Source organism: Tardiphaga sp. 42S5 (assembly GCF_034044155.1).
Taxonomy (GTDB): Bacteria; Pseudomonadota; Alphaproteobacteria; order Rhizobiales; family Xanthobacteraceae; genus Tardiphaga; species Tardiphaga robiniae.
The window spans coordinates 2910191-2966810 of record NZ_CP139027.1 but is presented as its reverse complement, the minus strand read 5'-3'; the positions used below and the strand labels follow the sequence as shown (position 1 = coordinate 2966810).

The 56620-nt window shown below is 62.5% G+C and carries 53 protein-coding genes, 1 other RNA gene, 2 pseudogenes and 1 riboswitch (1 of these 57 only partly in view); of the genes and pseudogenes, 25 read left to right on the top strand and 31 right to left on the bottom strand.

Annotated features, from left to right (window positions below; translation table 11 throughout):
* The 3 genes from ftsA to SFY93_RS13850 all read right to left on the bottom strand — a co-directional run.
* On the bottom strand, positions 1-402 hold the start of the coding sequence (gene ftsA / locus SFY93_RS13860) for a cell division protein FtsA (protein ID WP_068734085.1). Its footprint begins 924 nt before the window's first position; the window shows 402 of its 1326 coding nt (coding positions 1-402); the start codon lies at positions 400-402; the stop codon falls past the left edge of the window.
* Positions 399-1403, bottom strand: a complete 1005-nt coding sequence (locus SFY93_RS13855) for a cell division protein FtsQ/DivIB (RefSeq protein WP_320447520.1) — start codon at positions 1401-1403, stop codon at positions 399-401. The genes ftsA and SFY93_RS13855 overlap by 4 nt, the downstream gene beginning before the upstream one ends.
* Before the next feature lie 477 nt (positions 1404-1880).
* Entirely contained in the window at positions 1881-2891 is a 1011-nt protein-coding gene (locus SFY93_RS13850) for a D-alanine--D-alanine ligase family protein (protein ID WP_320447519.1), read from the bottom strand.
* A gap of 133 nt (positions 2892-3024) precedes the next feature.
* On the opposite strand from SFY93_RS13850, the gene SFY93_RS13845 reads away from it, so the two are divergent.
* A complete protein-coding gene (locus SFY93_RS13845; RefSeq protein WP_320447518.1) occupies positions 3025-3834 on the top strand; it encodes a bestrophin-like domain in 810 nt (269 codons plus the stop codon).
* A 67-nt stretch (positions 3835-3901) separates the two neighbouring features.
* Here the strand turns inward: SFY93_RS13845 and murB are convergent, their stop codons facing one another.
* The 3 genes from murB to SFY93_RS13830 form a co-directional block, all read right to left on the bottom strand.
* Positions 3902-4783, bottom strand: coding sequence for a UDP-N-acetylmuramate dehydrogenase (gene murB / locus SFY93_RS13840; protein WP_320447765.1), 882 nt, complete (start codon positions 4781-4783; stop codon positions 3902-3904).
* Between the two features lie 44 nt (positions 4784-4827).
* Positions 4828-6231, bottom strand: coding sequence for a UDP-N-acetylmuramate--L-alanine ligase (gene murC, locus SFY93_RS13835; protein WP_320447517.1), 1404 nt, complete (start codon positions 6229-6231; stop codon positions 4828-4830).
* A 185-nt stretch (positions 6232-6416) separates the two neighbouring features.
* Complete coding sequence (locus tag SFY93_RS13830) at positions 6417-7589, bottom strand: MFS transporter (RefSeq protein WP_320447516.1); 1173 nt, start codon at positions 7587-7589, stop codon at positions 6417-6419.
* A 129-nt stretch (positions 7590-7718) separates the two neighbouring features.
* On the opposite strand from SFY93_RS13830, the gene SFY93_RS13825 reads away from it, so the two are divergent.
* Positions 7719-8621: a LysR family transcriptional regulator gene (locus SFY93_RS13825; protein WP_320447515.1), complete on the top strand. Its 903-nt coding sequence runs from the start codon at positions 7719-7721 to the stop codon at positions 8619-8621.
* Positions 8622-8796: 175 nt separating this feature from the next.
* Here the strand turns inward: SFY93_RS13825 and murG are convergent, their stop codons facing one another.
* The 10 genes from murG to rsmH form a co-directional block, all read right to left on the bottom strand.
* On the bottom strand, positions 8797-9900 hold the full coding sequence (murG, locus tag SFY93_RS13820; protein ID WP_320447514.1) for an undecaprenyldiphospho-muramoylpentapeptide beta-N-acetylglucosaminyltransferase: 1104 nt from the start codon (positions 9898-9900) through the stop codon (positions 8797-8799).
* The gene (gene ftsW / locus SFY93_RS13815; protein WP_089267347.1) at positions 9897-11045 is read right to left on the bottom strand and encodes a putative lipid II flippase FtsW; all 1149 of its coding nucleotides are present in this window, start codon (positions 11043-11045) and stop codon (positions 9897-9899) included. Before ftsW ends, murG begins: the two co-directional genes overlap by 4 nt.
* A gap of 86 nt (positions 11046-11131) precedes the next feature.
* Positions 11132-11824: a nucleoside/nucleotide kinase family protein gene (locus SFY93_RS13810; protein WP_320447513.1), complete on the bottom strand. Its 693-nt coding sequence runs from the start codon at positions 11822-11824 to the stop codon at positions 11132-11134.
* Between the two features lie 118 nt (positions 11825-11942).
* The gene (murD, locus tag SFY93_RS13805) at positions 11943-13340 is read right to left on the bottom strand and encodes a UDP-N-acetylmuramoyl-L-alanine--D-glutamate ligase (RefSeq protein WP_320447512.1); all 1398 of its coding nucleotides are present in this window, start codon (positions 13338-13340) and stop codon (positions 11943-11945) included.
* Positions 13341-13512: 172 nt separating this feature from the next.
* Positions 13513-14595: a phospho-N-acetylmuramoyl-pentapeptide-transferase gene (gene mraY / locus SFY93_RS13800; RefSeq protein WP_068732324.1), complete on the bottom strand. Its 1083-nt coding sequence runs from the start codon at positions 14593-14595 to the stop codon at positions 13513-13515.
* A gap of 10 nt (positions 14596-14605) precedes the next feature.
* Complete coding sequence (locus SFY93_RS13795; protein WP_320447511.1) at positions 14606-16042, bottom strand: UDP-N-acetylmuramoylalanyl-D-glutamyl-2,6-diaminopimelate--D-alanyl-D-alanine ligase; 1437 nt, start codon at positions 16040-16042, stop codon at positions 14606-14608.
* A complete protein-coding gene (locus tag SFY93_RS13790; RefSeq protein WP_320447510.1) occupies positions 16039-17496 on the bottom strand; it encodes a UDP-N-acetylmuramoyl-L-alanyl-D-glutamate--2,6-diaminopimelate ligase in 1458 nt (485 codons plus the stop codon). Before SFY93_RS13790 ends, SFY93_RS13795 begins: the two co-directional genes overlap by 4 nt.
* 93 nt (positions 17497-17589) lie before the next feature.
* On the bottom strand, positions 17590-19353 hold the full coding sequence (locus tag SFY93_RS13785) for a peptidoglycan D,D-transpeptidase FtsI family protein (RefSeq protein ID WP_320447509.1): 1764 nt from the start codon (positions 19351-19353) through the stop codon (positions 17590-17592).
* Positions 19350-19730, bottom strand: a complete 381-nt coding sequence (gene ftsL / locus SFY93_RS13780; RefSeq protein WP_089267351.1) for a cell division protein FtsL — start codon at positions 19728-19730, stop codon at positions 19350-19352. The genes SFY93_RS13785 and ftsL overlap by 4 nt, the downstream gene beginning before the upstream one ends.
* A 2-nt stretch (positions 19731-19732) precedes the next feature.
* Complete coding sequence (gene rsmH / locus SFY93_RS13775) at positions 19733-20728, bottom strand: 16S rRNA (cytosine(1402)-N(4))-methyltransferase RsmH (RefSeq protein WP_320447508.1); 996 nt, start codon at positions 20726-20728, stop codon at positions 19733-19735.
* 512 nt (positions 20729-21240) lie between these two features.
* On the opposite strand from rsmH, the gene SFY93_RS13770 reads away from it, so the two are divergent.
* Positions 21241-22092, top strand: a complete 852-nt coding sequence (locus SFY93_RS13770; protein ID WP_320447507.1) for an N-acetylmuramoyl-L-alanine amidase — start codon at positions 21241-21243, stop codon at positions 22090-22092.
* Here SFY93_RS13770 and SFY93_RS13765 read toward each other — a convergent pair.
* Both SFY93_RS13765 and SFY93_RS13760 read right to left on the bottom strand, forming a co-directional pair.
* On the bottom strand, positions 22089-23348 hold the full coding sequence (locus tag SFY93_RS13765) for an RNA polymerase sigma factor (protein ID WP_320447506.1): 1260 nt from the start codon (positions 23346-23348) through the stop codon (positions 22089-22091). The genes SFY93_RS13770 and SFY93_RS13765 overlap by 4 nt on opposite strands.
* Positions 23349-23352: 4 nt before the next feature.
* Complete coding sequence (locus SFY93_RS13760; RefSeq protein ID WP_068732310.1) at positions 23353-23703, bottom strand: YciI family protein; 351 nt, start codon at positions 23701-23703, stop codon at positions 23353-23355.
* Between the two features lie 199 nt (positions 23704-23902).
* Here SFY93_RS13760 and rnpB point away from each other — a divergent pair.
* Positions 23903-24337, top strand: an RNA gene (gene rnpB, locus SFY93_RS13755) — RNase P RNA component class A.
* 80 nt (positions 24338-24417) lie between these two features.
* Here the strand turns inward: rnpB and SFY93_RS13750 are convergent.
* The 6 genes and pseudogenes from SFY93_RS13750 to SFY93_RS13725 all read right to left on the bottom strand — a co-directional run bounded on the left by SFY93_RS13750 (position 24418) and on the right by SFY93_RS13725 (position 32297).
* Positions 24418-25149, bottom strand: coding sequence for an alpha/beta hydrolase (locus tag SFY93_RS13750; RefSeq protein WP_320447505.1), 732 nt, complete (start codon positions 25147-25149; stop codon positions 24418-24420).
* A 95-nt stretch (positions 25150-25244) separates the two neighbouring features.
* On the bottom strand, positions 25245-26204 hold the full coding sequence (locus SFY93_RS13745; protein WP_320447504.1) for an AraC-like ligand-binding domain-containing protein: 960 nt from the start codon (positions 26202-26204) through the stop codon (positions 25245-25247).
* A 207-nt stretch (positions 26205-26411) separates the two neighbouring features.
* Positions 26412-28214: an ABC transporter ATP-binding protein gene (locus tag SFY93_RS13740; protein WP_320447503.1), complete on the bottom strand. Its 1803-nt coding sequence runs from the start codon at positions 28212-28214 to the stop codon at positions 26412-26414.
* A 418-nt stretch (positions 28215-28632) separates the two neighbouring features.
* Positions 28633-29390 (bottom strand): annotated as a pseudogene (locus SFY93_RS13735) (IS5 family transposase).
* Between the two features lie 76 nt (positions 29391-29466).
* On the bottom strand, positions 29467-31050 hold the full coding sequence (locus SFY93_RS13730) for a DHA2 family efflux MFS transporter permease subunit (protein ID WP_309946652.1): 1584 nt from the start codon (positions 31048-31050) through the stop codon (positions 29467-29469).
* Between the two features lie 14 nt (positions 31051-31064).
* A complete protein-coding gene (locus SFY93_RS13725; RefSeq protein WP_320447502.1) occupies positions 31065-32297 on the bottom strand; it encodes an HlyD family secretion protein in 1233 nt (410 codons plus the stop codon).
* 186 nt (positions 32298-32483) lie between these two features.
* Between SFY93_RS13725 and SFY93_RS13720 the strand changes: the two genes are divergently transcribed.
* On the top strand, positions 32484-33116 hold the full coding sequence (locus SFY93_RS13720) for a TetR/AcrR family transcriptional regulator (RefSeq protein ID WP_320447501.1): 633 nt from the start codon (positions 32484-32486) through the stop codon (positions 33114-33116).
* A 9-nt stretch (positions 33117-33125) separates the two neighbouring features.
* Here SFY93_RS13720 and SFY93_RS13715 read toward each other — a convergent pair whose 3' ends face one another.
* The gene (locus SFY93_RS13715; RefSeq protein ID WP_320447500.1) at positions 33126-34373 is read right to left on the bottom strand and encodes an extensin-like domain-containing protein; all 1248 of its coding nucleotides are present in this window, start codon (positions 34371-34373) and stop codon (positions 33126-33128) included.
* 466 nt (positions 34374-34839) lie between these two features.
* Here SFY93_RS13715 and SFY93_RS13710 point away from each other — a divergent pair, with 466 nt between their 5' ends.
* The 5 genes from SFY93_RS13710 (at position 34840) to SFY93_RS13690 (ending at position 40050) form a co-directional block, all read left to right on the top strand.
* Positions 34840-35850 carry an ABC transporter substrate-binding protein gene (locus tag SFY93_RS13710; RefSeq protein ID WP_320447499.1) on the top strand — a complete coding sequence of 337 codons (1011 nt, stop codon included), beginning with the start codon at positions 34840-34842 and terminating at the stop codon, positions 35848-35850.
* 2 nt (positions 35851-35852) lie between these two features.
* Complete coding sequence (locus SFY93_RS13705) at positions 35853-36656, top strand: ABC transporter ATP-binding protein (RefSeq protein WP_320447498.1); 804 nt, start codon at positions 35853-35855, stop codon at positions 36654-36656.
* A gap of 1 nt (position 36657) precedes the next feature.
* Positions 36658-37512 carry an ABC transporter permease gene (locus SFY93_RS13700; protein ID WP_320447497.1) on the top strand — a complete coding sequence of 285 codons (855 nt, stop codon included), beginning with the start codon at positions 36658-36660 and terminating at the stop codon, positions 37510-37512.
* Positions 37513-37729: 217 nt separating this feature from the next.
* Positions 37730-38425 carry a L,D-transpeptidase gene (locus tag SFY93_RS13695; protein WP_320447496.1) on the top strand — a complete coding sequence of 232 codons (696 nt, stop codon included), beginning with the start codon at positions 37730-37732 and terminating at the stop codon, positions 38423-38425.
* 74 nt (positions 38426-38499) lie between these two features.
* Entirely contained in the window at positions 38500-40050 is a 1551-nt protein-coding gene (locus SFY93_RS13690) for a DUF4403 family protein (protein WP_320447495.1), read from the top strand.
* A gap of 106 nt (positions 40051-40156) precedes the next feature.
* Here the strand turns inward: SFY93_RS13690 and SFY93_RS13685 are convergent, their stop codons facing one another.
* The 3 genes from SFY93_RS13685 to SFY93_RS13675 all read right to left on the bottom strand — a co-directional run bounded on the left by SFY93_RS13685 (position 40157) and on the right by SFY93_RS13675 (position 41906).
* Positions 40157-40699, bottom strand: coding sequence for a PRC-barrel domain-containing protein (locus SFY93_RS13685; protein ID WP_175367198.1), 543 nt, complete (start codon positions 40697-40699; stop codon positions 40157-40159).
* Positions 40700-40777: 78 nt separating this feature from the next.
* The gene (locus tag SFY93_RS13680; protein ID WP_120289287.1) at positions 40778-41155 is read right to left on the bottom strand and encodes a PRC-barrel domain-containing protein; all 378 of its coding nucleotides are present in this window, start codon (positions 41153-41155) and stop codon (positions 40778-40780) included.
* A 157-nt stretch (positions 41156-41312) separates the two neighbouring features.
* Positions 41313-41906 carry a hypothetical protein gene (locus SFY93_RS13675; protein ID WP_089267575.1) on the bottom strand — a complete coding sequence of 198 codons (594 nt, stop codon included), beginning with the start codon at positions 41904-41906 and terminating at the stop codon, positions 41313-41315.
* A gap of 170 nt (positions 41907-42076) precedes the next feature.
* Here SFY93_RS13675 and SFY93_RS13670 point away from each other — a divergent pair, with 170 nt between their 5' ends.
* Both SFY93_RS13670 and SFY93_RS13665 read left to right on the top strand, forming a co-directional pair.
* Positions 42077-42814, top strand: coding sequence for a response regulator (locus SFY93_RS13670; RefSeq protein WP_320447494.1), 738 nt, complete (start codon positions 42077-42079; stop codon positions 42812-42814).
* A gap of 10 nt (positions 42815-42824) precedes the next feature.
* Entirely contained in the window at positions 42825-44147 is a 1323-nt protein-coding gene (locus SFY93_RS13665) for an ATP-binding protein (protein ID WP_320447493.1), read from the top strand.
* Between the two features lie 3 nt (positions 44148-44150).
* Here the strand turns inward: SFY93_RS13665 and SFY93_RS13660 are convergent, their stop codons facing one another.
* Positions 44151-45638, bottom strand: coding sequence for a hypothetical protein (locus SFY93_RS13660; protein WP_320447492.1), 1488 nt, complete (start codon positions 45636-45638; stop codon positions 44151-44153).
* Positions 45639-45857: 219 nt separating this feature from the next.
* On the opposite strand from SFY93_RS13660, the gene SFY93_RS13655 reads away from it, so the two are divergent.
* The 12 genes and pseudogenes from SFY93_RS13655 to SFY93_RS13600 all read left to right on the top strand — a co-directional run bounded on the left by SFY93_RS13655 (position 45858) and on the right by SFY93_RS13600 (position 54977).
* Positions 45858-46364, top strand: coding sequence for a transglycosylase SLT domain-containing protein (locus SFY93_RS13655; RefSeq protein ID WP_320447491.1), 507 nt, complete (start codon positions 45858-45860; stop codon positions 46362-46364).
* A 73-nt stretch (positions 46365-46437) separates the two neighbouring features.
* A riboswitch (TPP riboswitch) is annotated at positions 46438-46582 on the top strand.
* Complete coding sequence (locus SFY93_RS13650; RefSeq protein WP_320447490.1) at positions 46570-47607, top strand: FAD-dependent oxidoreductase; 1038 nt, start codon at positions 46570-46572, stop codon at positions 47605-47607. Its footprint overlaps the riboswitch before it by 13 nt.
* Complete coding sequence (gene thiS, locus SFY93_RS13645; protein ID WP_068732274.1) at positions 47598-47795, top strand: sulfur carrier protein ThiS; 198 nt, start codon at positions 47598-47600, stop codon at positions 47793-47795. The genes SFY93_RS13650 and thiS overlap by 10 nt, the downstream gene beginning before the upstream one ends.
* Positions 47796-47801: 6 nt before the next feature.
* Positions 47802-48584 (top strand): thiazole synthase, encoded by a 783-nt coding sequence (locus tag SFY93_RS13640; protein ID WP_320447489.1) that lies wholly within the window; start codon positions 47802-47804, stop codon positions 48582-48584.
* Positions 48571-49179, top strand: a complete 609-nt coding sequence (locus tag SFY93_RS13635) for a thiamine phosphate synthase (RefSeq protein WP_320447488.1) — start codon at positions 48571-48573, stop codon at positions 49177-49179. Before SFY93_RS13640 ends, SFY93_RS13635 begins: the two co-directional genes overlap by 14 nt.
* Positions 49180-49210: 31 nt before the next feature.
* On the top strand, positions 49211-51139 hold the full coding sequence (gene thiC, locus SFY93_RS13630) for a phosphomethylpyrimidine synthase ThiC (protein WP_320447487.1): 1929 nt from the start codon (positions 49211-49213) through the stop codon (positions 51137-51139).
* A 521-nt stretch (positions 51140-51660) separates the two neighbouring features.
* Positions 51661-52028, top strand: a pseudogene (locus tag SFY93_RS13625) (phosphomethylpyrimidine synthase ThiC); the annotation flags it as partial.
* A 104-nt stretch (positions 52029-52132) separates the two neighbouring features.
* Positions 52133-53026 carry a HEPN domain-containing protein gene (locus SFY93_RS13620; RefSeq protein ID WP_320447486.1) on the top strand — a complete coding sequence of 298 codons (894 nt, stop codon included), beginning with the start codon at positions 52133-52135 and terminating at the stop codon, positions 53024-53026.
* Positions 53027-53171: 145 nt separating this feature from the next.
* Positions 53172-53423, top strand: coding sequence for a DUF3829 domain-containing protein (locus tag SFY93_RS13615; RefSeq protein ID WP_320447485.1), 252 nt, complete (start codon positions 53172-53174; stop codon positions 53421-53423).
* 46 nt (positions 53424-53469) lie between these two features.
* Positions 53470-53895, top strand: a complete 426-nt coding sequence (locus SFY93_RS13610) for a YeeE/YedE family protein (RefSeq protein ID WP_320447484.1) — start codon at positions 53470-53472, stop codon at positions 53893-53895.
* 4 nt (positions 53896-53899) lie between these two features.
* Complete coding sequence (locus SFY93_RS13605) at positions 53900-54343, top strand: DUF6691 family protein (protein WP_320447483.1); 444 nt, start codon at positions 53900-53902, stop codon at positions 54341-54343.
* Positions 54344-54755: 412 nt separating this feature from the next.
* Positions 54756-54977, top strand: a complete 222-nt coding sequence (locus SFY93_RS13600; RefSeq protein WP_089267375.1) for a helix-turn-helix domain-containing protein — start codon at positions 54756-54758, stop codon at positions 54975-54977.
* Between the two features lie 9 nt (positions 54978-54986).
* Here SFY93_RS13600 and SFY93_RS13595 read toward each other — a convergent pair whose 3' ends face one another.
* Positions 54987-55337, bottom strand: a complete 351-nt coding sequence (locus SFY93_RS13595) for a hypothetical protein (RefSeq protein ID WP_320447482.1) — start codon at positions 55335-55337, stop codon at positions 54987-54989.
* Between the two features lie 138 nt (positions 55338-55475).
* Between SFY93_RS13595 and SFY93_RS13590 the strand changes: the two genes are divergently transcribed.
* Complete coding sequence (locus SFY93_RS13590; protein ID WP_184514626.1) at positions 55476-55862, top strand: RidA family protein; 387 nt, start codon at positions 55476-55478, stop codon at positions 55860-55862.
* A gap of 69 nt (positions 55863-55931) precedes the next feature.
* Here the strand turns inward: SFY93_RS13590 and SFY93_RS13585 are convergent, their stop codons facing one another.
* Positions 55932-56435, bottom strand: coding sequence for a DUF2380 domain-containing protein (locus SFY93_RS13585; RefSeq protein WP_320447481.1), 504 nt, complete (start codon positions 56433-56435; stop codon positions 55932-55934).
* Between the last annotated feature and the right edge of the window lie 185 nt (positions 56436-56620).

The following is a 56620-nucleotide window of genomic DNA, read 5'->3' as shown; positions in this document are numbered from 1 at the left end:
ACGTGCGATATCGGACGCTGTGACGGCGCCGCCCTTGATATCGGCTGACGCTTCAATCAGTTGGCCCTGCAGGCGACCGGCCGAGACCGACAGCAAAACGGATTCGACGCGAACCTTGGCCATACGTTCGGCCAGCGCCACCGCCTGACGGACGGCCTGCTCGGCCTCGCCCATATCGACGATCGCGCCGGACTTGACGCCGCGCGACTGGATCTGGCTGTAGCCGATCAGCTCGACCGCATGGCTGCGGCCGCGCAGGGCTTCGTTCGGCGCGGATGGCCGAAGACGGGCGATCATGCACGCGATCTTGCTGGTGCCGACATCCAGCGACGCCACCAACGCAGTGCGGTTGGCCGCCATCTGACGCGTTTTCGGCGCCTGGTTGCGATCGAGACCGGTCATGCCGCGCCAGCCTTCTTCTTGGACTTGTCTTGTGCCTTGAACAGGTCTTCGCGCGCCTTCGCGGCGTCTTCCGAGAGCCGCACGGTCAGCCGATCCGACAGCCGCATGTCGATGGCGACTATGTCGCGCGAGAACAGGCGATCTTCCTTGTCGAGCTTGCTGAGCATGGCCAGCGCGTTGCCGACGTCGATTTCCGGGAGGCGGATGTCGAGGCCATCCTTCAGGCGGAGATTCCAGCGGCGCTCGCCGACGAAGATCGCGGCCTTGGTGACCGAGCGCACTTGCGGATAGCGATCGAGTAGTGCCAGGAAATCCCTGGCGCCACTGTCGGCGCCCTTGCCCACCACCAGCGGCAGCGACATGAAGCGGCGCGACACGTAGTTTTCGAGAACGGCACCGTCATCGGCGATCACCGAGAGACGACCGTCCTCCTGCCACAGCGCAAAGGCCGTGCGCTCGGTGACATCGATCTGCAAACGGTTCGGATACAGCTTCAGCACATTGGCGTCGGCGATCCACGGATTGGCCTTGAGCTTGTCGCGAACAGCCGCGGCATCGAGGAAGAACAGCGAGGAGCGACCATTGACGCCGCCGATCGCCAGGATCTCGTCCTGGGTCAGCTGCTTGCGGCCGTTGAGAATGACGGAGGCAATGCGGAAGCCGGCGGCATTGGCGGCAGCATTGCGCGCATCGCTGAAAGCTTCGACCATTTCGTCGACGTGATTGCCCTTGACCACGCCAAGCGCAACGCTGCCCGTCAGCATCAGCACGGTGGCCGCAATGCCGACGCGGCGCGGCGCGTAACGCTCGAGCGTCGCGATGAAGCGATTGGAGCTCTGCTCGCGGACGGCAGGCTTGGCGGCACGAAAGCGGGCCCAGAAGCGGGCGAGCGGGCTCAGCTGCTCCCGCAGCAGAATGCCTGCCCCAAGGGCAGCCATTTTAAGATCAGCTTGGGGCCTCAAGGGTCGCACCGACCGAGAGAGGCGTCCTCCACCATCCATACCACGAGCTCGTCACAGGTTACGTCCGCATTGGCGCGGGACTTGAGGCGCGAGTGACGTCTCGGTCCTGCCGGGATGGATTCAAGCCTTTGAAAAAGGCCGGGTTTCCATCGATACGCGTCGTCACGGAATCCCCGCAAAGCTCACGCCTCGGCAGCCAAGCGCACACGCGCCGCCAGCGTTAACCTTCGGCCTTCCTGGTAAACAAAGTGTAAAGGGGATGGGCGCAGAGCGCGATTTGATGCGGCTGTGGAAGACTTTAGCCGAGGTGTGGCCGACGCGCCCGAGGGAACTGCGGCAGCTTCATGGCTGGCATCGCCGGGTTGCCAGAATTAACGCGGGGATCGGGTGGTGCGGCGGCCAGCGATTAAACTCCGTCATGCCCGGCCTCGTGCCGGGCATCTACGTCTTCGCAGCGAAGTAAGGCGTGGATGGCCGGGACAAGCCCGGCCATCACGGAGTGAGATGGCAGGCCGCCTACCCGCCTGCCCGCTTCACCGCGAGCTCGATCTGCCCATTCAGGAAATCCACGAAACTGATCCCCTGGGCATTCAGCGCCTTGGGATAGAGCGAGGCTTTGGTCAGGCCCGGAAGCGTGTTGGTCTCCAGATAGACTGGGCCTTTGGCCGACACGATGAAGTCCGACCGCGAATAGCCGCGGCACGACATCGCGCGGTGCGCCTTCACCGCGAAATCCATGATCCCCGCGGAAACCTCCGGCGTGAAACGCCCGGGGCAGATCTCCTGCGTCGATTTGGCGAGATACTTCGCCTCATAGTCGAAACCGCCATCAGCCGGGATGATCTCGATCGGCGGCAATGCGATCAGCGAGCCATCGGTCTGCTCGAGCACGGCGCAGGTCGCCTCGACGCCGGCGACGAACGGCTCGATGACATAGTCTTCGGTCTTGGCCGCATTGCGCACGGCGACGAGATCCTGCTTCGCATTGACGAACATCAGGCCGTAGCTCGATCCATCCCGCGCGGGCTTGGCGATCAACTTGCCGTATTCGGCGAGCGCGGCTTCCATGTCGTTCAATGCGACACCTGCCGCGATCGGCACACCTGCGATGGCCGCGAAACGCTTGGCGCCGACCTTGTCGAAAGACAGATTGGATGATGCTGAGCCGGACCCCGTGAACGGGATGCCGCGCATTTCGCACATCACCTGCAGCTCGCCATTCTCCGCAGCGCCGCCATGCATGCCGAGCACCAGCACACGGTTCTCGGCTTGGGCCTTGTCGAGCGCCTGCGTCAGCACGCCGATGCTGCTGCCACCAGGCTTGAACGGGTCCTCGAACGGCCGCGCATGCGCGAGCAGCGCCGTGCCCGACGTCTCGTAGACGCGGTCATCGGCATCCCAGAACCAGAGATCCGCATCGGGCAGCGCGCCATGCAGCGCCTGTGCGGAGGCCACCGACACCAGACGCTCCTTGTTCAGGCCACCAAACATGATGGTGATCCGCTGAGGTCTCGCCTGCTCCGTCATTGTGTCATCTCCGAACCCATCCGCGAATCGCACCGCTGCCGACAAGGCAATAGCATCACGCTAGCCGAGTCATATAATGCCTTGTCGGGGGCGGTTTTGCGAGCCCGCCCCGCGGTGACATGGAAGCGACCTGATGATCAGAGCCTGGCTCGAACTCTCTACTTTCGGCATCTTCGCGACGCTGGGCACCATCTATTACGGAGTTGCACTGATCCTCGTGGGGCTGACATCCAGCCGGCTACTGTCGATGCGGCTGAAGTCCATCCACGGCATCGTCGCGCCTTTCTTTTCCTCGGTGGCTATCCTGTTCGGCCTGCTCACGGGCTTCCTTGCCAGCGACGTCGGCGATCGCAACCGCCAGGCCGTCCGCGCCGTTCAGATCGAGGCCGGGGAGTTGCGCAATATCCATACGCTGAGCGTGGCATCGGTCTCCGACATGTCCACCATACGCACCGCGCTGAAGGCCTATGTGACGTCGGAAGTGACGGAGGAATGGCCGGCAATGCTGCTCGGCCTGAAATCGCCGCGCACCGATGTGGCCTATGACAGCCTGCTGCGCGAAATCAGCGATCCCGCCATCACGCGCGACGCCAGCAACACCGTGCATGGGGCGCTGATGGGCGCCTCGATCCGCGCCGGGACCGCGCGCAACGACCGGCTCAGCCTGTCGACCGACCACACTAACGATCTGAAATGGACGTCGGTCCTGCTGCTCGGGCTGATCACACAACTGGCGCTGGCGCTGGTGCATCTGGAACGTCCGCGGGCCATGCTCGCGGCGCTCACGGTGTTCGCCAGCGGCGCCATCGTCGCTCTCGGCATTATCGCGTTGCAGGAGCATCCGTTCGACGGCGCCTTCCGCGTCGCCCCTGCGCCGCTGGAAAATCTGCTGAGCATCAGCGAGGCCGGACCGGCGTCGGCACTCCCGCCACCGCCGAAATAGCAGCTAGAGCGTTTCCGAGCGAAGTGGCTGCCGGTTCGCATTAAGGAAACGCGTCAAACATATAGCGTTACGGCGCGACGCCGATCCGCTTGATTTCCCAATGCAGGTCGATGCCCGATTGCGCCAGCACACGCGCACGCACGGTCTCGCCGAGCGTTTCGATATCGCTCGCCGTGGCATCGCCGGTGTTGATCAGGAAATTGCAGTGCATCTCCGACACCTGCGCGCCGCCGACGCGCAGCCCGCGGCAGCCAGCGGCATCGACCAGCTTCCACGCGCTGTGACCGGGCGGGTTCTTGAAGGTCGAACCGCCCGTCTTTTCGCGGATCGGCTGCGCGGTCTCGCGATGCGCCTGTACCTCGTCCATCCGCGCGCGAATGGCTGCGGGCTCTGCGATCGTTCCGCGGAATCTCGCTGACGTGAAAATGATCGACGGATCTACACCGGAATTGCGATAGACGAACTGCATGCCGGCATTATCGAAGACGTGCTTTTTGCCATCGCGGCCGATGCCGGTGGCCTCACACAGCACGTCCTTGGTCTCGCTGCCATTGGCACCGGCATTCATCCGCAGCGCGCCGCCGATGGAGCCGGGAATGCCGAAGTAGAATTCCAGCCCACCGACATTCGCCGCTGCCGCCGTTTCCGCCACGCGCTTGTCGAGCGCGGCGGTGCCGGCGCTGACGATGTCGCCTTCGGCTGACGTCGCACCGAAGCCGCGCGGGCTCAGGCGAATGACGACGCCGTTGAGCCCGCCATCGCGCACGATGAGATTGGAGCCGACGCCGACGACGGTGACCGGAATATCGCTCGGCAGCTTCGACAGGAAGTAAGCGAGGTCGTCTTCATCGGCTGGCGTGAACAACACCTGCGCGGGACCGCCGACACGAAACCATGTCAGCGGCGCCAGGGATTCATTGGCAAGCAACCGCCCGCGCAGATCGGGCATCGCGGATCTGAGATCGGGGGTGATGTCGGGGAAGCTGGCCACGCTTACCCCAGCGCCTTCAATTCGCCCGGCAGCGCATAGGCCCACTGCGTGATGTTGCCGGCGCCGAGGCACACGACTGTATCGCCCGGTTTCGCAACGCCGGCCACGAGTCCTGCCAGCGCAGCCGACTCCTGCAGCGGAATCACCTCGCGATGGCCGTGGGCGCGCAGACCGAGCACGAAATTATCGCGATCGATGCCCTCGATCGGCGCTTCGCCGGCGGGATAGACGTCGGCGACGATGACCGTGTCGGCATCGTTGAAGCAGGTGCAGAATTCCTCGAACAGCGACTGCAGGCGGGTGAAGCGATGCGGCTGCACCACGGCGATGACCTTGCCTGCGGTGCTTTCACGCGCGGCGCGCAGCACGGCGGAAATCTCCACGGGGTGATGGCCGTAATCGTCGATGATGGTGACGCCGTTCCACTCGCCGGTCTTGGTGAAGCGGCGCTTGACGCCGCCGAAGCCGGCAATGGCCTTGCGGATCGCCTCATCGGACATGCCGAGTTCGTGAGCGACGGCAATCGCCGCCGTGGCATTGAGCGCATTGTGACGACCGGGCATCGGCAGCAGCAGATTGTCGATCTCATGGGCAGTGCCGGCCTTGCGATCGCGGAACGCGACCTTGAAGCTTGAGCCGCCATTGGCGGGCTTCAGATCGACCAGCCGCGCATCGGCCTGCGGGTTCTGTCCGTAAGTGATGATGCGGCGATCTTCGATCTTGCCGACGATGCTCTGCACCACGGGGTGATCGATGCACATCACGGCGAAGCCGTAGAACGGCACGTTCTCGACAAAGTGGCGGAACGCATCCTGCACGGCATCGAAGGTCTTGAAGTGATCGAGATGTTCGGGATCGACATTGGTGACGATGGCGACATCGGCCGGGAGCTTCAAAAAGGTGCCGTCGCTCTCGTCGGCCTCCACAACCATCCACTCACCGGCCCCGAGACGCGCATTGGTGCCATAGGCATTGATGATGCCGCCATTGATCACGGTGGGATCGAGTTCGCCGGCATCGAGCAGCGCCGCGACCATCGACGTGGTCGTGGTCTTGCCATGGGTGCCGGCGATCGCGACGCAGGACTTGAGGCGCATCAATTCGGCGAGCATCTCGGCGCGGCGGACGACGGGAATGCGCTGGGCTCGCGCAGCCATCAGTTCCGGATTGTCGCGCTTGATTGCGGTGGAGACCACGAGCACGTCGGCGCCCGACACATTGTCGGCCTTGTGGCCGACATGGATGGTGATGCCTTTTTCACGCAGACGGTTAACGTTGGCGCTTTCAGAGGCATCCGAGCCCTGCACGGTGTAGCCGAGATTGCACAGCACCTCGGCGATGCCGCTCATGCCAATGCCGCCGATACCGACAAAGTGAATGGGTCCGATCTCGCGCGGCAGTCTCATGGAGCGTCTCTATCTTTCGTCATACCAAGCCACCGCGAAGCAAACTTCACTTGGACGTGCCGGGCATCGACGTCTTGTTTGAACAGATGACTCCTTCAAACAGACGTGGATGGCCGGGACAAGCCCGACCATGACGAAAAAGATGGAAATTTGGCTTGCGGATCAGGCGAATCCGCCTCCAGCGCCTACTCCGCCGGTGCTGGAACCGGCGCCGGTGCGCGATCCGCACGATTGGCATAGACCGCCACGGCAACCCCGGCCAACGGCGCCAGCGCCGCGACCCATGGCACCGCGTTCAGACCGCCATGCGCGATCACCGCGCCGCCAAGCCAGGCGCCGATGGCGTTGCCGAGGTTGAACGCGGCAATGTTGAAGCTCGATGCGAGACTCTGGCCGGCGCCTTCGGCCTTGCGCAGCACGGCCATCTGCAGCGGCGCCGCGGTCGCAAAGGCCGTGGCACCGAGCAGCGCAATGGCGATGACGACAGCAACCTGGCTGTGCGCGGCGAAGGTGGTCAGCGTAAGTACCACGGCCAAGGCCAGCAGGCTGCCGAACACGCTGCCCGCCGGCCAGCGATCGGCAAGACGTCCACCGGCGAGATTGCCGACGATGGCGCCGGCGCCGAACACCAGCAGGATCGGCGATACGGCAGCATCCGAAAAGCCGGAAATCTTGGTCAGGATTGGCGCGACATAGGTGAACAGCGCGAAGATGCCGATCCAGCCCAGAATTGTTGTGAGCAGGCCGAGCAGCACCTTGGGCCGCGCCAGCACTGCGAGATCGTCGGACAGCTTGCTGTGTTCTTCTGGCGCCTTCACGTCAGGCACCAGCAGCGCCACTGCGACCATCGCAACCATTCCCACCAGCGTCACCGCGTAAAAGGTCGCGCGCCAGCCATAGCCCTGCCCGAGCCAGGTCCCGAACGGCACCCCGAGAATGGTCGCCACCGTCAGGCCGGCGAACATGATGGAGATCGCCGACGCCTTCTTGTTCTCGGGCACGAGGCTCGTCGCCACCACGGAGCCGACGCCGAAGAACGTGCCATGGGCGAAGGCCGTCAACACGCGCGCGGCCATCAGGCTCCAGTAATCCGGCGCCAGGGCGCAAGCGAGATTGCCCAGCGTGAAGATGCCCATCAGCACCAGCAGCACGGTTTTGCGCGGCCAGCGGCTGGTGGCGATGGTCATGATCGGGGCGCCGAGCACGACACCCAGCGCATAGCCTGAAATCAGCAGGCCCGCTGCCGGGATCGACACGCCGAGGTCGCCGCCAACCTCGATCAGGAGACCCATGATGACGAATTCAGTGACGCCAATTCCGAAGGCGCCGGCGGTAAGCGCGTAAAGTGCGAGAGGCATGATCGTGTCCCGTGACTGGCCGGGCCGAATGCCCGATAACGGGAGATGTGGACCTCCTGATATTGATGAGATAGACGTGGCATAGGCACAATATTTGTGAATTGAATTCACTCAATAGATTGAAGCCAGATGTCACGACTCGACGTCAACCGCTCCGGCGAGATGGAAGTGTTCACCCGGGTGGTCGAGCTCGGCGGTTTTTCGACGGCGGCGCGGGCCTTCCGGATGACCCCCTCTGCCGTCAGCAAACTGGTGGCGCGGCTGGAAGCGCGGCTTGGCGTGCGGCTGATCAACCGCTCGACGCGCAAGCTTCAGCTCACCCCGGAAGGCAGCGCCTTCTATGAGCGCGCGCTGCGCATTCTCGACGAGATCAGCGCCGCCGAACGCGAGGCTGCCATCGGCGCGACGCCGAGCGGCCTGCTGCGCGTCAATACCAGCGTGCCCTTCGGCCTGCGTCTCCTGCTGCCGCTGCTGCCCGGTTTTGCGAAGCGCTATCCGGACATCAAGGTCGAGGTCGTTCTGACGGATCTCGTGGTGGATCTTCTGGAAGAGCGCGCCGATGTCGCCATTCGCGTCGGCATGATGCGCGAGTCACGACTGCTGGCACGCAAACTCGGCGAGAGCCGGATGGTCGTGGTCGCCGCGCCCGGCTATCTCGCTGAACGCGGCACGCCGAAGACGCCGGACGATCTCGCTGACCATAATCTGCTGCGCTTCGGCTTCGCCAAGTGGGAAAACGGCTGGCCGTTCAAGATCGGCGGCGAGACAATCGCCGTGATGCCGTCAGGCAATGCCCTCGTCAGCGACGGCGAAGCGATGCAGCACCTCGCCGTGGCCGGCATGGGCGTCGCGCGGCTGGCCCGTTTTCATGTCGAGGCTGATATCAAAGCCGGCCGGCTGGTGCCGGTGCTCGAAGCGTTCAATCCCGGCGACATCGAACCGATCCACGCCGTGTTCGTCGGCCATGGCGGACAGTTGCCGGCGCGGGTGCGGGCGTTTCTGGATTATCTGGTGGAGAGTGTGAGGGTGTGACTCGTCATTCCGGGGCACGTCGGACCGCACAGCGGGCCGGCGTGAACCCGGAATCCGGAAATGTTTATCACCTCTGAATCCCGGACCGCGGAGAGGTGGACTCATCTCGGGATTCCGGGTTCGCACTGCAGCGGCTTCGCCGCTTTCGTGCGCCCCGGAATGACGGAGTAAACGGCTAAATCTTCGCCACCTTCATCACCAGATCCGCCAGCCGCTCTGCCGCGTCGAGCTTGCCGACCTTGCGCGCGCCTGAGGCCATCGTGGTCAACCGCGCCGGCTCGCCGGCCAGCGCCGAGATTTCAGCCGCCAGACGATCCGGCGTGAAATCACTCTGTGCAATGCGGAGTGCGCCGCCGGCATCCGCAAGCACGCCGGCATTGGCGAACTGATCCTGATCGAGCGCACCGGGCAGCGGCACCAGAATGGACGGACGGCCGATGGCGCCAAGTTCGGCGACGGTGCCCGCACCGGAGCGCGAGATCACAAGTTGGCTCGATGCGAGACGCGCGGGGAGATCGCTGAAGAACGGCGCGAGTTCGGCCTTGATCTTGAGCTTGTCGTAAACGGCACGCACGCGGCTCATGTCTTCGTCGCGCACCTGTTGTGTGAGGATGAGTCGATTCCACAGCGCGGGCTCGAGACGTTCGATCGCCGGCGGCACGATATCAGCCATGATGCGCGCGCCCTGGCTGCCGCCGACAACGAGCAAGCGGAATGGCCCGGTGAGATCTGGCGCGGCATAGGGGACGGCAGCAGCGGCGAGGATCGCCGGGCGCATCGGCGTGCCCGTGGTGGTGGTCTTCTTCGACAATTCGGAATCGCGGTCGAGCACACCGGGCAACGACGTCGCGATCGCGCTGACCTTGCCGGACAGCATGCGGTTGGCGCGGCCCATCACGGCGTTGGAATCGTGAATGAGGGTGGGAATGCCGAACAGACGCGCGGCAAACAGTGGCGGCACAGTCGGATAGCCACCGAAGCCGATCACCGCCGCTGGCTTCAGGCTGCGCATCAGGTTCAGCGCCATCGCGGTGCCAGCAGCGAGCATGATCGCGGTGCGGGCTAGCGAGATGGGATTGCGAGAGCGCACCGTCTCGCTCGGCACCACATCGATCATCTCGCGCGAAAACAGCCCGCTATATTTCAGCGCACGCGCATCTGTCACGAGCCGGACGCGCAGCCCGCGCTTCATCAGCGCAACGCCGAGGGCTTCCGCCGGAAACAGATGTCCGCCGGTGCCGCCCGCCGCCAGCAGGATGAGGGGCGCGGTACTCATCACGCGTAAGTGCGCGCGACGTGGGCGTCGATCGCCTCGACTTCGGTGCGCGGGCGCATCCGCGTCAAAGCGAGCAGCATGCCGACACTATAGGCCAGCGAGATCATCGACGAGCCACCATAGGAGATGAAGGGCAACGTCATGCCCTTGGCGGGGATCAGATGCAGATTGACCGCCATGTTGATCGCCGCCTGCACGCCGAACAGGATCGCGAGACCCGAGGCAGCGAAGCGCGAGAACAGATCTTCGGTGGCGTAGGCGCGCGACATCGCGCGGATCACGATGAAGGCGAACAGGCTGAGCACCGCGAGACACAACAGGATGCCGAACTCCTCGGCGCCGACGGCGAAGACGAAATCGGTGTGGCTGTCCGGCAGGCTGCGCTTGGCAATGCCCTCGCCCGGCCCGAGGCCAAACCAGCCGCCATTCGAAAACGCTTCCATCGCGGTATCGACCTGGAACGTGTCGCCCGAGGCGGGATCCATGAAGCGTTTGATACGGCCGGCGACGTGCGGCACCAGGAAATAAGCCATCAATAGCCCGCCTGCCGCGGTGGCGCCGAGGCCGAATACCCAGACCATGCGCATGCCGGCGATGAAGAACAGCGAACCCCAGGCCATCAGGATCAGCATGGTCTGGCCGAAGTCAGGCTGCATCACCAGCAGCGACACCAGCATCATCAGCAGGACGATGGCCATGGAGGTCGCCGGCATTTCCGGCTTGCGCGCGGATTCCGAGAACAGCCATGCGGCGATGACCACGAATGCCGGCTTGGCGGATTCCGATGCCTGGATATTGATGCCAAGGATGGTGATCCAGCGCTTGGCGCCTTTCACTTCCGGCCCGATCAGCAAGGTCGCCAGGATCAGGACGATGGAGATCGCAAACACCACCAGCGCCGAACGCCGGATCTGCCGCGGCGTCATGAAGGACACGCCGATCAGCACGATAATCGACGGCACCAGGAACAGGATATGCCGGTTGAAGAAGTGGAACGGATCGAGCCCGATGCGGGTCGCCACCGGCGGCGAGGCCGCCAGCGACAGGATCACCCCGGCCAGCATCAGCGCGATGATCGCCGCCAGCAGCAGGCGGTCCACGGTCCACCACCATTCGCTGAGCGGTGTGCGTTGTTCGCGAGAGATCATAAGCGCGTCCTGCGGGTCGATGAACTCCTATCGATGGGCCATCGTGGTTGCCAGACGGTTAATGGATTGTGAAAATTTGGCCCCATTCAGGGCGGCCAGCGGCGGGTTATAACTGCAGGGTGCGTGAAATCGGAATAGTCGATGACGAGATTCGCGCGGTTTTGCGGGTCGTTCTCTTGCAGATACAGGCGCTGGCCTTCGATATAACGCCGGTTGGACGCGGCATCCACATCAGCCGATCCGTATCCGGGGCCGCGACCGGCGCCGCGCGGGATGGTGATGGCGAATGGCGCATCCAGAAAAATCGACAGGTTCCAGACATCCCTGAGTTCCGGTCGATGCAGGAAGATGCCGTCGAGGACGAGGACAGCATCGGGATCGGCAATCGACCAGCAAGCGGCGACCGGGGCGTTCACGGTGTGATCGAAGATGGCAGGGCAATAGACGCGTGAGCCGCCGGGTCCGAGAGGATCGAGCAGTACTTTCCGCAACTCAACATAATTGTAGGAGTCCGCGTAAAAGCCATGTGGAGAGGTTTTCCCCTGCCGGTATCGGATCTCGCGCGTGTTGTGAAAGCTGTCCACGGAGGCGCGGATAACGGGCCGTCCGAGCGTGCCGATTACACGCGCGAGCGTGTCCGCGAACACCGTCTTTCCTACACCGTCCACGCCATCGATGCCGACGCGGAGGATCGAGCCCGTCGCATGATGCCGAATAAATTCGGCGATCTCTGCGATCAGCGGCGACGTGTCGTTGCGATCATCCGATGGCTCAATCATCAACGCCCCCTGCACGGTGCGATCAAATGACCTCGATTGTTGGCTCCTAACAGCCGCGGGATATTCCCTCGGCTGAGCCAGAACACGTCGGCTGATACTGGATCGTGAAGATCGCGCCTTAAACCGCCCTCACCCCATCCAGCGCCAGCACCAGTTCCCTGAACCGGTCGCCGCGGATCTCGAAATTGCGGAACTGGTCGAACGAGGCGCAGGCGGGCGACAGCAGCACGACCGGCTCTGTCAGCCCGGCTTCGGCGGCATCGCGTGCGGCATTGGCCACGGCGACGTCGAGACTGACGCTGATCTCGTACGGCACCTTGCCGTCCAGCGTCTGCGCGAAATCGTTGGCGGCTTCGCCGATCAGATAAGCGCCCCGGATGCGCGGGAAGAATTCGGTCAGCGAGGTGATGCCGCCCTCTTTCTGCTTGCCGCCGGCGATCCAGAAGATGTCGTTGAAGGACGACAGCGCCTTCGCCGCAGCGTCCGCATTGGTGCCCTTGGAGTCATTGACGAACAGCGTGCTACCCTGACGGCCGACCTGCTCCATGCGATGCGCAAGACCGGGAAAGCTGCGCAGACCCTTCTGCAGCACGGCTGAACTGACGCCCAGTGCCAGCGCTGCCGCCGAGGCACATGCTGCATTCTGCGCGTTGTGCAGGCCGCGCAGCGAGCCGATACCCGCGATATCGACGACATCGCTCTGCGCGCCGCCGGCATTGCGCACGATGGTGCTGCCACGGATGGTGAGGCCATCGGCCAGTGGATGTTCGACGGAGACGCGAACCACGCGCTTGCCGGATTGTTCGATGCGATCGGCGGCCTTGCTGCACCAATCGTCGTCGACGCCGATGATGGCGGTGCCGGCCGCCTGCACACCGGCAACGAGACGCTCCTTCACCGCAGCGTAATGCGCCAGCGTGCCGTGACGATCGATATGATCGGGCGTGACATTGAGCAGGATGCCGACCGACGGATCGAGCGAGGGCGTGAGATCGATCTGGTAGGACGACATCTCGATCACATGGACGCGGCCAGCGCGCGGTGGCTCGAGCGACAGGATCGCGGTACCGATATTGCCGCCCATCTGCGTATCGAAACCCGCCTCGCGCATCAGATGCGCGACGAGCGCCGTCGTCGTCGATTTGCCATTGGTGCCGGTAATGGCAACGAAGGGCGCATCGGGTGCATACAGCTTGCGCTCGCGGCAGAACAGTTCGATGTCGCCGATGACCTCGACGCCTGCTGCTTTCGCAGCGACGACTGTCCAATGCGGCGCCGGATGCGTCAGCGGCACACCGGGCGTCAGGATCAGAGCCGCAAAACTGCCCCATGCCACCGTGCGCAGATCGGCGGTGATGAAACCGGCCTGCGTCGCCTGAACCATCCTGTCGATGCTGTCGTCGCAGGCGATGACTTCGGCGCCGCCTGCCTGCAGCGCGTGGCAGGACGCGAGGCCGGAGCCGCCGAGCCCGAACACGGCGACGGTCTTGCCGGCGAAGGATGTGACCGGGATCAAAGCAACGCTCCGTTTGCTTTCTTGTCCCCTCTCCCCTTGCGGGAGAGGGTGGCGCGTAGCGCCGGGAGAGGGGTGGCAACAAGCGACGTCCGGCGTGCGTGGCACCCCTCTCCCCGGCCCTCCCCCGCAAGGGGGGAGGGAGCACTACGCGCGGCGCTCCATCTCATTTCAATCACCGCAGCTTCAGCGTGGAGAGGCCGACCAGCGCCAGCATCACCGAGATGATCCAGAAGCGGATGACGATCTGCGGCTCGGTCCAGCCCTTCTGCTCGAAATGGTGATGGATCGGCGCCATACGAAAGACGCGCTTGCCGGTAAGCTTGAACGACGTGACCTGCACGATCACCGACACGGCCTCCAGCACGAACAGGCCGCCGATCACCGCGAGCACGATCTCGTGCTTCACGGCCACCGCGATCGAGCCGAGCATGCCGCCCAATGCCAGCGAGCCGGTATCGCCCATGAAGATCGAGGCCGGCGGCGCATTGAACCAGAGGAAGCCAAGCCCTGCGCCGAGCACCGCGCCGCAGAGCACAGCGAGCTCGCCGGTCCCCGCAACATAGTTGATCTGCAGGTAATCAGAGAACACCGCATTGCCGGCGAGATAGGCGATCATGCCGAACGAGGCAGACGCGATCATGACAGGTACGATAGCGAGGCCATCGAGGCCGTCAGTGAGGTTCACGGCATTGCCGGCACCCACGACGATGAAGGCGCCGAACAGCACGAAGAACCAGCCGAAATTCACGATCACGTCCTTGAGGAACGGGATCACCAGCGAGGAGGACAGCGGATCGCGGCCGAGCTTGACGAAGGCGAAACAGGCGGCACCCGCGATGATGAATTCGATCAGCAACCGCGTGCGACCGGCAAAGCCCTTGTGGCTCTGCTTGGTCACTTTAAGATAGTCGTCGTAGAAACCGACGAAGCCGAAGCCGAGGGTAACCGCCAGCACGATCCAAACATAGGGATTGCGCGGATTGGCCCAGAGCAACGTGGAGACTACGAGGCCGGACAGGATCATCAGCCCGCCCATGGTCGGCGTTCCCACCTTGACCAGATGCGACTGCGGGCCGTCAGTGCGGATCGGCTGACCCTTGCCCTGGCGCAGACGCAGATTGTCGATGATCCAGGGTCCGAACAGGAACACGAACAGTGCGCCGGTGACCACCGCGCCGCCGGTGCGGAAGGTGATGTAGCGGAACACGTTGAACACCGGCACGGTGCCCGCAAAATCGATCAGCCAGTAGAACATTCAGTCCGCCCTATACCGCGGCGTCGTCGAGCGCGGCGTTGCCGGGAAAGCGCTTTTCGAGCGCAGAGACAATCGGTTTCATCTTCGAGCCGAGCGAGCCCTTGACCATGATGGCGTCACCGGCGCGGATCGCGGCCAGCACCTGCGATTCGAGCGCCGCCGCATCTCCGGCATAGCCGCCCCGCTTGCCCGTGGAAAGGGCGTCCCAAAGATTGCGCATCAGGGGACCACAGCAAAATACCAGATCGATGCCATTGGACTGCACCGCATCCAGCAACCCGGCATGAAGTTTCGCGCCATCGGCGCCGAGTTCGAGCATGTCGCCCAGCACCACAATGCGGCGGCCCTTTGGCCCGATGGCTGCTGCGCCAAGCACATTGATCGCCGCCGCCATCGAAGCCGGATTGGCGTTGTAGCTCTCATCGATCAGCGTCGCCTCGCCGCCTGACACTTCGAGCACATGGCGAGCGCCGCGGCCCACAGCGGGCACGACCTGCGACAGCGTCAGCGCAGCATGAACGAGATCGGCGCCCATCAATTCGGCTGCCGCCAGCACCGCCAGCGAATTCATCGCCATATGGCGGCCGGGCATGCCGAGCTTATAGGTGACGTCATGGCCGAGGATATTGGCGTGCACCGCCGAGCAGGTTGGGTGCAATGAGACGTCGAGCAACCGCGCCTCAGCCTTCTGGTCGGCGCCGAACGAGACAATGCGCGAGACGCCGGCCTTCTTGGCGCTCTTCTGCAACCGCGCGAATTGGGAATTGTCACGATTGAGAATCGCAACGCCATCGGGCTCGAGTCCCGAAAAAATCTCAGCCTTGGCGTCGGCAATGGCTTCGACACCGGCGAAGAATTCCAGATGCACTGGCTCGACGGTGGTGATGACGGCGTAATGCGGACGCACCATCTTCACCAGCGTCTCGATTTCACCGGCATGATTCATGCCGATCTCGAAGATCGCAAAGCGCACGTCCGCCGGGCAGCGCGCCAGCGTCAGCGGCACGCCCCAGTGATTGTTGAACGACGCGACCGAAGCATGCGTCTTGCCCTGCGCTTCCAGCACGCGGCGCAGCGCTTCCTTGGTCGACGTCTTGCCGACCGAGCCGGTGATCGCAATGATCGGCGCTTTCAGACGTGCACGCGAGGCGATGCCGAGCTCAACGAGCGCTGCGAGCACATCGTCGACCACCAGCAGGCGCGCATTCGCGGGAAACTTGTCGCGCTGCGCGGCTTCGACGACGGCCAATCCCGCGCCGGCTTTCAGCGCGGCCTCGACAAAGGCGTGGCCGTCATGCACGTCACCCTTGATCGCGAAATAGGCCTCGCCGGGCTTGATGGTGCGGGTATCGATGGAGATCCCGGTGATGCCTTCCGGCAGCGTGCCTTGTGTTGTGGCGTGCATCGCGTCGGCCATCGCGGCTGATGTCCAAAGAAACTCGCTCATGCAGTCCTCTTGGCAAGCGCCGCTGCGGCGGCCTCGTGATCGCTGAACGGCAATGTGCGGTCACCGACGATCTGTCCGGTTTCATGGCCCTTGCCGGCGATCAGCAGGGCATCGCCGGGCTGCAGACCTTCGACAGCCACGCGGATGGCCTCGGCGCGGTCGCCGATCTCGGTGGCGCCCTTCGCAGCAGCCAAGATCGCCGCGCGGATGCTTGCGGGATTCTCGCTGCGCGGATTGTCGTCGGTGACGATCACGCTGTCGGCATTCTCGGCAGCAATCTCGCCCATCAGCGGCCGCTTGCCGGCATCGCGATCACCGCCGGCGCCGAACACCACGACGAGCTTGCGCTTTGCGTAAGGGCGCAGGGCCTGCAGTGCCTTCGCCAGTGCATCCGGCTTGTGTGCGTAATCGACGAACACCGGCGCGCCATTATGAGTGCCAACCTGCTCGAGCCGCCCCTTGGCGCCTTCGAGATGTTCCAGCGCGGCGAAGGTCGCATCGACATCGCCGCCGGTGCCGATCACAAGACCGGCCGCAACAAGCGCGTTCTCGATCTGGAATTCGCCAACCAGTGGCAGCCTGATCGCGTAGGTCTTGCCGCGATGCTCAAGTGTGAGTTTCTGCGCGAAGCCTTCGACCGCGGCATCGACAAGGCGAATACCCTCGCCTGCGCCATCGCCCTTGCGACCGACTTTCATCAGGCGCAAGTGGCGCGACTGCGCCGCATGGATGACTTGCGGCGAATGCTCGTGATCGGCGGCGATCACGGCGACGCCACAGTCCACGACCAGATTGAGGAACAGCCGCAGCTTGGCACTGAGATAATGCGCGACGTCCGGATGGTAGTCCATGTGATCGCGCGACAGATTGGTGAAGCCGGCGGCAGAGACCCGCACGCCGTCAAGTCTGAACTGATCGAGGCCATGCGACGACGCTTCGAGCGCAAGATGAGTGACGCCCTCGCCGGTGATCTCGTCGATCTGTCGGTGCAGCGAGATCGGATCCGGCGTGGTCAGCGAGCCATAGACGGTGCGCTTCGGCGACACGAGACCGATGGTGCCGATGCTTGCGGAGGCATATCCGAGACGGCCCCAGATTTCGCGCGCAAAGGATGCAACCGACGTCTTGCCCGATGTCCCCGTGACGGCGGCAATGACTGCAGGTTGGCGCGGATAGAATTTCGACGCCGCGAGAGCCAGCGCAAGGCGCGGATTGGGCGTGCGTACGAAGGGTACGGACAGATCGTCGGGCTTGTGGTCACCGGCGACAGCGACGGCACCCGACGCCAGTGCCTGTGCGATGAAACGCGAACCGTCAGTCTTCGCACCGGCGAGTGCAAAGAACAGATCGCCCGGTTTCACTGCGCGGCTGTCCACAGCCAGTCCAGTGACGGTGCCGTCCCTTGCGGACTGCTCCATCACGGCATCAGGGTTGAACAAATCGCGTAGTTTCATGCTGCTCCGGGCAGGCCAGATCGAGGGACACATCGGGTTCCGCAACGCCACGCAAACCGCATTTTGCACCGGCTGTAAAGCGCAGATGCGGCGTTACTGAGTCACCTTGGATGTCGCAAGAATAAGGCGGTCGGACGGCGCCAGATCGAAGCGCGGCTCAAGCCCCAAAAGCGGCGCGATACGGGCGATCACGTTGCCGCCCGTCGGCACCGCATTCCAGCCCGAGGTGATGAAACCATGGGTTTCCGGCAGCGCCTTCGGCTCGTCCAGCATCACCAGAACCTGGAATTGCGGATTGTCCATCGGCAGCACGGCGGTAAAGGAATTCAGCACCTGCTTCTTCGAATAGCGGCCGTTGACGACCTTCTCGGCCGTGCCGGTCTTGCCGCCGAGATAGTAACCCTTGGCCCTGGCTTCCGCTTGCCGCGCCGAACCGACCTCGGCATTCAGGCGCATCATGTAACGCACCTTGTCGCTGGTCTCTTTCTTGATGACGCGCTTGCCGATCTCCCGCGCTTCCTCTTCGGTGCGCTTCAGGAAGGTCGGCGGGATCAGCAGCCCGCCATTGATCATCGCATTGACGCCCATCACCGCCTGCAGCGGCGCCACGGCCATGCCATGACCGAATGCGATGGTGATGGTGTTCAGTTCACCCCAGCGTTTCGGCACGATCGGCATCGCGCTTTCCGGCAGTTCAGTGCGCAGGCGATCAAGCTGGCCGACTTTCTTCAAGAAGGCTTTGTGCGCTTCGACGCCCTGCCCGAGCGCGATCTTCGCAGCACCGACGTTTGACGAAAAAGTGAAGACTTCGGTGAGCGAGATCGGACGCGGCACCGGATGGGTGTCGTGGATCTTGAACTTGCCGTAGCTGAGCGGATAACGCGCGTCATACATCGTATTGAGATTGGCCTTGCCGCTGTCCAGCGCCATCGCCAGCGTCAGCGTCTTGAAGGTCGAGCCCATTTCATAGACGCCGGTGGTCAGGCGGTTGATGCGGTCGGGATCGTGCGCTTCCTTCGGATTGTTCGGATCGAAGTCGGGCAGCGAGACCATGGCGACGATCTCGCCGGTCTTCACGTTCGACACCAGACCCGACGCCGCCTTGGCGCTGTACTTCGCCTTGGCCTTGAGCAGCTCATCACGCAGCGCGTGTTCGACGCGCAGATCGACGGCGAGTTCGACCGGCTTTTGCAGACGATCCGAAGCAAAGCCCGCGCGATGCAGGTCCGCGAGGCCATTGCTGTCGAGCCATTTTTCGATGCCGGCAATGCCCTGATTGTCGATATTGGTCAGGCCGATCAGATGCGAGACCGCGGCTCCGCTCGGATAGACGCGCTTGTTCTCGCGCAGGAAGCCGATGCCGGGAATGCCCAGGCGATGAATGTCGCGCTGCTGCTGCGGCGTGATCTCGCGCTTCAGCCAGGCAAAACCCTTCTTGCTCATGATCCGCTCGCGCACTTCGGCGCCGTCGAGATCGGGCAATGCGCCAGTGAGCAATTCGACCGCTTCGTCCTTGTCGATGATGCGGCGAGGCTCCGAGAACAGCGATGGTGACTTCACGTCGGTCGCCAGGATCGCGCCGTTGCGGTCGACGATATCGGGACGTGCGGTCGCGATGGCGTCACGTGTGGAGCGGCGCTCCGCATGGGTGTCGCCGTTGACGGCAAACATGATCAGACGCACGGCAATGATGCCGTACACACCGCCGAACGCGATCATCGCAAGACCGACGCGCGCGCGTGCCTTCGCCGCACGATCGACGTTGCGCCCGTAGAGCAGACTGCGGATCAGACGCTGGCGCCAGGGCTCCGGCGGCCGGGCGATCAGTTTGTTCGGGTCGAGTTGCGGACCTGTCACTGCGGATCCTCCGGCGCCGGCAGCGAACCGGTCACGATATCCGGATCGATGGTATGGATCATCGCGCCGATCGGATCGGGCTCACCGGGCTTGGCAAAGTTCGGCGGCCGATCCGGCAGATTCTTCATCGTGTCGAATTGCTGCGCCGTCACCGGCTGCAGCTTGAGATGACGTTCGGCCAGACCCTGCAGCCGCATCGGCGCATCCAGCTTGGCCCATTCGGCACGCAACGACGCGATCGCATCGCGCTGTTCGCGAATATCGGCATGCAGGCGCAGCACCTTCTCGGTGCGCACCGTGGATTCCATCTTGATGCGATAGACATAAGCGGCGGCGAAGACGAGAACGGCAATGACGAGAAGGTGGATGATCCGCATGGTCAGCCTCCCCTCATCACAGAGGCAAGCGTCGGCCAGCCCGGCAACGGGCCGGCATCCTGTGCCGGCGCATCGGTGCGCTCGGCGCCGCGCAGCTTCGCAGAGCGCGCGCGCGGATTGGCCTTGAGTTCGTCTTCGCCAGCGGTAATCGGGCGCTTGTTGACGAGCGAGAAGCGCGGACGGGATTGCGCGACCTCGGGCAGATGCCGCGAACCGCCGCCGGTCTTGCTGCGCTCGGTCATGAAATTCTTGACGATGCGGTCTTCCAGCGAATGGAACGAGACCACCGACAGCCGGCCGCCCGGCTTCAGCACGCGCTCGGCGGCGGCGAGCGCGGTGTGGAGTTCGTCGAGCTCTGCATTAACGAAGATGCGCAGCGCCTGGAACGTGCGCGTCGCCGGATGGATTTCGCCGGGCTTGGCCCACACGACCTTCTGCACGATATCGACGAGCTGTTTCGTCGTTTCGACCGGCGCTTCCTTGCGCGCCGCGACGATCGCGCGCGCAACAGAGCGGGAGTGCCGTTCCTCGCCGAAGATATAGATGATATTGGCGAGATCGGCCTCGGAGGCCTTCGCCACCACATCGGCCGCGGTCGGCCCGTGCTGGCTCATGCGCATATCGAGCGGGCCGTCGAAACGGAACGAGAAGCCGCGTTCGGCCTGATCGATCTGCATCGACGACACGCCGACATCCATCACGACGCCATCGACGAGCGGCTCGCCCTGGGCGGCACACACATCGGCGAGATTGGAGAAGCGATCCTCGACCAAGGTGAGACGACCGTCAGACGCGTCGACCAGATCGAAACCACCGGCGATGGCCGTCCGGTCGCGATCAATGGCGATGACGCGGGTTCCCTCGGTCGCGAGAATGGCGCGGGAATAACCGCCTGCGCCGAATGTGGCATCGACATAAATACCACCGGCGCGCGGGCTCAGCATGTCGACGGCTTCCACACCGAGAACGGAGATATGTCTTGTATCGGGCGCGCTCATGCGCGCGCCGGCCGGAGGCGTGCAGACAACGCGTTCCGGTCCTTCGCATCGAGGCGCAAAATCAAACTGGACACGAACAGGCCCATGTCGCCTCAATTGTCGGCGCGCCGCCTGGCTTTTCCTCCTGAAAAGCCAGGTCGCCGCGCGATTGCGGGTTCCATTCGACGCGCCACCCGCGTTTGGCGCGGGAAAGGCCGGACGTCCGCATGGATTTGTCGGGATTGCCATGGGATTTGAACGTCAAAATGGAACTTTGGCCGCCCTTTTCAGGTTGGCTCTTCACCACTCAGTAACGGCACTTAGCGTTAAGAAAGCGTTGATGGGTTGGAGAGCAGTTGATCAATTGCAAGTGCCGGTTTCATCGTAGTGCTGATGCTTTAAGCCCACAGTGGATAAAAATGGGGCAAAACTGTCATGCAGTCGTTGCATAGCAAGGTGCCGGTCGAGGATAGTACGCGCCTGCGGCGCAACCGTTATGTGTCGCTGTTCTCGTGACTGATTTGAGTTTTCTGATGGCTTCACCTACGTCCGCACCCGCTGGATCCGACTCCAAGCGTCAACGCGCCATCCCGATCCCCAAGGGCGCCGCGGACATGCCGACCTTTACCCCGGATTCATCCGTCGTTTCCGACGTGATCCCGTCGCCGAATTTCGGTGAGCGTAACAAGAGCCTCGTGCCCGACATGATCGTGCTGCACTATACCGGCATGCCCGATCCGGAAGGCGCGATCGCGCGCCTGTGCAGCGCGGGCACCGATGTCTCTGCGCATTACATCGTGCTCGAGGACGGCCGCATCGTGCAGACGGTGCCGGAAGCCAAGCGGGCCTGGCACGCCGGCGTCGGTTTCTGGGCCGGCGAAGAGGACATCAATTCCTGCTCGATCGGCATCGAGATCATCAATCGCGGTCATGACTGGGGCTATCCGGATTTTCCGAGCCGGCAGATCGCCGCCGTCACCGCGCTATGCCGCGGCATCATGCTGCGTCATGACCTGCAGCCGCATCGCGTGCTCGGTCATTCCGACGTCTCGCCCTCGCGCAAGAAGGATCCCGGCGAAAAATTCCCGTGGCACTCGCTGGCCAATTCGGGCGTCGGACACTGGGTGATGCCGGCGCCGATCGTGCGCGGCGAAGCCATGAAACTCGGCACTGCAGGCGACGACGTACTGGCGCTGCAGCATGCCCTGGCGCGCTATGGCTACGGCATCGAGACCGATGGCCAGTACAATGCCCCGACCATGGAAGTGGTCACCGCCTTCCAGCGCCATTTCCGTCCCGAGCGCGTCGACGGTCTCGTGGATCACTCGACGCTGACCACGCTGCAGGCCCTGCTCGCCAGCCTGCCCAGCGAAGCGACAGCCTAGATCTCCGGATCGGTCATCTCGTCCAGCTCAGCCAATCGCCGCGCGTAAAGCCGGCGCAATGGCTCAAGTTGTGTGGCCGCACTGGCCCGATGATACGCATCGCGAGCGGCATCGCGCCGGCCAAGACGGCGCAACAGGTCGGCGCGCACGGCCGGCAGCAGATCGTAGCCGTCGAGTCCGCCCCTCGCCTGCAATGCGTCGACCAGATTCAAGGCACGCAGCGGACCATCGACCATCGCCACCGCGGCGGCATGGTTGAGCTCGATCACCGGCGATGGCCTGATCCGCAGCAGGACTTCGTAGAGTCCGGCGATCTGCGGCCAGTCGGTGGCTTGATAGCTTGGTGCCTGCACATGCAGCGCCGCGATCGCGGCCTGCACCACATAGTCATCGGGTCGGCCCGCAGCGTGCAACGCGTCCTCGACCAGCCGCAATCCCTCGGCAATCTGTTGGTGATCCCACAGCGACCGATCCTGCGCTTCCAGCAGCACGATATCGCCATCCGCCGTAGCACGACCGGAGCGGCGCGCGTCGTGCAGCAGCATCAGCGCCAGCAGGCCTTTGATCTCGCGTCGCTGCGGCATTAGCGCATCAAGCAAACGAGCCAGCCGGATTGCTTCCCGCGCCAGGTCCGGCCGCATCAGATCGTCACCTGACGTGGCAACGTAGCCTTCGGTGAAAACCAGATAGATCACGGCCAACACGCCGCGCAGGCGCTGTTCGAGCGCATCCAGCACAGGCACTTCATAGGGAATTCCGGCGATGCGGATCTTCTGTTTGGCACGCACCAAACGCTGCGCCATGGCGTCTTCGCCGATCAGAAACGCCCGTGCCACCTGAGCGGTGCTCAATCCACAGACGGTCCGCAGCGTCAGCATCACCTGCACCTCCACGGCGAAAGCCGGATGGCAGCAGATGAAAATCAGCCGCAACATGTCGTCGTCGAGAACGGCGTCATCACAGCAATCGTTATTTGCGCACGCATTCAGCAACAGCTCGTGCGTCACCTGTTCCTGCTTGCCGCGAAACGAGACCTGACGCCTGACACGGTCGATCGCCTTGTTGCGGCCGACATTAACAAGCCACGCACGCGGGTTTGCCGGCGGCTCAGCGGTTGGCCATTTTTCAAGCGCAACCGCGAAGGCATCCTGCAACGCATCTTCAGCCAAATCGAAATCGCCGACGAGGCGGATCAGCGTCGCCAGCGCGCGACCCGCCTCGTTGCGAAAGATCCTGTCGATTTCGGCCAGCGTCATGGTGTCAGTTATAGACCCAGATCGGCCGCACCTCGATCGAACCGACCCGCGCACTGGGAATCCGCGCCGCAATCGCCAGTGCGGCATCGAGATCCTTGGCGTCGACCAGATAGTAACCAGCGAGCTGTTCGCGCGTCTCGGCGAACGGACCATCGGTGGTGAGCATCTTGCCGTCGCGCACCTGCACCGTCGTCGCTGTGGTCGTCGGTTGCAGCCGGTCACCGGCCTTGAAATTGCCGCTCTGGACGATGGACTGGGTGAACGCGCCATATTCCTCAAGCATCTTCTTGCCTGTGGCGGCGTCCATTTTCGCGTATTCGGCTTCGTTCTGGTAGATCATCAGCAGATACTGCATTGCGTTCTCTCCTCTTGAGCGGCGCATTCGCCGTGACATGGGCATGATCGGGTCCGAAAACTGGTTGCCACTTTCCGGGATCATGCGGTCAGTCGAACGAACCGGCAGCAGAACGACATCTTCAGGATAATTTATTTTGGCAAAGACTGCGCGCGTTCCTGGCTTGACGCCACGGCCCTGAGCCTCCATGCCTGTGCCGTCAGTCGGCTGGACGGCCGCTCCCGCTATGGTCGAAAGGCTGTGGGAGAGGAAAGTCCGGGCTCCATCGACATACGGTGCCGGATAACGTCCGGCGGGGGTGACCCCAGGGAAAGTGCCACAGAGAACGAACCGCCTCGCCTCCCTCCGCAAGGAGATGGCGCGGTAAGGGTGAAAAGGTGCGGTAAGAGCGCACCGCGTATCCGGCAACGGAAACGGCATGGCAAACCACACCGGGAGCAAAACCGAATAGGGACGGCAAAGCAGTCAGTTCGCTCACCTTGAGCGATAACACTGCGGGGCAATGTCTTGCTCGCTGTCCGGGTAGGTTGCTTGAGGCCATAGGCAACTATGGTCCCAGAGGAATGGCCGTCACGTATCGCCGGTGCAAATCGGCGATGCCCTACAGAACCCGGCTTACAGGCCGGCTGATAACTTTCTGAACAACGAAGGGCCCGGCGCAACACGCCGGGCCCTTCGCCAGTTTTGGTGCCGATGACCGCACCGAAATCTGCTTCAGTCCCGTCCTGCCTGAATGATCGCCTCTGCGAGGCGTGCAGGATTGCTGAAGAACATTTCATGGCTGCCCGGACATTCGACCAGCCGAAACAGACCAAGACGTTCGGATAGTCGGGGATGCCATGGCAGGCTGTGTGGCAACGCAATGTCCTGCTGACAATTCACGTAGGATTTCCCGACCGCAAGTTCGGCGAGAGGCTTGCTCAGCGAAATCTTGTCGGTGAATGTCTTGTAGGGATGCGGATTGAGTTGCTCATAGGCTGACTTCGCCAGTCCGAAATCGGCATCGTTGATGAAGGCGTCGCGCCAGATTTCGAACGGCAGCATCACCGCGTTGTTGTTGGCGGCAGCGATGGAATCGAACAGGCCAAGGTAATGCGGCGGCACCATGTCGTTGAGCGACTGTCCGTCCAGCGGAACGAAGGCGTTGACATAGACCAGCCGCTTGATGCGTTCTGCCATACGGTCCGCGACGCCCGAAATCACCATGCCGCCATAGCTGTGTCCGACAAGGCGTATGTCCCGCAGATTTTCTTTCTCGATATAATCAGCGATCGAAGCGATAGCCTGCACAAGCCCAACTGTGCTGCGGTCGTCATTCGCGTTGTTGCCAGCGACCGTCGGGCAATGAACGACGACATGCCCGCTCGCCCGCAGATGACCGGCGACCGCGTCCATCTCCTTCCCCGTGTGCCAGGCGCCGTGAACCAGGACGTATAGATCTGCCATGCAATCCTCCCGATGTTCCCCGGACATTCATAAACACCGACATGCCGGCCAGATGGCCGGATTGCGCCAGCCCAATCGATGATTTGCGTCACAGGCTATCGTCGGCGCCTGAACTCGCCAGGTGTCACACCCAAATATTTGCGGCACTGGCGGATAAAGTGTGATGGATCCGTCAGGCCGACCTTCTGGCCGATGCCACCGATGCTCACACGGTCGAAGCGCGGCTCGGCCAGCATCTTGCGGGCCATTGACATGCGGCAGTCGGCAAGCAGCCCGCTAAAGGTCACGGACGCGCTGGCGAGACCGCGATGCAGCGTGCGCTCCGAGATTTGCAGTTGCGTGGCAATCGACGCTGCAGTGAGGCCGGGCTCGGCATAGCGTTCGCGCAGAGCGCGACGAATCCGATCAATCAGCGCGGCCGTGCCGGACGTCTCCGCCGGTGACTGCGTCACATCGCCTTCCAGTGTCAGGGCCAGCAGGGCTCCCAATTGATCGACGAGGAGCGACGCCGGCAACGGACTGCGAACGGCCAGTTCCGGTGACCATTGCCGGACGAAGCCGCTCAGTGCCAGTCCCCAGCCAGACTGTCCATCAATCACCCGGCCAAGATGCTGCTCGGGCGCGGTAAGCCAGCGCTCGACCCATCCCATCGGCAGCTCCAGCGAAATCGTGTCCGACGTCACCGGAAAATGAAATTCATAGGGGCGCCGCGAATCCACCAGGAGAAGATCATGGGGGCGCAACATCGCCGTTCTCTCGGATTGCGTGGCCGACCAGTTCCGGTCGGTCTTGCAAAGCAGATAGTAAAAATTGGACTGGCCGCGCGCGATGGCGCGTCTGGTGCGATAGACATGCTGGGGATCGCCTCGAACTTGATTGACCCCAATCACATCGAGCTGCCCGCGTTGTAGTTCGGACGCAAAGCTCGCGGGCGCGAGGCTGGCGATATCCATCTCCAGAAAGCCTTCGCAGACAGCGGAAATCCAGTAATCCAGCCGTCGTTCCGGCTCGACGAGAGCAGTCGACCATGTCTGAATGTCCGGCGAGCAATCCATCGTCGAGCCCCAATACGGTCTATACTGGTCGCAGGATCGACAGAGTGTTGCGCAAAGCAGGAACTGTCAACGACATCCGATTTTGCGACGACGGGCGTCACCGTGCGGGTGTCGCCACGATCGGCTCGCCCACGGGGGACGAACGCATTCACGACATGCGCCAAAATGCGAACGAGGGCCAACGGCGGCCCCCGTTCCTTCCTGATATCATTCCGCGGCGGCGGTGCGATCGAGATCCAGCACCTGCCGTTCGAACAGGCCGCGATAGATGCCGTTCGGCCGGGCCGTGAGCGTCGCATGGGTGCCCTCTTCCGCGATGTGCCCGTGATCGAACACCAGAATGCGATCGAGGCTGCGCACCGTCGACAGGCGATGCGCGATGACGATCGAGGTGCGGCCTTTCATCAGCCGCTCCATTGCCTCCTGGATCAACGCCTCCGACTCTGAATCGAGGCTCGATGTCGCTTCATCCAGAATCAACACCGGTGCGTCCGCCAGGAATGCACGCGCCAGCGCGACACGCTGCCGCTCGCCGCCCGACAGTTTGACACCGCGCTCACCGACCAGCGTGCCGTAGCCTTTCGGCAGCCGGGTGATGAAGTCATGCGCATTCGCCAGCCGCGCCGCCTGCTCGATCGCCGCCATGCTGGCGCCGGGCCGGCCATAGGCGATGTTGTCGGCCAGCGAACGGTGAAACAGGATCGGATCCTGCTGCACAATCGCAATCCGGCTGCGCAGCGACTCCTGCGTGACCTCGGCGATGTTCTGGCCGTCGATCATGATGCGACCGCTCGAGACATCGTAGAGCCGCTGGATCAGCTTCACGAAGGTCGTCTTGCCGGAGCCCGAACGCCCGACCAGACCGACGCGCTCGCCGGCGCGGATGTCCACCGACAGGCCGTCATAGAGCGGCGTGGCATGACCGCCATAGTGGAACGTCACATCATCGAACAGGATGCGCCCGCCCGTGATGGCAATCGGCTGGGCATCGGGAGCATCGGCGATGCCAAGCGCGACATCATGGATCGCGACAAGCTCCTCCATGTCGTTCACCGAACGCTGCAGGTTGTTGATGTGCATGCCGACATCGCGCAGATAGCCGTGGATCACGACATAGCTCGTCAGCACATAGGTGACATCGCCTGCCGTCGCCTGACCTTGCAGCCACAGCCACAAGGCGCCGCCGATCACCGCCGTGCGCACGCAGAGCAGCACCGCGAGCTGCACTGTGCTCGTCGTGTTGTAGCGATACCATGTGCGCGCCACGCGCACGCGCCAGCGGCCGACGACCTGCCCCAGCCGATCGTCCTCACGGCTTTCCGCGCCGAAGGATTTCACCACGGCGTTACAGGTCAGGGCATCCGCCAGCGTACCGCCAACCTTGGTATCCCATGCATTCGACACGCGCGCGGCCGGCGCGATGTAACGCGTGGAGAACCACACGGTCATGGCGATATAGGCCACCGTGCCGACAGCGATCACGCCGCCCAGCGCCGGCCAGTGCCAGCCGAGCAGCAGCATCGAGCCAAGCAACACCACCAGCGACGGCAGCAGCGCCATCAACAGCGTGTCGTTGAGCAGATCGACCGCCCACATGCCGCGCGTGACCTTGCGCACCGTGGAGCCCGCAAAGCTGTTGGCGTGCCAGTCGGTCGAGAAACGCTGCACGCGCGCGAAAGCCTCGCGCGACAGATCCGACATGATGCGCAGCGTAAACGGAACGATGGCGTGGATGCCGAGCAGCCGCAGCAACATCGACATCGCGCCAAGCGCCACGATGGCGCCGAAGGCGACATACGCCGCGTGCCGCGCCGCCGGATCGGCGCCACCTTTGGTGACGGCATCGACCAGCTGGCCGGAGAATAGCGGCATGAACAGATCGGCCACCGTTGCGCCGAGCAGACCGACAGCAACCGTCGCCGCCCGTCCGGGCTGCCGGAACCAATGCCGGATCACGAAAGGGATCACCACGCGGATAGCGGCGGCGCGGTCCTTCGATTTCAGAGTCATGACTTCATCCGGCAGCGCCCCTGCGCAGACCGGCTCCATGGTTTGACGCGCAACGGCCAGACCGAACACGAGCGTCCTAAAAGTACAGAAACGGGAAAGATCAGGATGATCGGGACATCAGGCCCGACCGGCAGAGGCGGAACCGGGGCTCAACGAGCCCGCATAAACCCGCATGCGTGCACCGAACCGAGAATTCCGGAGAGCAGATCAATCGACTTCATGCAGACTCTCCCTCGGGTTCGAGCAATGGAAGGTAGTTTTATAGATGTGCTGCCGACTTTTGGCAACATGATGGCCAGGACCAATCGCTGATTGGCGATAGAACCGCTCCAGCCGCTCTAGCTTTTTGTTTTGACGCGTTTTCTTGACGCGAACCGGCATCCACTTCGCTCGAAAACGCTCTAGGGCCGATCGACATTCATTGGTTCCAGATCATTGCTGCGGCGAGGTGGATGAAGCCAGCAAAGTGCGAGGTTCGTCTGTCATAGCGTGTGGCGAAGCGCCGGAAGTGTTTGAGTCGGCAGAAGCAGCGCTCGATCCGATTGCGCTGCTTGTAGACGTTGATGTCGTGCGGAATGATGACCTTGCGGGTTCGGTTGGACGGGATGACCGCTGTTGCCCCCATATCGGCGATGATCGCGCGTAGCGCGTTGCTGTCATAGGCCTTGTCGGCAAGCACGGCTTCGCCGGCCTGGCCCTGGAGCAAGGCAGGCGCCTGGGTGACGTCGCCAGCCTGTCCGGCTGTGATGATGAAGCGGAGCGGGCGACCAAGTGTATCGGCCAGCATATGGATCTTCGTGGTCAGTCCACCTCGGGAACGCCCCAGCGCCTGATCTTTAGCCCACCTTTTCCGCCCGCAGCCTGCTGGTGAGCGCGAACGATGGTGCTGTCGATCATCAGATACTGATTATCCCGGTCTGCCGTCAGGGCTGTGAACACGCGTTCCCAGACCCCGGCATGGCACCAGCGGCTGAACCGCCGATGTACCGTCTTCCACTTGCCGTACCGTTCCGGCAGGTCGCACCAATGCGCACCCGAGCGCAGAACCCACAAACAGCCGTTCACGAATAGGCGGTTATCAGCCGCTGTGCGTCCTGCGTCGCCAGCCTTGCCCGGCAGCAGCGGAGAAATCTTCACCCACTGCGCCTCATTCAATTCGTAGCGCTTCGCCCCCATCACTTGCTCCGTGCAAATCATGGAGCCCTATGAATCAGCGATTGAACCTCTTGGGAATCCTGAATGTCGATCGGCTCTAGTGCCCGCCGCCTGCATTGGCAGGATTGCTGGGCTTGTTCAGCAGCATCACCATGAGGCTGAGACCGACATAGAACACCGACAGCGCGAAGAACGCGTCGCCAAAGCTCATCACCACGGCCTGACGATGTACGATCTGCGACAGCTGCTTCATGGCCATGCGCGACGCGTCGCCCATGCCCTGGAACTTCTGGGTGAACATGTTGAGCATCTCGACTGCCTGCGCGTTACCCCAAGTGACCTTGTCGTGCAGCCGGGTGATGTGGAAGTCGGTGCGGTGATCAAGCACGGTGTTGATCAGCGCGAGGCCGAGTGCGCCGCCAAGATTGCGCGTCAGATTGAACAGGCCGGAAGCGTTCTTCAGCATCTGCGGCGCCAGCGTGCCGAGCGCAATGTTGTTGATCGGCACCATGGCCATCATCATGCCGATGCCGCGCAGGATTTGCGGCAGCAGCAATTCGTAGAAATCGAAATCGCGCGTCACCCAGGTCATCTGCCAGGTGCCGGCAGCGAACAGCACCAATCCCGCCATGATGAGATAGCGCATGTCGATTTTCTGCATCAGACGCGCCACCAGCGGCGCCGTCAGGAACATCGCAACGCCCGAGACGAACATGGTCTCGCCGATCATCAGCGCGCTGTAGCCGCGGATCTCGGCGAGATACCGCGGATAGAGATAGGTCAGGCCGTAGAGCCCAATGCCGACGCAGAACGAGAACAGACAGCCCAGCGCGAAATTGCGATCCGTGAAGGCACGGATGTCGACGATCGGTTCTTTCGCCGTCAACACGCGCCAGAAAAACGCCACGCAGCTCACAACGCAGACAACGGCAAAGATCGCGATCGAGGTGTCGCCGAACCAATCGTTACGCGGCCCCTCTTCCAGCACATATTCTAGCGAACCGAGGAAACCCGCCATGAAGCCGAGGCCCCACCAGTCGAAATGATCGAGCAGTTCGAAATGCGGCTCGTCGAAATCCACCAACGCGAGCACGCCGATGGTGATGCCGATGCCGGGGACCACGTTGATGAAGAACAGCCAGTGCCATGACAGCGCATCGGTGATGTAACCGCCCACCGTCGGGCCGATGGTCGGCGCCAGCGTCGCGACGAGGCCGATGATCGGGCCGACGATGTGGAATTTGGAGCGCGGAAACACCGTATAGGCCGAGGCGAACACCGTCGGGATCATGCCGGCGCCAAGGAAGCCCTGGATCGCGCGCCACAGGATCATCTGCTCGATCGACGAGGTGAAACCGCACATCAGGCTGGCGAAAGTGAATCCGGCGGCCGAGATCGCAAACAACAGCCGCGTGCCGAGTGCGCGCGACAAAAAGCCGGACAGCGGAATCGCGATCACTTCCGCGATCAGATAGGCGGTTTGCACCCAAGAGACTTCGCTGGATGACGCGGAAAGACCTGCCTGGATTTCAGACAGCGAGGCCGAGACGATCTGGATGTCCAGGATCGACATGAACATGCCGAACACCATGATCAGAAACGCGATCAGGCGTTTCGGCGCGACATAGTCCGCAGCCGGAGCGGCCGGCGGTGCGCCTGACACGGTGGTTGTCGTGGACATCTGCTTGTCCTGACTTAGCGCGCGGGTTCTGCACCCGGCTTGGTGTTGACGCGGACATAGACCGACATGCCGGCGCGCAGCAGGTTTTCCTTGGCGACGTCAGCCGGCACCCTGAGACGCACAGGCACGCGCTGCACGATCTTGGTGAAGTTGCCGGTGGCGTTATCGGGCGGCAGCAGCGTGAACACCGAGCCGGCGGCCGGCGCGAGGCTCTCCACCGTGCCTTCGATGGCGCGGCTGCTATCGGCGTCGAGCTCGATCGAGACCGGCTGGCCCGGCTTCAGGCGGCGCAGCTGTGTCTCCTTGAAGTTGGCGTCGATATAGACGTCGTTGAGCGGTACGACATTGCCGAGACGCTGGCCCATCGCAACGAAATCGCCCGTCGAGATCAGACGGTTGGAGAAGATGCCATCCACCGGCGACTTTACGGTCGTGAAGTCGAGATCGCGAACGGCCTTGTCGAGGGCGCTCTGCAATTCGGCGAGCTGCGCGCGCGCTTCGTTCTGCTGCGCCTTCGTCACTTCGACGCTGCTCTTGGCGGAGTCGACGGATGCCTTCGCGGCCTTGACGGCAGCCGAGGTCTGGTCGCGGTTCGACTGCGAGGTCTCGTAGACCGAGCGCGAAGCAAAACCCTGCTTGCTCAGCGTTTCCTGACGGTCGAATTCAAGCGAGGCGCGATTGGCGGCGGCATCAGCCGATGCGAGCTGGGCCTGTGCCTGCTCGACCGCGCTTTCCTGCGCGCCGACCTGACGGCCGATCCGTTCGATGGTGGCCTTCTGAGTGTCGATCTTGCGCTTGGCGGCATCGACAGCAATGCGATAGTCGCCGTCGTCGATCCTGAAGATCACCTCGCCGGCCTTCACCGCCACGTTGTCGCCCGGCAGTATCTGCGCGATATGACCCGAGACGCGCGCACCCAGCGTGGTGTTGCTGGCGCGGACATAGGCGTCGTCGGTCGAGACGATGAAGCGGCCGACCAGATAATAGTTCACGCCATAATAGACGCCTGCGACGGCGAGCAGCGCGCCGACGCCGAGCAGTACTTTTTTCTTCTTGCCGGACTTCGGAGCAGCGGTCTGCGCGGTCGCAGCCGGTGCTTCCGTGGCGGGTTGTTCAGGTGCGGGCGCATCCGCAGGACCGCGGGCTGCGGGTTCATCCGCTGCGGGCGACACGACGCGTACCGGCGCGCTGTCAGTCTCGCCTTCGGGGCGAATGATACGGGCAGCCTGGTCGCGTGGTCCGGCCATTCCGGCCTCCTCAAACGTGAGAATGCGGACACCATCGGACATGCCGGGTCCCCCGCTTGCTGCGGCAATATGTAAATTGACCGAACGGTTCGGTCAAGATAGAGTTTGGTCAGTTCATCACGATTTCGCGTTATTCCAGTTCACTTCGGAACGGTATTTTGCTGAGTCATCGAACAGGCTGAATGAATGGTTGCTTCCCACCATGCCTCCCTCTCGCCCGTCGGCGAGGAAGACAGCGCCAAGCGCCGCCAAATTCTCGACGGCGCGCGCAAGGTCTTCCTGGATCTGGGCTTCGACGGCGCCAGCATGGGCGAGATCGCGCGTGCCGCCGGCGTCTCCAAGGGCACGCTCTACGTCTATTTCACCGACAAGAGCGCGCTGTTTGAATCGATCGTCGAGCAGGAGAAGCTCGAGCAGGGCAAAGCTGTCTTCAATCTCGATCCGGAACGCGATGCAGTGACCACGCTCGGCGAGTTCGGCCGCGCCTATATCCAGTTGCTGTGCCGGCCCGGCGGCGGCTCGGCGATCCGTACCGTGATGGCGATCGCGGAGCGCATGCCCGATGTCGGCAAACGCTTTTATGAAGCGGTGTTGGCACACGCGATCCGGCAGGTCGCGACCTATCTCGATGCCCGCGTCGCTGCGAAGGAACTGGAAATCAAGGATACCGAACTGGCCGCCGCGCAATTCATGATGTCCTGCCAGGCGACGCTGTTTCAGCCCTTCATCTTCCAGGCCAAGCCGACACCCACGCGCGCGGAGATCGACAAGGTCGTCGACAGCGCCGTGCGGATGTTCCTCGCGGCCTACCGCATCTGACAAGCCGGTCTATTCGTTCTCGTAGAAGTCCTCGTCGTCAGGCGATTTGCGCGTCGACTTCTTGGCCGTGCGCCCGATCGAGCCGGTCACGCCGCCGTAGTCATTGCTGTTGCGCCCGGCATAGGGATTGCGACTTTGCGCGCGAGCGGCAATCTCCTCGCCCGACACGGCCGCCGGCTGGCAGATCACCGGGCGCTTGGGCCGGCGCATCAGATCCACGTGAATGTGATCGTAGTGATAGACGTTGGATCCCGGCGCCAGCACGGTGTTGAAGACTTGGCACGCGCCGCCCTGGATGTCGCGCAGGAAGCCCTGCTCTTCCGGCATCCCCTTCCAGCCTGCCTTCACCGAGACACTGCGACCATCGGCGAGGACGAAGGCGGAGATATCGAGCGCGTTGCCGAATGCATGCTCGGAGATGTGCGCGCGCGAGTTGCCGTTCATGCCGCGGCACGAATAAGCGGAGATCTGCTTGATCTCGGCGACGCGGGTGCCAAACCAGCGCATCGCTGCCGGCTGCACGGACTCCGCGAGCCACTTGTCGAGTGCCGAGACGATCGGACAGGCCAGCGTCGCCGTCGGTTTCACGACGACGGGGCCGACCGAGCCCGTGACATTGCCCTGTCCCGGTCCAAGACGCTGTGGGGCATAGTCCTGCGGCGGCTGGCTCTGCTGCACACCTGAACTATAGCGGCCGTAAGGCGCGCGCGGCTGCTCTTGCTGCGGCGCGCGCATCGTCTGCGGCGAACCTTCCGGCGGCAATTCGATTTCGTCTTCATTGTCCGGCGGCACGCCCGGCGCGTTCAGCGAGATCGGTCCGTTATTGGCAGCGCCGCCATAGGATGAACCGCCATAGGACGGCTGCTGCGGCGCGGCTTGCGGATAGGAACTCGGATAGCTGTTCGCGGGACGCGCCATGGTCTGTGGCTGCTGCTGCACCGGCCAACGTGGCTGGCTTGCACCGTTGATGCCGCCAGGCGGCCGCAAGGTTTCATCGGCAAAACCATAGCTGCTGCTGGCGTCGCCAAGAGCTGCGACCTTCAAGGGAAATTCTGCGCCGCAGACACCGGGCCCGGAAATCGGGTTGATCCGAACGAGATCAGCGCCCTCTTTCACCGTGCCGGATTTGAGACATGCGACTTCTGCCTCGGCACGCCATGGTTCACGTTCCTGGGTCTGAAACAGACCGCGTCCGCAACCCGCAAGCGAAACAAGGACGACGGAGCCGACGAGATACAAACGAACTCTGCGCGTCATTCGCGCAAGGTGGTCGAAATGTTTTAAAGACTCTTCAACGCATTGAATTCACGTTTGATTTACCATGTTGCCGACATTCGTACCGCTACGGCCGCAGTTGGTCGACTTCCTTCTCTTTTCTGCGGGAACGGACCGCCAGCTTTCGCGTTACTCCGCGCGACAACGTCAAAGGGAGGGTTCCCATGACTATGTTCGGCCAACTGAGCGTTGTGGCCGCCTATGCGGCAATCGCCTTCGTCGGCGCTATCGTATTTGGCGTGCTGTAGAGCCCTAATCCCATGAAGCTTTCTCACCTATGGCGTCCGCTCTCCCGAGCGGGCGCTTTTTGCTGTTGTGACCTGCCAGTAACCGATTGACAGTTTGACGCAGGCAGGGGCCTGATGCCCCGTTACGAGCGCTTGCGCATGGACCGGGACAACCGCCCGCGCAGTAGACCAGCGCCGAATTCAGAAGTCAGGAAACGCCTATGCGCAAATTCTTTGCCGCAGCCATTGCGGCTGTATCACTCGCCGCTGCACTTGCAGCCCCTGCTGCGGCGCAAACCCCGATCAAAATCATGGTTGGCGGTATCGACAAGCAGATCTATCTGCCGGCGAAACTCGCGGCGCAGCTCGGATTCTTCAAGGAACAGGGGCTCGACGTCGAACTGTTCAACTCCACCTCCGGCTCACAGGCGGCCACCGCTTTGCTCGCCCGCGAAGTCCAGGGCGTGGTCGGCTTCTACGATCACACCATCGACCTGCAATCCAAGGGCAAATTCATCACCTCGGTGGTGCAATTCGCGATCGCGCCTGGCGAAGTCGTGCTGGTGAAAGCCGCCGACGCCGACAAGCTGAAGGATCCCGCCAACTGGAAGGGTCAGGCGCTCGGCGTCACCGGCCTCGGCTCTGCCACCGACTTCCTGACCCGCGCGCTCGCCGCCAAAGCAGGGCTGAAGATGCAGGACTACACGCTGGTGCCGGTCGGCGCCGGCGATACGTTCCTCGCTTCCATGCAGCAGGGCAAGATCGTTTCCGGCATGACCACGGAGCCGACGGTGGCGCGCGCGGTGAAGAACGGCACGGCCAAAGTCGGCATCGATCTGCGGACGCCGGAAAGCACCCGCGCTGCGCTCGGCAGCGATTATCCGGCCGCGTGCCTCTATATGGACCGCGCCTGGATGGAAGCGAACAAGGAGACGGCACAGAAGGTCGTCAATGCCTTCGTGAAGACGCTGAAGTGGATGAATACCCACTCGCCCGAAGAGATCGCAGCTCAAATGCCGAAGGACTACTATGCCGGCGAACTCGATCTCTATGTGCAGGGTCTGCGCGAAGGCAAGCCGCAATATTCGGTCGACGGCATGATGCCTGCTGGTGCACCGGAGTCGGTGCTGAGTGTGCTGAACAGCTTCTCGCCCAACCTCAAGGGCAAGACCATTGACCTCGCCAAGACCTACACCACGGATTTCGTGGTCAAAGCCAACGCGACGAACTGAGCATGTCAGCAATTGCATCGCCCTCCGCCGTCGCGCTGAAGAACGTCGCGCGTCGCTTCGTCACGCCTTCGGGTGACGTTCTCTCCGCGCTGGAGGATTTCGACCTCACCATCGCGCCCGGTGAATTCATGGCCGTAGTGGGCCCGACCGGCTGCGGCAAGTCGACGACGCTCGGGCTGATCGCCGGCCTCGCCCGCCCGCAAGGCGGCGAGGTGACATTATTCGATGCGCCGGTGACCGGTGTTGACCGGCGCGTTGGCTTCGTGTTCCAGCAGGATGCCGTGTTTCCATGGCGCGACGTGCTCGGCAATGTCATGGCCGGACCGCTGTTTCGCGGTGTCCCGAAAGACAAGGCGGAGGCTACCGCGCGCGACTGGATCATTCGCGTCGGCCTGAAGGGCTTCGAACATCATCATCCGCATCAGCTCTCCGGCGGCATGCGCAAGCGCGTGGCGCTGGCACAGACCTTCATCAACAATCCGCAGGTCCTTTTGATGGACGAGCCGTTCTCCGCGCTCGACGTGCAGACCCGCGAATTGATGCAGGAGGAATTGCTGCAGCTCTGGGCGCAGGCGAAATCGGCGGTGCTGTTCGTCACCCACGATCTCGACGAAGCCATCCTGCTCGCCGATCGCGTCGCGGTGCTGACCACGCGACCGGCGCGGGTAAAGTCCGTCCACACCATCGACCTGCCGCGTCCACGCGATGTCGCGACGCTGCGCTATGACGAACGTTTCATCACCATTGCCCGCAAGATCTCTGACGACCTGCGCGAGGAAGTATTGCGCGCACGGGCGGGACATTGACATGACCGAGACAACAGTGACCGCCCCCCTCGCCGCCGACGGCCGTATCGAAACCGCCGTCCAGCGCTTGCGCCGCCATCAACGCCTGGTGCTGGCGCTGCGGCTTGCCGTTCTTGTATTCCTGATCGGCGGCTGGGAATTCGGCGTGCGCTTCGAGCTGATCGATCCGTTCTTCTTCGGCCAGCCCTCCGGCATCGTCCTGAAACTGACAGACTGGACCGAGAACGGCACCTCGATCGGGCCGCTGTGGAAGCAGATCTGGGTGACAATCTATGAGGCCGGCGCCGGCTTCCTGATCGGCTCAGCCATGGGCATCCTGTGCGGCATCGCGCTGGGGCGTAACCAACTCCTGTCAGACGTGTTCTCGATCTACATCAAGGTCGCGAATTCGATCCCGCGCGTGGTGCTCGGCTCGATCTTCATCGTCGCCCTCGGCCTTGGCGCGGCCTCGAAGATTGCACTTGCCGTCGTGATGGTGTTCTTCGTGGTGTTCGCCAACGCCTTCCAGGGCGTACGCGAGGCCGACAAGAACCTGATCGCCAATGCACGCATCCTCGGCGCCAGCAACTGGCAGATGACCCGCGCTGTGGTGCTGCCCTCGGCGCTGTCCTGGATTCTCGCCAGCCTGCATGTCTCGTTCGGCTTTGCGCTGGTCGGCGCCATCGTCGGTGAATTCCTCGGCGCCCGCGAAGGCATGGGCCTGCTGATCGCGACCGCACAGGGCTCGTTCGATTCCAACGGCGTGTTCGCGGCGATGATCGTTATTGCGATCGTGGCGCTGTTGGCCGAATGGATCCTGACCATGATCGAGAACCGGCTGCTGACCTGGCGCCCGGATACCACCGTTAACGAGTGACGCTCGAAACCCGGCGCGCTTGATTCAAATCGGCGCGCCGGCAGTCACTTCTGTCGCAACAATGTTGCCCCTATCCCCCGCGACGACACATTTCTCCGCCGCGACGAAACCGTTTTGCAGAATTGACGCAAATCTCCTGAAACGGTCGCTGGGTACATCTCCTGCCAACGAGGCGCCGAACGGGCGCTCATTCACAGGCGCTCAAACGGAGATTCCCATGATAACCCTCGCTTCCTTCGAACGAAAAATTCGCCGTGCTGCCGTCGCTATCGGCGCGCTCCTTGCCGGCGCATTCTCCTTCGCCCACCCGGCAGCCGCAGCGCCGCTGCCGCTGTTTCCGTTCTTCATGGCGCCGCCGGTCCAGAGCGAGCCTGCGCCCTACATGCAGTCGCCGCAGATGGATGACGAGCGCTCTGCCATCGAACAGCCCGCGCGCTTCAGGCGGCAGATCGTCAACTATCCGACCCGCGAGGCCGCCGGCACGATCATCGTCGATACGCCGAACACCTATCTGTATTACGTGCTCGGCAACGGTCAGGCGCTCCGCTACGGCATCGGCGTCGGCCGCGATGGTTTCACATGGTCCGGTGTACAAACCGTGACTCGCAAGGCCGAATGGCCGGCATGGACCCCGCCGGCTGAAATGATCGCACGCCAGCCCTATCTGCCGCGCCACATGGCCGGCGGCCCCGGTAACCCGCTCGGCGCCCGCGCCATGTATCTCGGCGGCACCATCTATCGCATCCACGGCACCAATATGCCGGAGACCATTGGCACGCAGGTGTCGTCCGGCTGCATCCGCCTCACCAATCAGGACGTGTCGGATCTGTATTCCCGCGTCACAGTCGGCACCAAAGTCATCGTCCTGCCGATGGATCGCCGTGCAGACAGCGCAAGCGGCAAGCGTGGCTAAAGTCGGGCACGGTTCATAACTGGCGCGCGTCACCACAGCATTGTAATGTCCCCGCGTTTTCGAGCGGGGACATCATGCGTCTGAAACCAATTCTGATCGGCGCGGTGCTGGTCGCCGTCTTTTTCGTGGTCGCACTCAAGGTGATGGACTATGTGGCTCCGCGCGGCGCTGGCTCGGCGCCAGTGCTGGTCGCATTGCCGCCGCTGCCACCCTCACCCGCACGCAGTTCAAGCATCATCGCGCCGGTCGCCATTGCACTCACCGCGATCCGCGATGCCGCCGATCGCGGCGCACCGCGCAGCTTCAACGGCACGGCTGACAATCCTGTACAGCAATTGCTGCAGGATGCCGATATCAAGTGGACCGCCGCACGCGGTCCGATCGCGGCGACTGGCGCGCAGGACACGCTGACCATGTCCACGCCACTGAGCGGCACGCTCAATGTCACCGGCGCCATCTCGACGAATGTGCGCGATGCGTTGGGCGGTGCGCTCGGCAACCTGCTCGGCGGCAATGTTGCCAAGCAGCTTGGCAACATCAACATCAAGAACGTCAATGCCAATGCGGAAATCCGCGGCAATGTCGTAGTCTCGGCGCAGCCGCGGCTGACGCCGAACTGGCGGATCGACCCGAACCTGACCGCTCAGGTGACACTCGGCGACACCAATGTCGCGGTCGCCGGTGCCCGCATCAATGTGCCCGCGCAGGTCAAGCCGATGATCGACAATGCGGTCAACGAGCAGATCATCGCCCTGCAGCAGCGCCTGCGCAACGATCCTGCCTTCGAGCAGAATGCCCGGCGTGAATGGGCCAAACTCTGCCGGTCGATCCCGCTGCAAGGTGCGAGCGCATTGCAGAACCTGTTCATCGAACTGAAGCCGACGCGCGCCGTCGCCGCCCAGCCGCGCATCGATGCCAGCAATTTGACGCTGACACTCGGCGTCGAGGCCGAAACACGCGTGACCTCAACACAGACGCAGCCGAATTGTCCGTTCCCTGCCACACTCGCCATCGTGCCGCCCGGCCCCGGCAAACTCAGCATCGGTGTGCCCGTGGACATGCCTTTCACTGAACTGAACAAGATCATCGAGGCGCAACTCGTCGGCAAGACATTCCCGGAAGACAATTCCGGCGCGGTCGCAGTGACGGTGAAGAAGGCAACTGTCTCGGCATCCGGCGACCGCCTGCTCATCTCGTTGCTGGTGAATGCCAAGGAGAAGCAGAGCTGGTTCGGTCTTGGCGGCGAAGCAACCGTCCATGTCTGGGGCAAGCCTGCGCTCGATCAGGCGGCACAGACGCTGCGCTTTACCGATCTGGAACTTGCCGTTGAATCCGAAGCGGCCTTCGGCCTGCTCGGCGCGGCAGCTCGTGCAGCCATGCCATTGCTACAGAAGACGCTGGCCGAACGTGCGACCATTGATCTGAAGCCCTTTGCCTCGAACGCGCAAAAGAAGATCGCCGCCGTCATCGCCGACTTCCAGAAGAACGAAAACGGCATCCGCGTCGGCGCCGAGATCAGCAGCCTCCGCCTTGGCGGGATCGCCTTCGATTCCAAAACACTCCGGGTGATCGCGGAAGCCGATGGCGCCATCAATGTGAATGTGACGGTCTTACCGGGGCTGTAGATTCAACGCGATGACGCGGTGAAGAGCGCACCCGCAAAACGGGCGCGCCCTTATCGTCAGCTTACTGGTTCTTGGCTCGCGTTATCACAACGTGACGCAAAAGGCCTTACATCGCATACTTGAACTCAGGCATCGCCTTCAATTGATCCTTGCTGGCGCCGCTGAGCACGGCATGGTCGGGGTACCAAGGATTAGCCTTGGCGGCTGCGGGAGCTGCACCCGAGGTGGCTGCACCCGTGGTCATGCCGCTTGGGGGCGAGGTCGACTTCATGCCCGACGAACCGCCAGTTGAAGACGCCATTGTTGCGACCGGCTCGTTCACGAATTTGATCTTGTCATAAGGCACGGCGATCAGGCGTTCGCCGACACCGAGGAAACCACCGACGCCAATCACCACCGCCTTGATGTTCCCCTGCTTGTCGGTCAGGAGATCGTTGATCGAGCCGAGGCTCTCATTGGCTTCGTTATATACGCTCAGACCGACCACCTTCGATGTACGCCAGTTGCCATTGAACGTCGTATCAGATGCGGTGACCGGCGCAGCTGCCGGGGCTGTGGTTGTCGTAGTTGCGCTCGGGCTCTGCGCGAAAGCTGCGGTTGCCAGCAACGCCGAACCAACGATACCAGCCGTCATGTATTTCTTGAACATATGTTCCTCCTGTCGTTGTGGGTCGTCCAAAACCAACGCGGAGGTACAATGACTGTTCCGGTTCCACCGAAATTGTCGTTAGAATTCGCCCCAATAGGGTGCGACGCCGTAGTGGCGATGCAGCGCTTCTTCCTGCGACCTGTCGCCCCAGTCGAACTCGCGTTTCTCGGTGAATGACGGCGCGCTGCGCAATTCCTCTTCGCTGATATCAAGTTGATACGCGTCGAGCGTGCGATTGAAGGTCAGCCGCGCCCAAGGCAGCGGCAGCAGATTCGAGCCGAGACCGAGAAAGCCGCCGAAGCTCAGAATCGCGTAGGACACTTTGCCGCTGATCTTGTCGATCATCAGACGTTCGATATGACCGATGCGTTCGCCATTTGGACGTCGTACCGCCGTTCCCTCGATCCGGTCGCTCGCAATCAGGCTATGCGGCTTCGTCATGACGTCGGGAGTCATTGTCGCCTCCATAAATCAATTTAAGGAGTAACAATGCCCGGACGTGTTCCTTGTTCCGCCAATAGCGCGAAAGTGACCTGCACAAAAGAAACCACCACCTTTCCCTTGCGGGAAAGATGGTGGCGTCAGCCTGGTCGTAAGCGTCGCGGTCTTCTTATCAGGTCTGGTAGTCGATCAGCAGGGCCGTGAATGACGCCTTGCTGCTGGATGCTGTAGCGCTGGTGCCGCTCGCGCTGTAGGAGCTTGAAGACGAGGCCTCCAGCGATTGCTTCAGTGAGTCCAGGAACTGCTTCATGATATCGGAGATACTGGTCGCACTGTCCGTATCATCGGTACTGTCGGTACTATCGGCGCTATCCGACGGCGGTGGGCCGCCGGGTCCACCGCCAGGAGGTGGACCACCGGCACCGCGAGCGCCGCCTGCTCCACCCGGACCGCCATCGGCGAAGGCCGACTGGAACACGCCCTGCAGTTCGGTGGCCTGGTCCGAGGTCAGCTTGCCGCTGGACACCTGGGCACTGATGAGATCGTCGATCTTCGATTTCATCTCGTCCGGCGACGGCCGGCTGCCGCTGCTCTGGCTCGAACGGTCGGCCTGCAGCGACGAGTCGATATCGGTTAAAGCAGAGGACAGCGCATCCTGATCGCCGCTGCTGATCTTTCCGGAGGAAAGCTCGGCCTGCAGCTCCTGCTGCAGTTTCTGAAGGGGGGATTGGTAGGAACTGCTGGACGCAGCCGAGATAGAGGTCATGATCTGCTCCAAGGTGCTTGCTTAGTGCTCGCAACTTGCGGTTAACCTTCTTAACGAGGTCTTGTTATTGCCTTGCTGACATGTTGCGGTTTGTTGCGCCCCAGCCACCAGCAATAGTCCGAAACAAAAAACTTCTGCAGCCCGCGCCGATCCCGGCCAAAAGAGTTCGCATGGCAAACGTACCGAACATCCTGGTCGTAGAAGACGACCGCGAAACCCGTACGCTGATCGCGAAGTATCTGCGTACCAATTCCTGCAACGTCACCACCGCTGCCGACGGGCGCGAGATGGAAAAGGTGATGGCCGACACCCGTGTCGACCTGCTGATCCTCGACGTGATGCTACCCGGCGAAGACGGCCTCAGCCTGTGCCGCAAGGTCCGTGCCGAGTCGCAACTGCCGATCATCATGCTGACGGCGCGCGGCGAAGACGTGGACCGCATCCTCGGCCTCGAAATGGGCGCCGACGACTACCTGCCAAAGCCGTTCAATCCGCGCGAATTGCTGGCACGCATCAATGCAGTGCTGCGCCGACAGGCCACAGCGCTCAATGCCAGCGCCACGCCGAACGCCACGGCGCTGTCATTCGCCGGCTGGCAGATCGACCTGCGCCTGCGCGAATTGCGCAATCCCCAAGGCGCCCGTGTCGCCATGACCTCGGCCGAATTCGATCTGCTACGCGCCTTTGTCGAGCGCTCCGGCCGCGTGCTGTCGCGCGACAGCCTGCTCGATCTCACGCAAGGCCGCAGCGCCGGCTCGTTCGAACGCAGCATCGACGTGCTGGTCAGCCGTATCCGCCGCAAGATCGAGATCGACCCGCAGGACGCGCAAATGATCAAGACGGTGCGTTCGGGCGGCTACATGTTCACGCCGACGGTGGAAGCGGTCGCGACGGCGACGACCAACTAGTTTCATCGAGATGTTCAGCGTCCTCAATCTGCGTCGGATCAGCGGCCAGATCACCGCCCTGGTGGTGATGTCGATCGTGGCTATCCACATCGTTCTCTCGCTGCTGTTCACGCTGATGCGGCCGGACCCGAATGATCAGGAGCGGGATCGTGGCCACGGCGAGTTGATCGCGATCGTTCGCTTGCTGAAGGCGACACCGATAGCCGATCGCCCGGAACTTCTGGTCAATCTGAAAAACGCCTTTCCCAAATTCGACATCCGGCCAGTCCCTCGGGATGCAACGGTCACAACCGACAATGGCCCCGACTATCCGCGTCACAGCTTACGCCGGCTGCTTGGTTCCGACGCGCGACTGCTGACGATCGGTGGCGCGCCGGACCGGATCGGGGTCACCCTCCCGGACGGCGACATGTTCTCCTTCAGTAGTCTGCCGGAGCGACGACCAGGCTTCTTTCTGGGCGGTCCCTGGGTTCTGACGTTTCTATTCGTGGTGATCAGCCTGACGCTGCTGGGCCTGTGGGCCGCCCGCATGCTGTCCGCGCCGCTTTCGGCCTTTGCCAAAGCAGCCGAAGAGTTCAGCCTGAACGGCTCGGCCGAGCCTCTTCCGGAACGCGGTCCCGAAGAAATTCGCTCGGTGGCACGCGCGCTGAACCGGATGCGCGAGCGCATCGGCACGTTGATCGACGACCGCACCAAGATGCTGGCCGCGATCAGCCACGACCTGCGCACGCCGATTACGCGACTGCGTCTACGTTCGGAATTCATCGAGGACGACGGCCATCGACGCCACATGCTGCGCGACCTCGATCAAATGCGCTCGATGCTCGAAGCGGTGCTCTCGTTCCTGCGCAACGACCGCCGGCTGGAAGAGATGACGCTGACGGATATCGCCACAACCCTGCAGCTGATCGCCGACCAATTTGCCGACATCGGGCATATGGTGACCTATCAGGGCCCGTCCCACGCCATGGCGATGGCAAGACCCGACGATCTGCATCGTGCAGTGACCAACCTGGTCGAGAACGCCGTGAAGTTCGGCTCTGAAGCGAATATCTCTCTGACGATGTCCGAGGGCGGCGCCATCATCGACGTCGCCGATGACGGTCCTGGCATTTCGGACGCACAAAAGAGCGCGATGCTGCAGCCCTTCGTACGCGGCGACGACGCCCGCAACATGGATCATGAAGCTGCCGGCTTCGGCCTCGGCCTGTCGATCGCCCGCGCCGTAACGCTGGCCCATGGCGGCGAACTGATGCTGCTGGATCGCCAGCCGCGTGGCCTGATCGTCCGTATCACACTGCCGGCTCGTGATACGGACAGAGCCGCAGCGTAGCGCTCAGTTCGCCTTCACCGCCGGCGCGACGCTGTGGAAGGCACCCGGCTTGCGCAGATGGATCGTGGCGATGTCATCACTATAGACCTTTTCCCAGCCGTCGACGCGATCGAGCAACTTGGTCGCCGCGCTCTGGGTTCGCAGCAAGGTCGCCTCGATGTCGTAGTCCTTCAGCAGCCGGAACAGATTGTCAGGCTCCATCAGACCGCTGGCATTGTTGTGGTCGACCATCAGCTTCGTCCCGAACAATTCGGTACGGCCATCGATGAAGGTCGGCACACCACGCGCGATCAGATAGCCGCCGAAGTCGTAGTCGTTGAACACGCGACCGAGCTTGAGCTTCTGGAGCTCAGTCACCGCCTTTGCGGGCGCAGCCGCCTCGAGCGGCATGTAGCGCTGCACGGACGCCAACACGAACGTTCCGGCAACCAGGCAGATCGCGATCCCCGCGAACAGCAGATGCCGCGACGGCGATACATGATTGGCCGCCGGCATCTGAGGTCCACCGATTTGTTGGCCAAGCGGCATCGCCAGGACCATCGGCGCCAGCAGCGCCAGCACTTCGGCGTTGCGCACATGACTGAGCGCCATGAACACGAAGCCAATCACGAGCACGATGCGCATCGGCGGCAGCGTGATGCCGCGCCATAGCGCCAGTGCGAACGCCACCAGCACAGTCAGTTCCAGCGGCCCGGCATGATTGAAATTTGCAGGCCGCCACTCGCCGATCAGCGCCAGCGCTTCACCGAGATTGAGAATGCGACGCGACGCCAGCAGCGAGTCCCAGCCATAGGGGGTGACGCAACTTGCTGCCAGCGCGGCGATGCCGAACAGCGCCCAGCGCAGCAGCAATGCGCGCTGCACAGGCTTCGGCGCATGCCAGATCGCATCGATGCCGATCGGACCGATCAGCGCCAGCCCGAGTATGAAGCCGCCATGCAGGTTGGCCCATAGCGCCATCAGCGGCAGCAGCCAGAAGGAAGGAGCGCTCCTGCGATCCATCGCATTCACGAGACCCGCAACCCAGGCCACCATCACCGGCATGGCAAGCAGATGCGGCCGCGCCACTACATGCCCTGCCATCAGCGCCAGCGCCGTCGCGACGAAAATGATCGTCACCGTGGCCGGCAGGCGCTTATCGAGAAAGCGCGCCAACAGCGCCATTGTCACAGCCAGCGCAGCGACCGCAAGCACCACCACGCCGGTCCAGCCAGCGCCGGCATAGGCGACCGCGTAGAGGACCTGAGACAGCCACTGGGTCGAGATCCATGGCTGGCCGTACATCGTGAACGAGTAGATATCGGTCGTCGGCACCGCATGGTGATCGAGAATCCACTGCCCGACTGCGATCTGCCAATACGCATCCGGATCTCTCAGGAGGGCGTTGCCCGCCGCGAGCCACAGCGTATAGACCGCAATCCCCGCCCAGAGCGGGAGCAGCCCGTGCATCGTCTTGTGGGCTTCGGCGGGATGGGTGGCGGACATCGTCATGCGCGGCATGCCCCTGGAAAGTCGCAAGAAAAGCGCTGGAATACCGCAGCAAATCACGACAGGGCATAATTTGGGGTAAATACCGGGCGGAACTCGCGAATCTGGCCTACAGAAAGACTCAATTCGAGCCCTCATCTCGGATAATTGAATCGGATGGTTTAGGCCGTCTGAAAGGCTGCCTCCGCTACTGGCGGGGGAACGAAGTTTTCGAGACCATTCATGAAACGTATTTCTCTGTCCCTGGCGACGATTCTGGCTGTTGCCGCTCTTCCGCAACAGGCATCCGCGCAGCAGCGTGCCGACTACGACGCCATGGTTGCCACCCATGCCCAGGCCAATGGCGTGCCCGAGGCGCTGGTGCATCGTGTGATCGTGCGCGAAAGCAAGTATCACCCCAATCTGATCGGCCGCGGCGGCACCATCGGCCTGATGCAGATCAAGCTCGCGACCGCACGCGGCGTTGGCTATACTGGCACTGCCGAAGGCCTCCGCGATCCCAACACCAATCTCACTTACGCGGTGAAGTATCTCGCAGGCGCCTACCGCGCCGCGAACGGAAATCACAACCGCGCAGTGTCCTACTATGCCGGCGGCTACTACTATGCCGCCAAGCGCCAGCGCCGCGAGGTTTCCGCGCCGCCGCATCAGCCACTCTTCGCCAAGGATGCCGAGCGCCTGCACCTGCAGAACACGGCCAATGCCAACGCGCAGGCTCCGAAGCCGTAATTGTGTGTGATCGGGTGGGATCCCAAGGGCTTCCTGGGGCGCGTTGACACGCCCATCCATAGGTTTACATTAGAGTCGTTCCGAGGGGGGCTCCGACGAGGAGCTGAGATACCGCAAGCTTGCACTTTTCCTGTTCCGGAAGAGACGCGCGAGACCGCGGTGACCCTTTGAACCTGATCCGGGTCATGCCGGCGAAGGGACAGGGATGTTTCAGACTACGCAATCTCCGCGCGGGGACTCTCCCGTGGCGGGTCAATCGATATCAGTCATTGGCGCTGGCATTGCTGGCGCTTGGCAGGCGTTGATGCTGGCCAAGGCCGGTCACGCTGTGACGCTGCATGAGCGCAGCGACCAGGGTATGCGCGATGCCACCAGCCATTGGGCCGGCGGCATGCTGGCGCCTTGGTGCGAAGCCGAGGTCTCCGAGCCCGTCGTCTCCCGCCTGGGCTTGCGCGCACTTGATCTGTGGCACGAGGAATTGCCTGACACACCGTTCCATGGCTCGCTGGTCGTTGCGCACCCGCGCGACCGCGCCGATTTCGAGCGTTTCGCGAAAATGACCTCCGGCCATACGCGGCTCGATGCGGCTGGCGTCGCCGAGATCGAGCCCTCGCTCGAAGGCCGGTTTCGCGACGGGCTGTTTTATCCCGGCGAAGGCCATGTGGAGCCGCGCCGCGTGCTCCCGCAACTGCACGCCCGGATTACCGCCGCCGGCGGCATCATCAAATACAACAGCGAGCAGCAGCCGAAAGATCTCGACGGTCTCGTGATCGATTGCCGCGGGCTTGCGGCACGTGATGATGCGAGCACGCCGAAGCTGCGCGGCGTCAAAGGCGAAATCATCATCGTCGAGACCGACGAGGTGCAGCTCTCGCGCCCCGTCCGCCTGATGCATCCGCGATGGCCGCTTTACGTGATCCCGCGCGCCGATAATCGCTTCATGCTCGGCGCGACGTCCATCGAGGGCGAGGATACCGGCGTCAGCGTGCGCTCCGCACTCGAACTGCTCGGCGCTGCCTATGCGGTGCATCCCGCCTTTGCCGAAGCGCGCATTCTCGAATTCGGCTCGGGTTTGCGTCCGGCTTTTCCCGACAACCTGCCGCGCATTGCGATCGACAAGAACACGATTGCAGTGAACGGCCTCTATCGCCACGGCTTCCTGCTGGCGCCTGCGCTGGCGGAGCTGACGCTCAACTATATCAAGCGGGGCGAGATCGATAATGAGGTGATGCAATGCAAGTGATCGTCAATGGCGAGCACCGCGAGATCGAGGCGTCGCATGTCGGTGCGCTGCTGCAGGAACTGGACTACGAAGGCACCCATTGCGCCATTGCGCTGAATTTCGACGTCGTGCCACGCAGCGCCTGGGCACAGACGCCACTCAAGGCAGGCGACGAGATCGAGATCATCACGCCACGGCAGGGAGGCTGATTCCTGATGGTGAGTTTCTACGGCAAGGAATTCAAATCACGGTTGCTGATCGGCAGCGCGCTCTATCCGTCGCCCGCGATCATGCAGGACGCGATCCGTGCCTCCGGCGCTGGCATCGTGACTGTCTCGCTGCGGCGTGAATCCGCCGGCGGCAAGACCGGCGATGCGTTCTGGTCGCTGATTAGAGAGCTCGACGTCACCGTGCTGCCGAACACCGCGGGCTGCCGCAGCGTCCGCGAAGCGGTGACCACCGCAAAGCTCGCGCGCGAATTGTTCGGCACGTCCTGGATCAAGCTGGAAGTGATCGCCGACAACGACACGCTGCAGCCAGATGTGGTCGGCCTTGTCGAAGCCGCCGATATCCTGATCAAGGACAGCTTCGAGGTGTTCCCCTATTGCACCGAGGACTTGAGTGTCGCGATGCGTCTGGTGGATGCCGGCTGCAAGGTGGTGATGCCATGGGCCGCGCCGATCGGCTCGGCACGCGGCATCATTAATGCCGACGCGCTGAAACTGATGCGCGACCGCCTGCCGGATATCACGCTCGTCGTCGATGCCGGCCTGGGCGCGCCATCACATGCCGCCGAAGCGCTCGAACTCGGCTATGACGCCGTGCTGCTCAACACCGCCGTCGCCAAGGCCGCCGATCCCGTCGCCATGGCCAATGCCTTCCGCCTCGCCGTCGAGGCCGGCCGCACCGGCTTTGAGGCCGGCCTGATGGGCGCGCGCGATTTCGCTTCTCCTTCCACTCCAGTCATCGGGACACCGTTCTGGCATGCCGTATCCTGACCGTTTCTATCCCGTCGTCGACACCGTAGCGTGGGTGGAGCGCCTCACGCAGCTGGGCGTCGGCACCGTGCAGCTTCGCGCCAAGGATCTCGACGAGGCCGCAGCCACCACGCTGTTTCGCGAGGCGCTTGCCGTCACGAGCGGCACGAAAACGAAGCTGGTGGTCAACGACTACTGGCGCGTCGCCATCGACCTCAAGGCGCAGCATCTGCATCTCGGCCAGGAAGACCTTGCCGAGGCGGACGTTGCCGCGATCCGCAAGGCCGGCATCACGCTCGGCCTCTCGACCCATGACGAGAACGAACTGGAAACCGCGTTGCGCGCCAATCCGGATTACGTCGCGCTCGGGCCGATCTTCTTCACGACGTTGAAATCCATGCGTTTCGCACCGCAGGGCATTCCGAAAATCTCGGTCTGGAAGAAGCGCATCGGCACCCTGCCGCTGGTCGCGATTGGCGGCATCAAGTTCGAACAGGCCGAAGAGATCTTTGCCGCTGGCGCGGATTCCATCGCCGTCGTCAGCGACGTCACCCAACACGCAGACCCGGACGCCCGCGTCCATCAATGGCTTGGCGCATCCGCCAAAGCTGCCTGAGATTTCAAGAACGACAACGGAGGATTAGTCCATGAACATCCGCTCCAATCCCGACACCACCCTGCCCGCCGTCACCACCGGCAACCTGCCCTCGTCGCGCAAGATCTACGCGATCCCGGAGAGCGCGCCGGACCTGCGCGTGCCGCTGCGCGAAATCATCCTCTCCGAAGGCGCCGGCGAGCCGAACCTGCCGGTCTATGACACCTCGGGCCCCTATACCGATCCGGACGTGCTGATCGATGTCAATAACGGCCTGTCTCGCGCGCGTCTCGATTGGGTCAAGGAGCGCGGCGGCGTCGAGGAATATCAGGGCCGCGAGATCAAGCCGGAAGATAACGGCAATGTCGGCGCAGCCCATGCTGCGAAGTCGTTCAAGGCCTATCACAAGCCGCTGCGCGGCGTCGGCGATCACATGATCACGCAATATGAGTTCGCCCGCGCCGGCATCATCACCAAGGAAATGATCTACGTCGCCGAGCGCGAGAACCTCGGCCGCAAGGTCCAGCTCGAGCGCGCCGAGGCCGCGCGCGCCGATGGCGAGAGCTTCGGTGCCGAAGTGCCGCTGTTTGTCACGCCGGAATTCGTGCGCTCGGAAATCGCGCGCGGCCGCGCCATCATCCCCTGCAACATCAACCACGCCGAGTTGGAGCCGATGATCATCGGCCGCAACTTCCTCACCAAGATCAACGCCAATATCGGCAACTCCGCCGTGACGTCGTCAGTGGAAGAAGAAGTCGACAAGATGGTGTGGGCGATCCGCTGGGGCGCCGACACCGTGATGGACCTCTCGACGGGCCGCAACATCCACACCACCCGTGAATGGATCCTGCGCAATGCGCCGATCCCGATCGGCACCGTGCCAATCTATCAAGCGCTGGAGAAGTGTGACGGCGATCCGGTCAAGCTGACCTGGGAGCTCTACAAGGACACGCTGATCGAACAGTGCGAACAGGGCGTCGACTATTTCACCATCCATGCCGGCGTGCGCCTGGCCTACATCCATCTCACCGCCAACCGCGTCACCGGCATCGTCTCGCGCGGCGGCTCGATCATGGCCAAGTGGTGCCTCGCGCATCACAAGGAGAGCTTCCTCTACACCCACTTCGACGAGATCTGCGATCTCATGCGCAAGTATGACGTCTCGTTCTCGCTCGGCGACGGATTGCGTCCCGGCTCGATCGCGGATGCCAATGACCGCGCGCAATTCGCCGAACTGGAGACGCTCGGTGAACTCACCAAGGTGGCATGGGCAAAGGGCTGCCAGGTGATGATCGAAGGCCCCGGCCATGTGCCGCTGCACAAGATCAAGATCAACATGGACAAGCAGCTCAAGGAATGCGGCGAAGCGCCGTTCTACACCCTGGGGCCACTGACCACCGATATCGCGCCGGGCTACGACCACATCACCTCGGGTATCGGTGCGGCCATGATCGGCTGGTTCGGCTGTTCGATGCTTTGTTATGTGACGCCGAAGGAGCATCTCGGCCTTCCCAACCGCGACGACGTCAAGGTCGGCGTGATCACCTACAAGATCGCGGCGCATGCGTCTGACTTGGCCAAGGGTCACCCCGCCGCGCAGCTGCGCGACGACGCGCTGTCCCGCGCGCGCTTCGATTTCCGCTGGCAAGACCAGTTCAATCTCGGCCTCGATCCGGAAACCGCCGTCGCCTATCACGACGAGACACTGCCAAAGGACGCCCACAAGGTCGCGCATTTCTGCTCCATGTGCGGACCCAAGTTCTGCTCGATGAAGATCACGCAGGACGTCCGCGACTATGCAGCAACCCTCGGCGACAACGAGAAGGCCGCGCTGAACCTCGGCGGCACAGCGACGATGGGCATGTCGATGTCTGGCGTGATCGAGGACGGCATGGCCAGCATGAGCCAGAAGTTCAAGGACATGGGCGAGCAGGTCTATGTGCAGGCCGAGGCGGTCAAGGAAAGTAATAAGGCGCTGTAAGGCCGTTATTACGAGGGCGGTTTGCGCAAGGCGACCCGCCCTCAGTTTGCGAGCAACGAATGCATTCCAAACGAACAAAGAAAGATCATTGAATTCGGCAGTAAATTACCCGCGCAGTTATTGAGAATGTCAGCGGAATGTTAGGCGGATCCTCTCCTCGACAACGCCACCCGCTGCCTGCCGGTCCAGAATAGGAAATCGGCGGCCAATGCCCGTTAAAATGCGTTTGGCATCCTCCACCAGTCACCTGCCAGCCCGGTCCTGCTTCGACGGGGATCGTGGCCGTGATATCCGGAGTTCGCTGAATCGTCGACGTTTTTTCTTCTGACCGACATACTAAACGAAGCCGATTGGCATCAGCAACTGTCGCTACTTGTCCCACTTCCTGTGCTGACGAAGAGTTTATGATCAGAGTGCTTAGGCTGAAAACAAATATGGCAAAACTCGCCTTCATGACGTGCTCTCCCTGAAATTGGCTCTGCAGTTCGCGATAACGATCAATCAAACCATGTCTGATAATATTATGCAATCAAAGGTTGATTTTGTCTCGCTTTGATTTCGACGGAGAGACTCAGCTCGACCTAAACCTCAATCCGAAGATCGCTTGTGGGTGCATGCCAAAGCACGCTCACAAGCGTCGCGCATTTCTGCTCGATGTGCGGACTGAAGTTGTGTTCGATGAAGATCACGCAGGATGTCCGCGACTATGCAGCAACCCTCGGCGATAACGAGAAGGCCGCGCTGAACCTCGGCGGCACAGCGACGATGGGCATGCATGTCGGGCGTGATCGAGGACGGCATGCCCAGCATGAGCCAGAAGTTCAAGGACATGGGCGAGAAGGTCTATGTCCAGGCGCAGGCGGTGAAGGACAGCAACAAGGCGCTGTAAACAAATTCGGTCTCTACATCATAGCGACTTGACCAAATCGATCACGAAATAGGTAATGGCCGGGCATATTGCTCGGCCATTTTCGCTAGGTATGAGAGCTCGCCATGGAGATTTTGGACAAACCCCACTTTGAAGAACTGATGGAAGAAATCGATCGCGGCCTGAAAAGCGATAATGTTCCGATTCATGCGCGCCAAATCATAGGATGGACGCGGGTCTGCCAAAAGCTGGAACTGAACCTACCGATGGTCGGTCAACCTATAGCGGGCGTCTACAGTGGGCCAAGCCTGTCTGGCCACATCAAAGATTGGTATGATGCTCGTTACGGCGATCGCTTGAAGATCGACTTCTCGATTGGGTATATCCCCATTGCGATCTTAGAAGATTTATACCTAGTTCGCTTGCCTCTGGTTTTCGGAGCCGCCCAAATCTTTATCGATCGCAGCCCGCGCCCAACGAACGATCAACTAAACAAGACATCTAGAAATGCAGCTCGCTCCAATATCGCAGATTGGATCGTTGACCTAACAGACCACACCAGAACGTGCCTATCTGAGCCTAGTCTGGAGGAGATATTTCGTACCTGCATTACGGCCTTCGAGCAAGCAAACTACTGGCATAGCAGAGAGAAGAAACTCGTGGAGGTGTTCACTGGCGATCTAAAGCTGAGCGCAACTCAAGCTATCGAAGGGAATTTTGGCCTCTCACGTTGGCATTCTCTTCAAGCCGCGGAAAAGGCAACAAAAGCTTTCATCAGGAAATTCGGAGAAAATCCGCCGTTCACTCACGACCTAAACAAGCTTACTAAACAAGCAGCAAGGCTTGGCTCGATCACCTTCACCCAAAAAGATGTGTCCGACGCGAATTGCCCAGCAGGCGTCAGATATGAAGGAGATGCGTCCACTCAGGCCCAGGCTCTGTCCGCAAATGAAGCAGCTCGCCGTATATGCTTTGTCGTCACAAGCCATTGGGACGATGGCTTAGCCCAGGAAGGCTAACATCAATGAACCCATACGCACCTCCACCGCGTCCAACGCAATAACAGCGGCATAGCGCCATGCGCGGTCCACTCTGGCTGCGCAGCCCCCCTATCTTCGCCGCCATTATGAAGCCTGCCACTGCTCGGCGTTGGAGGCCTAATCGATGATTTCTTTTCGCACATTCGTTGTTGCTGCCGGTGCGGAAATGGTTTTGACCTCGGCAAACACCGCGCCCGCCTCCGCGCAATCCTCCACCGCCACCGAAAAACTCAACTCCTATGTGGGCTGCATCAACAGTCTTTCGAAACGCGCGCTGGACTCGCGGACGCGCTACTTCAGCTGGACGCCAAAATCCAGCCCGACCGGCAAAGAGCGGATCGTCTACAGGCTCTACAATATCTCCGCAGCAGTGTGATAACATCCATCCCTGAACGACGACATGGTCGGTGGAGGCCACAACCATGCATCACCTTACGCCTCTCTCTGGAATCGTTGGCGGCGCGCTGATCGGGATCGCTGCATCGGCGCTGATGCTGCTGACCGGACGCATCGCCGGGATCAGCGGCATTTTCGGGGAGCTACTCCAGCCCGGTGCCGGCCATCGCGGCTGGCGCATCGCCTTCGTCGCCGGACTTCTGGCAGCGCCCCTGCTCGCTTCGCTTTCGGGCACACCATTGCCAGCACCAGCGATGCCGGCGAGCCTGATCCTCATCGTTATCGCCGGGCTTCTGGTCGGTTTCGGCAGCCGCATGGGTGGCGGCTGCACATCCGGCCATGGCGTATGCGGTATCGCACGCCTGTCAGCCCGTTCAATCGTCGCCACAGCGATCTTCATGGCCGCAGCGATCGCCACGGTCGCCGTCGTGCGTCACGGTATCGGAGGCTGATGCAATGCTACTTGTTTTCGTCAGCTTTGCTTGCGGCCTCGTGTTCGGCATCGGCCTCCTGATCTCGGGCATGACGGACACCGGGAAAGTACTCGGCTTCCTCGATATCTTCGGGGCTTGGGACGCGACGCTGGCTTTCGTGATGGCCGGCGCAGTCGCGGTCACCGGTCTTGGCTTCGCACTGGCGCGGCGGCGCGGCACACCTGTCCTTGCCGCAAAGAACCTGTGGCCGACACGCAGGGACGTCGACACGCCGCTCGTTATCGGGGCCACGCTGTTCGGGATCGGCTGGGGCCTCGTGGGGCTCTGTCCTGGCCCCGCGCTGGTCAACCTCGCGGGGCTAAGCCTTCCGGTGATTGTGTTCGTCGTCGCAATGGCGGTGGGCATGCTCGGTCACGATGCATGGAGCACACGTCGCACGCTCATGCGACAGATCGAGAAAGCGTAGATTGGGTAACGGCCTGAACCAATCGTAACCTTGAAAGCGACCAATGCAGTACTCGCGGCACGGCGCCATAAGCGGCGATCACTGGCTGCGCTCGCACCACTCCCCTATCCTCACTGACATCACAAGGCACGCGCGCCCTGTGCGCTTATCGACATGCCGGATTCCAAGGCGCCAAGGGCAGACAAAGCGACTTTCTTTGTTGCATAATCCCGGTTACACACCCAATGGTACCCATGGATTAACCTTTCGTTAACCAATCGCGCCCAACCTGCCGCAACGCAACGGCTGGGGGCTGTTCGTTCTCGATGTTGTTGCTTCGCGCAACGAAGCAGGCGTTGATCGGGAGATACCCATGATCCAGGAATCCCTTTACGAGTCCCTTCGCCGCCCGCGTGACGATTCGCCGGCTGAAATGGACATGTTTGCGCCCTCGTCAGATCCCAGCGAGGTCGTGACGATGCTGATCGGCGCGACTGTCCATGAGGTCGAACGCGAACTGATGCTGCAGACGCTGGCGCGCTGCGACGGCAATCGCACCCATGCCGCCCGCGTACTCGGCGTCTCCGTTCGCACCATGCGTAACAAGATCAAACAGTATTCAGCGGATGGGGCCGACGTGCCGGCGCACGGCTAGCGCACGGCGCTATTGCTGGGGCGCGTCGGTATCCAGCACCCATGTGGAGCCCTGCAGCCGGCCTTCGGTCTGCATCTCGACATCGACCAGATGCGCCCTCGGCTCAAAGCTGCGAATTCTGACAGTGAGCGGCCTGGTGAATTGCCATGCCTCGCGCGCCTGCAGCAGGCCGTCCTGATACGACGCCAGAGCTTTTGAATCGCCGGCTTTCTTCAGTGCCTGCCATCGCGCCAGATTCGCGCGATCCTCGAACCAGATCGAAACCGGTTTTACCTGCATGGACGCCCCTAGGCGTATCTCGCCGGCATGCGCTGCGCTCGTGAGGGCCAACAAGGTCAGCAGCGCCAGATATGATTTCATATGTCGTCGCCCGTTGCCCTGATGAGAGCGTAAGTCGCCGCGGATCCCGTTCCGGTTCGACAGGGCTCGGCAATTCACGGGCGCACCTTGCCTAGACCTGCTACGCTGGCCCGTCACACATGAGCGCGAGGCCTGATCATGCCCATCCAGCACTTCCCGCCCCCTCCCGGAATCAAAGCGCCGCCGCTGTCCTATGCGGCGCGGGTCGGCGATCTCCTGTTCGTCTCCGGCATTCCCGGCTTCGACGCCAACGGCCAATTGCCAGAACAATTCGAGGCGCAGTTCGGATTTGTGGTGCGCACGATCAAACGAGTGCTGAAGGATGCCGGCACCGACATCTCGCACCTCGTCAAGGTCAACGTGCTGCTGACGCGCGCGTCCGACGTGGCTGCGATGAATGCGCTGTATGCCGAAGCCTTCGGACCACCGCCGTATCCGGCGCGCACCACCTGCGTGGTTCAGGCGCTGCCCAATCCGGCGATGCTAATCGAGATCGAATGTGTGGCTTCGCTACTGGATGCGTGATCGATAACCCGAAGCTGCGCGGCGCGTCCAGCGGCGCATTGAACGTGATACTGCACGTTCTGACGACGCTCATCGGCCGGCCATCGCATCCTTCACCGTCTCGCTGACGAAATCGGCGGCGCGGCGGAACGCTGTGTCCGTATCGCCGCGGAAGGTGACGGCGCGACGCATCACCAGCTGCTCGCGCTCGACATCGAACAACTGCACCTCGCCCCATTGCACCAGCGTACTCATCTTGCGGATGCCGCCATAGACCAGGTAATGCGCCCCGTCGCGCCGCGCTGCGGCGACGAGATCGTCGGGCGCCATGCTGATGGCAGTGCAGGCGGGCTGCGGACAGGCCGGGCGCACCACGCGGTAGTCGCGCTGCGCCAGCCCGTCGCGCAGCAGTGCAGCGAAGATGGTCATGCGGTCGCGATGCTGCGCGGATTGGTCGGCCTCCTCGCCCGAGGTGTCGCTATAGTCGAAATCGGCCACCGCGACGGCGAGCTGTCCGGCAGCCGCGGCCGGCGCAGGTGCCCCCAGCAGCGCCACAGCGCCGCATAGCAACCACAGAACCTGCCCTCTCCGCATGTTCTCCTCCCTGATCGTCTGTTCGCCGCCACGCCAAACTGGCGCGGGTGCCAGCAGGTCGAGCGACAGCCGATGCTAGTCCGCATGTGGTGAAGCGCAACCGGCAATGTCTGTGGTGGCATGGCAGCAGCGGCGAATTGAAGCCGTCATCCATCCCCTGTTAAAAGCGGCCGGACAGAATCAAT

Bases quoted from the DNA above. Each gene is read 5' to 3' on its own strand.
- SFY93_RS13685 (WP_175367198.1), bottom strand. From the start codon at position 40,699: ATGTTCAAGAAATACATGACGGCTGGTATCGTTGGTTCGGCGTTGCTG.
- SFY93_RS13810 (WP_320447513.1), bottom strand. From the start codon at position 11,824: ATGATTGAGCCATCGGATGATCGCAACGACACGTCGCCGCTGATCGCA.
- SFY93_RS13595 (WP_320447482.1), bottom strand. From the start codon at position 55,337: ATGAAATCATATCTGGCGCTGCTGACCTTGTTGGCCCTCACGAGCGCA.
- SFY93_RS13720 (WP_320447501.1), top strand. From the start codon at position 32,484: ATGGTTGCTTCCCACCATGCCTCCCTCTCGCCCGTCGGCGAGGAAGAC.
- ftsL (WP_089267351.1), bottom strand. From the start codon at position 19,730: ATGCGGATCATCCACCTTCTCGTCATTGCCGTTCTCGTCTTCGCCGCC.
- SFY93_RS13695 (WP_320447496.1), top strand. From the start codon at position 37,730: ATGATAACCCTCGCTTCCTTCGAACGAAAAATTCGCCGTGCTGCCGTC.
- SFY93_RS13730 (WP_309946652.1), bottom strand. From the start codon at position 31,050: ATGTCCACGACAACCACCGTGTCAGGCGCACCGCCGGCCGCTCCGGCT.
- mraY (WP_068732324.1), bottom strand. From the start codon at position 14,595: ATGTTCTACTGGCTGATCGATTTTGCGGGCACCGTGCCGGTGTTCAAC.
- murB (WP_320447765.1), bottom strand. From the start codon at position 4,783: ATGCCCGATCTGCGCGGGCGGTTGCTTGCCAATGAATCCCTGGCGCCG.
- thiC (WP_320447487.1), top strand. From the start codon at position 49,211: ATGAACATCCGCTCCAATCCCGACACCACCCTGCCCGCCGTCACCACC.
- SFY93_RS13665 (WP_320447493.1), top strand. From the start codon at position 42,825: ATGTTCAGCGTCCTCAATCTGCGTCGGATCAGCGGCCAGATCACCGCC.
- SFY93_RS13825 (WP_320447515.1), top strand. From the start codon at position 7,719: ATGTCACGACTCGACGTCAACCGCTCCGGCGAGATGGAAGTGTTCACC.
- SFY93_RS13680 (WP_120289287.1), bottom strand. From the start codon at position 41,155: ATGACTCCCGACGTCATGACGAAGCCGCATAGCCTGATTGCGAGCGAC.
- SFY93_RS13690 (WP_320447495.1), top strand. From the start codon at position 38,500: ATGCGTCTGAAACCAATTCTGATCGGCGCGGTGCTGGTCGCCGTCTTT.
- ftsW (WP_089267347.1), bottom strand. From the start codon at position 11,045: ATGATCTCTCGCGAACAACGCACACCGCTCAGCGAATGGTGGTGGACC.
- rsmH (WP_320447508.1), bottom strand. From the start codon at position 20,728: ATGAGCGCGCCCGATACAAGACATATCTCCGTTCTCGGTGTGGAAGCC.
- SFY93_RS13650 (WP_320447490.1), top strand. From the start codon at position 46,570: ATGTTTCAGACTACGCAATCTCCGCGCGGGGACTCTCCCGTGGCGGGT.
- SFY93_RS13740 (WP_320447503.1), bottom strand. From the start codon at position 28,214: ATGACTCTGAAATCGAAGGACCGCGCCGCCGCTATCCGCGTGGTGATC.
- SFY93_RS13675 (WP_089267575.1), bottom strand. From the start codon at position 41,906: ATGACCTCTATCTCGGCTGCGTCCAGCAGTTCCTACCAATCCCCCCTT.
- SFY93_RS13715 (WP_320447500.1), bottom strand. From the start codon at position 34,373: ATGACGCGCAGAGTTCGTTTGTATCTCGTCGGCTCCGTCGTCCTTGTT.
- SFY93_RS13635 (WP_320447488.1), top strand. From the start codon at position 48,571: ATGCCGTATCCTGACCGTTTCTATCCCGTCGTCGACACCGTAGCGTGG.
- SFY93_RS13620 (WP_320447486.1), top strand. From the start codon at position 52,133: ATGGAGATTTTGGACAAACCCCACTTTGAAGAACTGATGGAAGAAATC.
- SFY93_RS13610 (WP_320447484.1), top strand. From the start codon at position 53,470: ATGCATCACCTTACGCCTCTCTCTGGAATCGTTGGCGGCGCGCTGATC.
- SFY93_RS13655 (WP_320447491.1), top strand. From the start codon at position 45,858: ATGAAACGTATTTCTCTGTCCCTGGCGACGATTCTGGCTGTTGCCGCT.
- SFY93_RS13615 (WP_320447485.1), top strand. From the start codon at position 53,172: ATGATTTCTTTTCGCACATTCGTTGTTGCTGCCGGTGCGGAAATGGTT.
- SFY93_RS13850 (WP_320447519.1), bottom strand. From the start codon at position 2,891: ATGACGGAGCAGGCGAGACCTCAGCGGATCACCATCATGTTTGGTGGC.
- SFY93_RS13640 (WP_320447489.1), top strand. From the start codon at position 47,802: ATGGTGAGTTTCTACGGCAAGGAATTCAAATCACGGTTGCTGATCGGC.
- SFY93_RS13710 (WP_320447499.1), top strand. From the start codon at position 34,840: ATGCGCAAATTCTTTGCCGCAGCCATTGCGGCTGTATCACTCGCCGCT.
- SFY93_RS13770 (WP_320447507.1), top strand. From the start codon at position 21,241: ATGGCTTCACCTACGTCCGCACCCGCTGGATCCGACTCCAAGCGTCAA.
- SFY93_RS13750 (WP_320447505.1), bottom strand. From the start codon at position 25,149: ATGGCAGATCTATACGTCCTGGTTCACGGCGCCTGGCACACGGGGAAG.
- murC (WP_320447517.1), bottom strand. From the start codon at position 6,231: ATGAGACTGCCGCGCGAGATCGGACCCATTCACTTTGTCGGTATCGGC.
- SFY93_RS13790 (WP_320447510.1), bottom strand. From the start codon at position 17,496: ATGAAACTACGCGATTTGTTCAACCCTGATGCCGTGATGGAGCAGTCC.
- SFY93_RS13745 (WP_320447504.1), bottom strand. From the start codon at position 26,204: ATGGATTGCTCGCCGGACATTCAGACATGGTCGACTGCTCTCGTCGAG.
- SFY93_RS13855 (WP_320447520.1), bottom strand. From the start codon at position 1,403: ATGGATGGTGGAGGACGCCTCTCTCGGTCGGTGCGACCCTTGAGGCCC.
- SFY93_RS13765 (WP_320447506.1), bottom strand. From the start codon at position 23,348: ATGACGCTGGCCGAAATCGACAGGATCTTTCGCAACGAGGCGGGTCGC.
- SFY93_RS13590 (WP_184514626.1), top strand. From the start codon at position 55,476: ATGCCCATCCAGCACTTCCCGCCCCCTCCCGGAATCAAAGCGCCGCCG.
- SFY93_RS13585 (WP_320447481.1), bottom strand. From the start codon at position 56,435: ATGCGGAGAGGGCAGGTTCTGTGGTTGCTATGCGGCGCTGTGGCGCTG.
- SFY93_RS13605 (WP_320447483.1), top strand. From the start codon at position 53,900: ATGCTACTTGTTTTCGTCAGCTTTGCTTGCGGCCTCGTGTTCGGCATC.
- SFY93_RS13830 (WP_320447516.1), bottom strand. From the start codon at position 7,589: ATGCCTCTCGCACTTTACGCGCTTACCGCCGGCGCCTTCGGAATTGGC.
- SFY93_RS13660 (WP_320447492.1), bottom strand. From the start codon at position 45,638: ATGACGATGTCCGCCACCCATCCCGCCGAAGCCCACAAGACGATGCAC.
- SFY93_RS13705 (WP_320447498.1), top strand. From the start codon at position 35,853: ATGTCAGCAATTGCATCGCCCTCCGCCGTCGCGCTGAAGAACGTCGCG.
- SFY93_RS13600 (WP_089267375.1), top strand. From the start codon at position 54,756: ATGGACATGTTTGCGCCCTCGTCAGATCCCAGCGAGGTCGTGACGATG.
- thiS (WP_068732274.1), top strand. From the start codon at position 47,598: ATGCAAGTGATCGTCAATGGCGAGCACCGCGAGATCGAGGCGTCGCAT.
- SFY93_RS13760 (WP_068732310.1), bottom strand. From the start codon at position 23,703: ATGCAGTATCTGCTGATGATCTACCAGAACGAAGCCGAATACGCGAAA.
- SFY93_RS13725 (WP_320447502.1), bottom strand. From the start codon at position 32,297: ATGGCCGGACCACGCGACCAGGCTGCCCGTATCATTCGCCCCGAAGGC.
- SFY93_RS13845 (WP_320447518.1), top strand. From the start codon at position 3,025: ATGATCAGAGCCTGGCTCGAACTCTCTACTTTCGGCATCTTCGCGACG.
- SFY93_RS13670 (WP_320447494.1), top strand. From the start codon at position 42,077: ATGGCAAACGTACCGAACATCCTGGTCGTAGAAGACGACCGCGAAACC.
- SFY93_RS13700 (WP_320447497.1), top strand. From the start codon at position 36,658: ATGACCGAGACAACAGTGACCGCCCCCCTCGCCGCCGACGGCCGTATC.
- SFY93_RS13795 (WP_320447511.1), bottom strand. From the start codon at position 16,042: ATGAGCGAGTTTCTTTGGACATCAGCCGCGATGGCCGACGCGATGCAC.